The sequence below is a fragment of the Stenotrophomonas sp. Sm2128 genome (assembly GCF_030985535.1).
GTDB lineage: Bacteria > Pseudomonadota > Gammaproteobacteria > Xanthomonadales > Xanthomonadaceae > Stenotrophomonas > Stenotrophomonas maltophilia.
Map to the genome: position 1 here is coordinate 1 of NZ_JAPTFQ010000037.1, position 43,925 is coordinate 43,925.

Below are 43,925 nucleotides of genomic sequence, written 5' to 3' on the forward strand. Positions count from 1 at the left end.
GTGAGCCGCATGGATGCGGCGACCGAGCTTACATGGACGTACTTGCAGCGTCCCCCTCAACCGGACCCACCCCGCCATCCCACGGAATGCACGCTGTTGCTGTTGCTGTTGCTGTTGCTTCGGCAGGTGCAGGGCTGCAAGCCCTGCCGACCAACCCCCTACTTTGCCTGCTCGCAGAACTTCTGCCGGTACTCGAGCGCCTTCGGCATCAGCGCCTGCAGGTTCTGGATACGGGTACCCGGATTCGGATGGGTGGAGGCGAACTCCGGCGGTGACTGGCCACCGCTGGCCTGGCCCATGCGCTGCCACAGCGGCACCGCCTCGCGGGGATCGAAGCACGCCGCTGCGGCCAGCATCAGCCCCACTTCGTCGGCCTGCGTCTCGTGGCTGCGCGCATAGGGCAGCAGGTAGCCGTAGCCCATCGCCGACATCATCATCTGTTGCTGCTGCGCATCCATGCCGCTGGCGGCGCCGGCCACCTGCCCGATCTGGGTCAGCTTCTGCTGGGCCATGCGCTGTGCACCATGGCGCAGCAGCGCATGGGCGATCTCATGCCCCATCACCACCGCCATCGCATCGCGGGTGCGTGCTACCGGCACCAGCCCGGTGTAGACCGCCATCTTGCCGCCCGGCAGGCAGAACGCATTGGCCTGGTCGGACGGGATCACATTCACTTCCCACTGGAAATCCCGCGCGAAATGCGCCGGCTGCACGCCGTGCTCCTGGGCCAGCGCGGTCTCCACCACGTCCACCTTGGCAATCAGGCGCTGGGCGATGTCACGCACATCGCGCGCGATCGGTGCATTGGGGTCCATCGGCCGTTCCTGCGACAGGATCTGCTGGTAGGCCTGCAGCCCCAACGCGGTTTCCTGGCGCGCGTCCAGGCTGCTGTCGATCATCACCTTCTCGCCGGTGTACGGATCGACCGTGCGGTTGGAGAACCAGTAAAACAGCGCATAGCCGGCGGCCAGCAGCAGCACCCACCAGCGGATGTTGCCGAACAGGCCACGCCGCTGTGGGCCTTGCGACGAGCGGGAGAAGGGATCGTTGCGCATCGGGGGACTTCCTGCTGGCCCCGCCGGCTGGCGGGCACGGCGCAATCTTAGTGCGCCGCTGCCCGCAGCGGGTGAAGCCGGGTGCCGCTCAGATGCCGCGCACCAGGCGGAAGCCGATGCGGGCGTTGGTGGTATCCGAATCCTGGGATTGCCGCCAGGCCGCGCGGGTCTGCTCGGGGGCATTGGCCCAGTTGCCACCGCGGATCACCCGCGACCGGCAGCCCGGATTGAACCAGGCGACGCCATCGGACGGTGCGCGGCGGTAGCTGGCATGCCAGCAGTCGGCCACCCATTCGCTGAGGTTGCCGCCCATATCGTGCAGACCGAAGGCATTGGCCTGGAAGCTGGCCACCGGCGCCGGCCCCCACCAGCCATCGCCGTACCCGATAAACGCGTTGTGCCAGTGCCGTCCCGAAGGCGAAACGTCCTTGCTGCCGGTGAAGTTGCCGCTGCCTGGCGGCGGCACGCCGGCATCGCCCCACGGATAGCGGCCACTGCTGCCAGCGCGCAGCGCGTACTCGAACTCGGCTTCGCTGGGCAGCCGGTAGCTGCGGCCAGTCTGCTCGGACAGCCACGCCGCATAATTCTCGGCATCACGCACACTGACGTGCATCACCGGCGAGTTGCCCAGCGCGCGACCGCCGTCGTAGTCGGAACGCCAGTCCACGCCGCTGCGGCGGATGAAATTGCCGCTGCGTTCGTCGTAGACCACCGAATGGCCACGCCGGGTCGCGCGCGGGCGCGCATTGGAGGCTTTCACGTAGCGCTCGAAATCGCTGACGGTGATCTCGGTGATCGCCATGGCAAAGCCGCGATCGAAGCGCACGTAGTGCGACGGACGCTCGGCATCACTCGAGCCCGGCTCGGCATCGCCTGCACCCATCTGGAAGCCACCGTGGGGCACCACCACCATCTGCGGTCCGCGCCCCCCATCGCGCATCGCATCACTGAACACCTGTCCCGGCCGGAAGCTCCCGTAATGGGTGGCCAGGTCGATGCGCTCGCGAAGCTGGCCCACCACTGCATCACCCGGCAGAGCGATGCGAAGCGCCTCGGCCAGCTTCTCGCGCGCCGGCTTCAGGCCTTGTGGCGTGGCAAGGTCACGCAGTCCGTCATCACGCAGCTGCAGCAGCGTAGCGGCGCGGATCTGCTCGATGCGTTCGAAGGCATCGGCGATCGTCGGTGACGAATCGCGCACTTTGCTGGCTTCGGCCAGCCAGGTACCCGCACTGGCAAAATCGCGCGCCCGAGCAGCCTGTTCGGCACGGCGGATCAACCCGCTCTCGGCTGCGGCCAGGCCCTGCCGTGCGCGGCTGTTGTCTTCATCCAGCGCCAGCGCTTCACGGAAGTTGCCGATGGCACCGTCGCCATCCTCACCGATACGGTCCGAGCGCAGGTCCTCCTCGCCAGCACGGTTGTAGGCCACCACCCGTTGCGCCAGCTCCACCCGCGCCTGCAGCGCACGCACCTGCTCGTCCTTCGGCGACAGGGTCAGCAACACCAGTGCCTGGCGGCTGGCCTCGGCCAGCGCCTCGCGCTGCTTCAGCGGCCGCACCAGCAGGGCATCGGCCAGCTGCTGCAGTCGCTGGCGGGCACGCTGCAGGCCCAGCCGGGCCTGGCGGTCATCCGGGTCTTCTTCCTGCACCGCCAGCCACAGCGGAATGGCGGCCTCCGCATCTTCATAGAGCCGACCTTCAGCGAACGCCTGCTCGGCGGCGCGCCGCAACTGGGCAAGGCTGCGGCCCTGGCGGTCCACCCGTGGCGGCGTCCACTGCTGTACGTCCTCGGCGGCATCTTCACCGGCGATGGTCACGCTGCCCTGCCCGGCCTGCGAACTGGCATTGGCGCCGGTGTCGGCGCCCTCGGCCGCGCGCGCCTCTTCGCTGGCGGCCCGTTCCGCCGGCGCGGACGGCGACGGCGTGCAGCCGGCCAGGGCCACGGCCAGGGCGGTGCACAGCACGGGCGACAACGGAAAACGCAAGCAGAGCCTCCTTCAGCACAGACGCGGACCGACGTTAGGCTATTCTCCCCTGCCTGAGCAAACCCGAGTAGTAGGCCCTGACCCGTGGCAACCTGGATCACCACCCCCGCCGAGCTGGATGCGTACTTCCAGCAGCGCCCGACCCGCATCGGCCTGGACACCGAATTCATCCGTGAACGCACCTTCTGGCCGCAGCTGGCCCTGGTGCAGATGGCGGTCGGGCAGGACATCCTGCTCATCGACCCGCTGATTCCCGGCATGACCGAGGCGCTCGCGCATTGGCTGGCCGATGAATCCATCACCAAGGTAATGCACAGCGCCAGCGAAGACCTGGTTGCCTTCAAGTGGGCCTGCGGCGTGCTGCCGCGACCGCTGTTCGACACCCAGATCGGGGCGTCGCTGGCCGGCATCGGCGGCGGCATGGGCTACCAGAAGCTGGTGGCGGAGATCACCGGCGTGGCGCTGGCCAAGGGCGAGACCCGCTCGGACTGGATGCGCCGCCCGCTGTCCGAGTCGCAGCTGCAGTACGCCGCCGACGATGTCGAGCACCTGTTCGCACTGCACGACGCCATTGATGCCAGGCTGCAGGCGCTGGGCCGCCAGCAGTGGTTGCACGACGATGGCGAGCGCCTGCTGGCCAGCGTCGCCAACGATGAAGATCGCTGGCCGCACCTGGCGATGCGCTCGGCACAGTTCCTTGATGCCGCCGCACAGCACCGCCTGTTGCGCCTGCTGCGCTGGCGTGATGTGCAGGCACGCAGCAGCGACCGCCCGCGAAGCTGGATCCTGGACAACGAGCTGGCCGCCACTCTGGCGCGCACGCCTCCGGCCGACGAGGCAGCGCTGGGCAAGCTGTTCGAGCAGTTCCCAAAGGCACCGCGCAAGCTGGCCAGCGCCGTGTGGCAGGCGCTGTCCACGCCGCTGGCCGACGAAGCCGACGCGCCGCTGGCGCTGCCGGCCAACGACAGCAACAAGCAGGCGCTGAAGAAGCTGCAGGATGCCGTGGCCGAGCGCAGCCGCGAACTGGGACTGCCAGATGGCATCCTTGCCTCGCGCAAGCACCTGGAAAGCTATCTGGAACGTCGCCAATGGCCCGCCGCACTGGCCGGCTGGCGCCAGCAGGAACTGGAGTCGCGCCTGCAGGCGCTGCTGCCGGCGAACTAGCAACCCGCATCGACCGCCTCACGGGGCGGCCCTGCCAATGCTCGACAAGGACATTGCTGCGTGCCTGCATGGCCCTCTTCCTGCATGTCACGATGGATGATCGGCTCGCTGCTGCTGGCCAGCAGCACCCCTGCATGGATCGCAGCGGCCAGCTCAACGCCTACGCGGCGCTGACGGGCGGGCTGGATCTGGCCCGTTCGGTTCACTACCTCGCGCTTTCGGCACGCCTGATCGAACAGGCCCCCGCTGCCAGCGAGCAGGACAAGCTCGAACCCTGGCTGCATCCGCACGCCCTGATGCACGGCTATTTCCCGGAATCGAGGCGTAGAGACAGGGCCAGGGCACACTCGCCTACCGGCCCGAGCTGCTGCTTACCTTTCCGCTGCACATGGACGATCTGCAACGCGAACGCCTGTTCCGGGTGACGGGATTCACCTTCAAGCCTCCTGCTGAATGCCATCGACACGGCAGCCGCATGTCCTGCTTGCCGCCGCTAACGACCGCGCTTCTAATGTCCAGCCTCGTACTCGCTGGATTGCAGCAATGACAAACGGATTTGCAAAAGACGGGCTTTCCCCCGAAGACCTTGCCTGGCGCGTGCAGGCGCGCACTGCGCTGCAGGAACGGCGCTATGCCGAACTGGATGCGTTGCTTGCTCCACATGAGCTGGCCTGGCTGCAGGGAGAGAATGCGCTGCCCGGCATCCGCTGGCGGCTGCGCAACCTGCACGACGCCACGCTGACGCTGGAAGCCCGCCTGCAACAGGCCCAGCAGTGGGCCTCGGCCGCCCCCGGCAGCTACTACGCCTGGCTTTGCCTGGGCGTCTGCTGGCAGGACGCTGCCGGCGAACTGCGCAGCGCCGATGTTGCAGCACTGGTCGAAGACAGCCAGTGGCTGGCGGCGCAGCTGGCCCGCGACCATGCCGTGCACGCCTACCTGCAGGCGATGCCGCTGTCGCCACGACCTGCGTTGGCGCTGGATGGCATCAAGCGCATCACCAGCTACCTGCGCGAACCGAACTGGCTGCGTGCGCTGCAGGCCGGGGAACCCGCCGCATCCGATGACGCCACGCTGGCCGAGCACTACCCTCAAGCCTGGCCAAAGGCATTGCAGCTGCTGTCGCGCTTCGGCACGCCGTTGCAGACGCTGCCGGATACGCTGCCCCCGTTGCTGCGCGAGCGCAGCCAGGACGATTTCGACGCACCACTGGCGTACTGGATGCGCCTGGTACTGGAGCAGCGCCCGGACGATCTGGCCACGCTGGAAGACACCCTGTACTTCCTGTACCCGCGCTGGGGCGGCAGCCGTGAGGCGATGGAGAACTTCATCGAGGGTAGCTGGTGCCGTGGCCTGGAACTGGCGCAGAGCAACGCGCTGCGGTGGCACAAGGAGCAGGACTGGATGGGCGATCTGCCCCACCGTGAGGATGCCGAGGCCGTGGCCGCGCACGAGCGCGCCTACACGCAGATCCTCGACTGGCACCTGGACCGCCACCTGCGCGCGCAGGTGCTGGCCCAGCGCGCCGGGCTGCGCTACCGTCTTGGCCGCGTTGAAGACAGCGAAGGCGTCGTGCAGTGGGATCCGGACCACATGCAGGCGGTGCTTGAAGATCTGCAGCAGGCATGGACATTGGACCGCGATGTGGTCCTGCATGAGGGGCTCAGCAACCTCGAGGCCTGCACCTGGTTCGCCCATGTCGACGGTGCCGAAGCACTGTTCGCACAGGTGGTGGACTATGCCGCGCGCGAAGGCGATTCGGCGATCGGCCTGCTCTGGGCCGCCACCGCCATCGAGCATGGCCTGCTCGGCCAGGCCAGCGACCCGACACGCGCCAGTATCCTGCTGCAGCGCGCGTTGAAGCTTGCGCAGCAGGACGACACCTCGGCGGTGACGTTCGCCGCCAATCTGTTCTGTGATGTTTCGCAAGCCGCAGGCCTGTCGCTGCTGCAGCGCATGGCGGACGATGGCGACGCCGGCGCGATGTCGGCGCTGTGCGACCTGTACAAGGGCCGCCTCGGTGGCCGCGACCAACCGCAGTTCGCCGATGCGGAAAAGGCCGCCTACTGGCAGGAGCTTGCGGTGGAAGGCGGCGACCTGATCGCCACCTACAACCTGGCCGTACGCCTCGTCGCCGCAGGCGGCGCGGAGAATGAAGCGCGTGCGCGCGAGCTGTACCTGCGCTGCCTGGATGAGGCCGAGGCCGGCGAGCGCGTGTGGGGCCCAACCTGCCGCAACCTGGCCTGCCTGGCATTCGATGGCCGGAACGACGCGCACAAGCGCGAAGCGGTCGAACGCGCCTTGATTCCGCTGTGGTGGCGCGGCGACGACGACGACAAGCTGTGGGCTGCCGGCTATCTGGCCGACATCTACCACTTCGGTAACGGCGTCCCGGCCAATGCATTCCTCGCCCTGACCTGGCTGCAGCGTGCCAGCGAGATCGATCCGGAGTATGTGGACGTGGTACGCATGGCACCGCTGATCAACGGCGAAGGCCGCTGGTTCGGTGCCAGCCGCGCACGTAAGCAGCAGGAACAGGACCGGCAGCAGGTGGACAGCGCCACCTGGGCCCTGACCTTCGGCCAGCGCAGCCAGGACAGCAACCTCACTGCAGTCTGAAGCAACGAAAAGGGCGGCCCGGATCACCGGGCCGCCCTTTGCATTCCAACAGTGCGATGGCGGGATGCCCCGCCATCGCGACAGCGCATTACCAGTTCATGTTCAGCGAGACACCGACGGTACGTGGTTCGTTGTAGACCGCGGCCATGTAGTTCTCGATCACACCCTTGAGGTTCTTCTCGTTGGTGATGTTGCGCGCGAACAGCGCCACTTCGTAGGCACCGTAGTTGCCCGAGTAGCCGATCTTCAGGCCACCCTCGAAGTCGCCCCTGGAGTTGAACTCCTTGCTGTCGTACAGCACGAAGCTGGTGTAACCCTGCTTGTTCCAGTCGGTGGACACGAACATGGTGCCCGCGTCGCTGACCGGGAAGTCGTAGCGGGCGGCCAGGTTGACGTTGTACTTCGGCGCGTTCGGCAGCGGGTTGCCGTCGATCTGGGCGAAGGTGTTGGCACCGACCTTGATGGTCGGGTCATTCACCGTGCACACCACCTGGCCGTTGAGGCCGCAGACCTGCGCGTACACGCGCTTGTCCTTGATCTCGCTGTGCAACAGGCTCAGGCCGGCGCTCAGGGTCAGGTTCGGGATCGGGCGCAGCTCCATGTCCGCTTCGAAACCGTAGGCCTTGGCCTTGTCGGCATTGAACAGCACGCCATTGCCGTCCGAATCGTTGCCGTTGAGCTGGATGTCGTTGACGGTGTAGGTGAACGCGGTGGCGTTCAGGCGCAGGCGGTTGTCCCACAGGCTGCTCTTCACGCCCGCTTCCCAGGACAGGATCGTCTCGGAATCGGCGGTGGTGAAGTCGGCATTGAACACCGCCGAACGCCCCTGGATGGTCGGGCCGCGGAAGCCACGCGCGACCTTGGCGTAGACGCTCACGTCCGGCGTGATCTGATACATCGCGCTCAGATCCCAGCTCGGGGTGGTGTCGGACATCCTGACGTCGGTGCGGCCCTTGTAGGTGACCACGCCGGCGGCAGTGTCAGCGGTCTTCAGCAGGCGGGTGTGCTTCTCGTCCTTGGTCTGGCGCAGGCCGGCGGTAACGGTGAACTTGTCGGTGAAGGCGTAGCTGATCTGGCCGAAACCGGCCCACGAGGTGTTCTTGTTGCGCAGGCGCACCCAGTTGTTCGGGTTGCGGGCCGCGCCCTGCAGGAACCACGCGCGCTGGTAGAAGTCGGTGGTGTCACTACCATTGAAGTAGAACGCACCGGCCTGCCACTGCAGGGCGCTGTCATCATGGCTGGCCAGGCGGAATTCCTGGGTCCACTGGTCCAGGTCACGGATGCGGCCCATCGACTGGCCGTAGCCGTTCGGCACGCCGTTGACCGGGAAGTTCACCGCGGCGCCGCCGTCGGTGTCGCCACGGCTGTAGCCGGAGGTGGTCTCGTAGGCGCTGATCGAGGTGAAGTCGATCGCGCCGAAGTCGTAGCGTGCCTTCACCGAGCCGCCGTAGGTCTTGTACGCCTGCGGGTTGTTGTCGGCCTCGTCGTAGGCAACCTTGTCGCGCGGTACGTCGGTCTTGTTCGAGCCCTTGGTCAGCGCACCGCGCAGGAACAGGGTCGAGGTGCCCTCGTAATCACGGGCGTGGGCCGAGGCCAGGATCGAGAACTGGTCGCTCGGGGTCAGCAGCAGCTGCGCGCGTACGTTGCGGTCATCGAAGCCGCCCATGGCGTTCTTCTTCGGGCTGACCGTGCCGTCGGCGCTCGGGCCCTTGTAGGTGTTGTCGACGTAGTCGTCGCGGTGCTGGTACAGGGCCGACACGCGGAACGAGGCGATGTCGTTGATCGGGCCGCCGAAGCCGCCGTCGATCGACACGCTGTTATAGGTCGCATAGCTGGCACTGACGCGGCCGGTGTAATCCTGGGTCGGCTTCAGGGTGTCGAACTTGACGATGCCGGCGGTGGTGTTGCGGCCGAACAGCGAACCCTGCGGGCCGCGCAGCACTTCCACCTGGTCGACGTCATAGACCGGGTTGGACTTCAGCACCACGTGCTCCAGCACCACGTCGTCCTGGATGATCGACACCGGCTGCGAGGCACCCAGGTAGAAGTCGATGTTGCCCAGGCCACGGATGTAGAAGCGCGGGAAGATGCGGCCGGTGGTGGTTTCCGCATACAGGCTCGGCACGCGGCCGGACAGCGCCAGCAGGGTGTCATCGCCGCCGGCGGTGAAGTCGCGCATGCGCTCGCCCTGCACCACGCCCACCGAGACCGGCACTTCCTGCAGGTTCTGCTCGCGGTGTTCGGCGGTCACGGTGATGGTGTCCAGCCCGGTCGGGGTCGGCGCGCTGTCCTGCGCGGCGGCACCGAAGCTGCCGACCAGGGCCAGGCCGGCACAGGCCAGAGCCAGCGGGTGGCGGCGGAAGGAAACAAAGGAAGACGACAGACCCGACAGGCGGCGGGAATCGGAATGGGAGGGCATGAAATGCTCTGAGGAGGCGTCCGTGCGGCCTGCGCGGGCCGGGCGGCAAAAAGGAGGAGAACTGCGCAAGCCGCCATTATCCCCCAAATTGTTACGATTTCGTTGCGCGGCGCCCAAACCCGGCGAAACAAGCGGTTTCGGCACAGTCACCCGCTGATGTGCCTCGCGTCTCGACACGAAATTCCTTTGATCGGCTTGGCAAGCGGCAGGCGCTTGGCTAGACTGAAGCCCTGCCGTGGGGCCATAGCTCAGCTGGGAGAGCGCGTCGTTCGCAATGACGAGGTCAGGAGTTCGATCCTCCTTGGCTCCACCACTATTCAGAAGAACCCGTAGATCTCCGTGATCTGCGGGTTTTTTCTTTTCAGCGCCGGCAACTCAGGCCGGCTCCTGGTCGCCGTCCTTGCGCCGCGGGCCGCGTGAGTGCGCATCGCGCACCTGTTGATCGCGCTGCCCCGGCCGCTGCTTGGCCACATCGTCCTGCTTCCTGTCCTGGCGGCTTTCCTGGACGCCCTGCTTCGGGTCCTGATCCTTGTCTCGCTCGTTCATCGAAAACTCCCTCGTCGGCGGCAGGCCAACGCTGTGCACCACGCTAGAGGCTGGCGGGTAATCCACAGGTCAGGCCTGCGCCAACGCCATGTGCAGGCACTGGCTTGCCGCCGCAGTCCCCGCGCAGCCAGAATCCGAGGGCCAACGCCCACCGGTACGCCATGCCCTCTTCTGCCCAGCGCGCAGCACACGCCGTGCCGATGATCATTGATGCGACCGACGGCAGCATCCAGCTCGGCAATTTGCCGACTCTGATCGGCCCCACCCTGTCACGGGATGAGGCACGTGTCGCCTTTGCCATGCTGATGCGAGGAGAGCGCGACGTCGGCACCGGCTACGTCTGGCTCAGACTGCACCGGCTCAGCCTGGGCGGCGCGCCCGCTGGCATCAGCCTGTGCTTCCACGGGCAACAGCTCGACATGGTGACGATGGGCGTCGATCTACCCGGTGCAACGTTGGAAGACGGCTGGCCGACCCAGGCCGCGATCGATGCCGAAGTCACCTTCATGCGCCGCACGCTGGGTGCGGCGCTGGGGCGCAAACTGGCCGGCGGGCACGCCCGCTTCGACTGGGGCGGAGCCTGGGCCCGTTTCGATCCGAAGGGCTTCATGGCCAGCAGCGGTATCCGCTACCGGCCACGTCGGTGACCGTGCTCAGGTGCGGGTGATCGATACCCCGCCCTCCACACGCATCGCGGTACCGGTAACGAAACTGCTTTCATCGCTGGCCAGGAACAGCGCCGCATTGGCAATCTCCTCCGGCTCGGCCAAGCGCTTGAGTGCGTGCAGCGAGCGCACGAAGTCGCGCGCATCGCCGGTCGGTGCCGCCTGCCGGCCCATCTCGGTATCGGTGCCACCGGGCAGCAGCACGTTGCTGCGCACGCCGCGCGCACCGTATTCGGCGGCGATCACCTGGCTCAGGCCGATCAACCCGGCCTTGCTCGACGCATAGGCCGCCATGCCGGGGAAGCCCACGGTGTGGCCGACAAAAGTGCCAACGAACACCAGCGAGCCGCCGCCGCGCGCCAGCAGTGCCGGCAACTGCACACGTGCGGCATGGAACGCGGCATCCAGATTGGTGGCCATCACCTCGCGCCAGGCGTCCACCGGGAACTCCGCTACCGGCACGCCCGGGCCGAGCATGCCGGCATTGTTGAGCGCGATGTCCAGGCCACCAAATGACTGCCGGGCCAGATCGACCAGGGCCGGGGCCGTGGCCGGATCCGCCACGTCGGCGGCATGCACCACCACCTCGCCGCCAGCGGCACGGATCTGCTCGGCCAGCGCCTGCAGCGGCTCCGGCCGCCGTGCGTTGAGCACCAGCTTCGCCCCTTCGGCGGCGAAGCGCAGCGCGCTGGCACGGCCGATGCCGGCGCTGGCTCCGGTGATGAGGGCGATCTTGTTGTTCAGGCGCATGGTGGCAGTACCGGTTGTGAAGTGGCCGCCACGATGCCGGGCATCTCCCCTGCCGACACTCCGTTTCCGGGCCTGGCCCGTCGGTGCAGGAAACGGAGTTTCCGCAGAACCGGCGCGTGCCAGAATCCGGCCATGGACAGTACCGCCACCACCGCCCTCGATGCCCGCGTCGAACGGGTCTGCCGCCACCTTCAGGCGAGCCTCGACGAACCTTCGCTGCAGGAGCTGGCCGACATCGCCGGCTGCAGCCCAACGCGCCTGCATCGTCTTTTCAAGCAGGCCACCGGGCTGACCCCAAAGCAGTACGCCGCCGCGCTGCGCGCCGACCGCCTGCGCACCGGACTGGAACAACAGGAGCGCATCACCGATGCCTTCCACGATGCCGGCTTCGGTTCCAGTGGGCGCTTCTACGAGAACGCACCGAAGTTGCTGGGCATGACGCCCAAGCAATGGCGCGCAGGTGGTCGCGGCGAAGTCATCCACTTCGCGCTTGCCGAAAGCTCACTGGGCAGCGTGCTGGTGGCCAGCAGTGCCACCGGCGTGGTTGCGATCCTGCTCGGCGACGATCCGGAGACGCTGCTGCAGTCATTGCAGCAACGCTTCCGCCAGGCCGAACTGGTCGGTGCCGACCAGGGCTATGAGCAACTGGTGGCACAGGTGGTAGGCCTGGTCGAGGATCCTTCGCGAGGCGCCACGCTGCCGCTGGATATCCGCGGCACCGCGTTCCAGCAACGGGTGTGGCAGGCACTGCAGCAGATTCCGCGCGGGCAGACCGCGTCGTATGCGGATGTCGCCGCGCGCATCGGCGCCCCGCGCTCGAGCCGTGCGGTGGCCCGCGCATGCGCGAGCAACCCGCTGGCGGTGGCAGTCCCCTGCCACCGCGTGGTGCGCCGCGATGGGGACCTGTCCGGATATGCGTGGGGCGTAGCGCGCAAGCGCGAACTGCTGCGCCGGGAAAAGGCCTCGACTGCCTGAAGCAGGTGCCGACCTTGGTCGGCACGCCGCCAAGCCCTCAATCCAGCTTCACCACCAACTTGCCGAAGTTGCGCCCCTGCAGCAGCCCGAAGAACGCCTCCGGCGCATTCTCCAGCCCTTCCACCACATCCTCGCGGTACTGGATGCGACCTTCGCGCAGCCACTGCCGCATCTCGCGTTCGAAGTCCGGCCACAGGTGGTTGAAGTCGTGCACGATGAAACCACGCACGGTCAGGCGCTGGCGCAGGATCTGGCTGAACAGTGCGGGCAACCGGTCCGGGCCGGGCTGCTCGACGCCCCGCTCGTTGTAGGTGGCGATGGTGCCGCACACCGGAATGCGGGCGAAGTCGTTGAGCAGCGGCAGCACTGCATCCAGCACGTGCCCGCCCACGTTCTCGAAGTACACGTCGATGCCGGCAGGCACTGCCGCGCGCAGCTGGTCCGTAAAATCAGCGGCGCGATGATCCAGCGCCACGTCCACGCCCAGCGTCTGCAGGTAGGCACGCTTGGCTTCGCCACCGGCGATAGCGACCACGCGCGCGCCCTGCAGCTTGGCCAGCTGGGCGACGGTCGCGCCCACCGGCCCGGTCGCGGCAGCCACCACCAGCGTCTCACCCGGCTTCAAACGGGCGATTTCGTGCAGGCTGGAATAGGCGGTGAAGCCGGGCATGCCATATACCCCCAGCGCGGTACTCAACGGCAGGCCGGCCGGATCCAGCCGACGCCCCAGCGCCTTGGCCGGCAGCACCGCATGGGTCTGCCAGCCACCCGGCGCCAGCAGCAGCTCACCTGTGGTTACGCCCTCGGCGTTCGACTGCAGCACCTCGGCCACGGTCTGCCCTTCCATCACCGCGCCCACCGCCACCGGCGCGGCATACGAGGGGCCTCGTCCATGCGTCCACGCATGTACGGGTCCAGCGACAGGTAGCGGTTGCGCAGCAGCACTTCGCCATCCCCCAATGCCGGCAGCGCAGCCTGTTCCAGGCGGAAGTTGGCCGCGCTTGGTGCGCCCTGCGGACGCGAGGCCAGCACGATACGGGAGGTAGCGAGGGAATCGGACATGGTGACCGGCTCTGCTGTTGCCAGCATCAGGAAAGGAATGCCGACACTACGCCGCAACGATCGCCGGCAACGGCCATGAAAACAGCGTTCCATGGACCGGCGCGGCGCGGGTCCGGCACAGCCCTTGCCCTTGCAGCTTTGGCGATCGCGGCGATCTGCTGATTTCCACCGCAGACGATGATCGACTGACCACGCCCCCCGCCCACAACGGAGGATCAAGCACTTGCGAGCCCACAGACGGCAATGTGAAGAAATCTTGGCAAAACGCTTGCCGAAGGCAGCCGACCTCCGTAATATACGCGTCCTTGGCAGCGACCTCGCTGCAACGAAACATGTGGCCGAGTAGCTCAGTTGGTAGAGCAGGGGATTGAAAATCCCCGTGTCGGCGGTTCGATTCCGTCTTCGGCCACCACTTTCGAAGGCCTGCAGAAATGCGGGTCTTTTTTTTCCGGAAACCGGGTTTGATCACGGTTGCCACACAATTTGGCCGAGTAGCTCAGTTGGTAGAGCAGGGGATTGAAAATCCCCGTGTCGGCGGTTCGATTCCGTCTTCGGCCACCATCTTCAGAGACCTGCAGAAATGCAGGTCTTTTTTTTGCGTGCGGCCTGCCATCCACGCATGGCGTGGGTCTACCTGGCGCTGGCCCCTTCCATTGCCTCGATCCATGCCGGGCCACCGCCGTCTGGTTGACGAAACATTTACACCGGTACCCGCCGCGGCACCTACGCTGCAGATTCCTGCCGGAGCCTGCCGATGCAATTGCGCCCCACCCTGCTCGCCTGCCTGCTGCTGGCCGCCGCTCCGGTGATCGCCGCCGAACCGGTGCGTGCAGTCGACACGCTGGACATCGACCGCTATGCAGGCCAATGGCACGAGATCGCTCACCTGCCGGTGTCATTCCAGAAGCAGTGCGTCGGCGAGATCACCGCCAACTACGGGCTGCGCCACGATGGCCGCATCAGTGTCACCAATGCCTGCCGCAACGCCGACGGAGAACGCGTAATCGCCGAAGGCGTTGCACGCCCGGTGGCTGGCCATCCCGGCCAACTGCAGGTGCGCTTCGTTCCGGACTGGCTGAGCTGGGTGCCACTGGTCTGGGCCGACTACTGGGTGCTGGCGCTGGACCCGGACTACCAGTGGGCCCTGGTCGGTGAACCGGACCGGAAATACCTGTGGATCCTCTCGCGCCTGCCGGAAATGGACCGCGCCCGGTTCGAGCAGTTGAAGGAAAAAGCCGAAGCCATGGGCTACGACCTGCGCCCGCTGCGCCTGATGGCCCCGCTTCGCGATACGCCCGCCGATTGAGCCGCAGTTCAATCCGTACGCGCACCGTGCGCCCGAAGATCCAGCGCTGCGCACGCCCCGCCGCCATCTTCACGCGCTACCCTCTGCGACGGCTCGCCACAGGCGATCCAAACGACCATACGCCGTAGTATGCTTATTCCAACGCACCGCCTCCAGAGGACCTGCGCCCATGCTCCACCGTTTCCGTATCGCCTTGATCGTCCTGAGCACCCTCGCCCTTGCCGCCTGTGGCAACGGCATCGTCAAGCGTGTTTCGGAACCGGCGGCCAGCCTGCAGCAGCTGACCGTGCGCGCCGACGGCAACTGGACCGTGGCGCTGCGCCTGCAGAACTTCAGCTCGATGCCGATGACTTTCGATGATGTGTCGCTGGCGCTGACCGTGGGCGATGCCGAGGCCGGCACCCTGCAGGCCAAGCCCGGTATCTCCATCGGCGGCACCTCCGCGGATGTCATCAATGTCGACCTGGTGCCCAGTTCGGCCGCACGCCTGGTGGTGGCCGATGCACTGGCCGGCAACCGCACCCTGGCCTATGGCCTGAAGGGAACGGTCGCGGCCACGCCGCAGGAAAAGAAGCAGCGCAGCTTCGACATCAGCAGCCGCAGCACCCTCAACCAGGCCCCGGGCCTGCCGGGCGTGCTGCGCTGATTTCCACCTTCCGTCGCGGCGCCTGGCGCCGCTCTCCCCTGCCCTGATCAAATCGAGACGTACCGATGAGCAGCTACACCGCCCCGCTTTCCGACCTCCGTTTCGCCCTGCACGACGTGCTCAAGGTCGAACCCCTGTTCGCCCGCCTGGGCTTCACCGACGCCACCGCCGACGTGGTCGATGCCGTGCTGGAAGAAGCTGGCCGTTTCAGCGCCACCGTGCTGGCCCCGCTCAACAGCGTTGGCGATGAGATCGGCTGCGTGCTCGACCAGGCCACCGGTGAAGTGACCACCCCGCCCGGCTTCAAGCAGGCCTACGACCAGTTCGTCGATGGCGGCTGGACCGGCCTGACCGCCTCGCCGGAACTGGGTGGCCAGGGCCTGCCGCACACCCTCGGCGTGCCGCTCAACGAAATGATCAACGCCGCCAACCTGGCGTGGGGCAACTTCCCGCTGCTCTCGCACGGCGCCATCGAAGCGCTGAAGCAGCACGGCGAGGCCTGGCAGCACGAGGCCTTCCTCAAGCCGCTGATCGAGGGCCGCTGGACCGGCACCATGTGCCTGACCGAGCCGCACTGCGGTACCGACCTGGGCCTGCTGAAGACCAAGGCCGAGCCCAACGCCGATGGCAGCTACTCGATCACCGGCACCAAGATCTTCATCACCGCCGGCGAGCACGACCTGACCGAAAACATCGTACACCTGGTGCTCGCCAAGCTGCCCGACGCCCCTCCGGGCGCCAAGGGCATCTCGCTGTTCGTCACGCCCAAGTTCAAGGTCGACCGCGATGGCAATGTCGGCGAGCGCAACGCACTGCGCTGCGGCTCGATCGAGCACAAGATGGGTATCAAGGGTTCGGTCACCTGCGTGATGAACTTCGACGGTGCGCAGGGTTACCTGGTCGGCCAGCCGCACAAGGGCCTGCAGGCCATGTTCACCATGATGAACACCGCGCGCCTGGGCGTCGGCCTTCAGGGCATCGGCCTGTCCGAGCGCGCTTACCAGAACGCACTGAAGTACAGCCGTGAACGCCTGCAGTCGCGCGCCCTGAGCGGTGCGAAATTCCCGGACAAGCCGGCCGACCCGATCCTGGTGCACCCGGATGTGCGCCGCATGCTGCTGACGGTGAAGTCGCTGGTCGAGGGCAGCCGCCTGCTGGCCCTGCACGCCGCCACCCTGATCGACATTGCCCATCACGCCGAGGACGCCGCCGAGCGCGAGCGCGCCGACACCCTGGTGAGCTTCCTGACCCCGATCTCCAAGGCCTGCCAGACCGAATGGGGCATCGAGAACACCTACAACGCCCTGCAGTGCTTCGGTGGCCACGGCTATATCCGCGAACACGGCATGGAGCAGCTGGCCCGCGATGCGCGCATCACCACGCTGTATGAAGGCACCACCGGCATCCAGGCGCTGGACCTGATCGGCCGCAAGACCGCCTCCAGCCAGGGCGCCGGCCTGAAGCTGATGCTGGCCGAGATCGAAGCCTTCGCCAAGGAGCATGAAGGCAACGAAGCGCTGGCCGAGTTCATCGGCCCGCTGCGCGCCAAGGCCGCCGAATGGGGCAAGCTGACCCTGGACGTGCTGCAGCGCGCGGCCGGCAATCCAGACGAACTGGGTGCGGCCAGCTACGACTACCTGTTCTATTCGGGCTACGTGGTACTGGCCTACTGGTGGGCCCGCAGCGTGGCCGCCGCCGACGCCAGCGCGCACGGCGCCGCCTTCGCCCAGGGCAAGCGCGAAACCGCCCGCTTCTACTTCGCCCGTGTGCTGCCGCGCACGCTCAGCCACGCCGCCGCGATCCAGTCCGGCGCCGCCCCGCTGATGGCGATGGACGACGAGCGCTTCGGCGCCTGAGCCGGGCTGCCGCCCGGCACCCGCGGTAGTGCCGGCCGCTGGCCGGCAACCGCAACAGCCGGCTTCCTGCGGGATGGCGAGGCGGATCCAATTGCGGGGGACGGCGCAAGTACGTCCCTGTAGCCTCGGTCGCGCCATCCATGGCGCTCACGCCCCCGCAACCGGCCCCACCCCGCCCTCGACAGATTTCTGCTGCTGGTAGGTGTCGACCTTGGTCGACACCGTAGATCCACGCCATGCGTGGGCGGAAACTACCGAAATCCCTCTGGAGAAGAGCCCCCCTTTGTTAAGGGGGGCGCACCGACAGGTGCGGGGGATAGGAGGAATGCGTGGACCTGAATTGTTGCGTTTTGGGTATCGCCCAAGTGGCGATACCCAAAACGCAACAATTCAGGTATAAGCTGTTCTCCCGATGGAGACAGACACTACACGCTTGGGTCTGATCGAAGCCGGAGCTCCGTTTTCTGCTCCGGGCGCCGAAGCATCGCCCAACGCCACGACGCTGCATCGCCCCGGTTCGGTCCGGCTGCTCTCGCTTGATGCCCACGGACGCGTACTGGACTGGATCACCTGGCAGGATGCGGCGTGCCTCTACGCCCGCGAAGCGGTGGCCTGGACGCTGGGCGATCCCTGCCTGCACATCCACGGCGGCACCAACCGCTTCAGCGGCCTGCAGAGCGGCATGGACCTGCACCCGATCATCGCCGCGCGCGGCCATGCCCGCTCCCGCGCGATCGACCCCACGCCGAACCTGACCAACCCGGCCCTGTTCGCCCGCGACGCCCACCTGTGCATGTACTGCGGCCAGCAGTTCAACCGCCCCACGCTCACCCGCGACCACGTCGTGCCACTGTCCAAGGGCGGCCTGGACTGCTGGGAAAACGTGGTCACCGCCTGTTTCCACTGCAACTCGCGCAAGAGCGACCGCACCCCGCAGCAGGCCGGAATGCCGCTGCTGGCCGTGCCCTACCGGCCCAGCTGGATCGAGCACCTGATCCTGTCCAACCGCAACATCCTGGCCGACCAGATGGCCTTCCTGAAGGCGCAATTGCCCAAGCGGTCGAAACTGAGCACCTGAACGCCTGAAAATGCAACCCTCACCGTCCTGTCACGGACGGCGGCGTTTGCTTGCCCCACCCCCGTTTGAGGGCGAAAATGGGCATTCAGAAAAAGTGCGAACATGATGATCGACTCTGCCCGCTATCCCCGCCTCGCGCGCATCCAGACGCCGGATGACCTGCGCACGTTCGACGAATCCGAACTGAGGGCGGTTGCCGACGAACTGCGCGCCTACCTCATCGAATCGGTGGGCAAGAGCGGTGGCCACTTCGCCGCCGGCCTGGGCGTGATCGAACTCACCGTGGCCCTGCACTACCTGTACCAGACTCCGGTCGACCAGCTGGTCTGGGACGTCGGTCACCAGACCTACCCGCACAAGATCCTGACCGGGCGCCGCGACCAGATCCACACCGTCAAGCAGAAGGACGGCGTCGCGCCATTCCCGAAGCGCGAGGAGAGCGAATACGACACCTTTGGCGTCGGCCACTCCTCCACCTCGATCTCGGCGGCACTCGGCATGGCCATTGCCCGCCAGTCCGAAGGCGACGACCGCAAGATCGTGGCGGTGATCGGTGACGGTGCGATGACCGCCGGCATGGCCTTCGAAGCGCTGATGCACGCCGGCGGCATGGACCCGGAACCGAACCTGCTGGTGATCCTCAACGACAACAACATGTCGATCTCCGAGGCGGTCGGCGGCCTGACCAAGATGCTAGGCCGTGCCACCGGCAGCCGCACGCTCAATGCGCTGCGCGAAGGCGGCAAGAAGATCCTCGGTGACAAGAAGAACAACCCGGCGCGTTTCGTGAAGCGCTGGGAAGAACACTGGAAGGGCATGTTCGTGCCGTCCACGATGTTCGAGGAGATGGGCTTCCACTACACCGGCCCGATCGACGGCCACGACATGCCCGCCCTGCTGTCCACGCTGAAGACGCTGCGCGCCTCCAAGGGCCCGAAGCTGCTGCACGTGATGACCACCAAGGGCAAGGGCTACGAGCCGGCCGAAGGCGACCAGATCGGTTACCACGCCGTGGGCCCGTTCGATCCGGACAAGGGCTTGGTGGCCAAGGCCGGTGCCAAGAAGCCGACCTATACCGATGTGTTCAGCGACTGGCTGTGCGATGCCGCCGCCGCCGAGCCCCGCCTGTACGGCATCACCCCGGCGATGCGCGAAGGCTCCGGCCTGGTGCGTTTCAGCAAGGAATACCCGCAGCGCTATTTCGACGTGGCGATTGCCGAACAGCATGCGGTCACCCTCGCCGCCGGCATGGCCACCCAGGGTGGCAAGCCGGTGGTGGCGATCTACTCGACCTTCCTGCAGCGCGCGTACGACCAGCTGGTACATGACGTGGCGATCCAGGACCTGGACGTGCTGTTCGCGATCGACCGCGCCGGCGTGGTCGGCCCGGACGGTGCGACCCATGCCGGCAACCTCGACCTGAGCTTCCTGCGCTGCGTGCCCAACCTGGTGGTGATGGCACCGTCCAACGAAGCCGAGTGCCGGCAGATGCTCAGCACCGGCCTGCAGCACCCGGGCCCGGCCGCCGTGCGCTACCCGCGCGGCACCGGCACCGGCGTTGCAGCCGGCACCGACCTGTCCACCCTGCCGATCGGCAAGGGCGAACTGCGCCTGCAGGGCAGCCGCATTGCCCTGCTCGCCTTCGGCAGCACCGTGGCCGCCGCCGAGCAGGTCGGCCGCGAACTGGGCCTGAGCGTGGTCAACATGCGTTTCATCAAGCCGCTGGACCGCGAGCTGGTGCTGGCTGTCGCCGCCCAGCACGAAGGCCTGGTGACGATCGAAGACAACGTGGTGGCCGGTGGCGCCGGTTCAGGCGTCGGCGAGCTGCTCAATGCCGAAGGCGTGCTGCGCCCGATCCTGCACCTGGGCCTGCCCGACAGCTACCAGCACCATGCCAGCCGCGAGGACCTGCTGGCCGAAGCAGGCATCGACGCCGCGGGCATCCGTGCGGCCGTGCTCAAGCGTTGGCCGCAGCTGGCCACAGGTACCCCGCCGCTGAGCGCGGCGGGCTGAGGCCGATTGCCACCCAGTGGATCCGCGCATGGCGTGGATAGCGGGGCCCGGAAACAGGACCTGGCCGGAAACCCCGCCCTCAGCCGTAGCTGACCGCTTCCACGAAGGCACCGCTGGCTTCCACGCGCACGGCAGCGCGCTGCCCGGTATCGACAAAGTGCAGGCGCGCCAGGGTTTCAGCGAAGTCGAAGGCGCGGGCACCGTCGCGGAAATCGATCGGCTCCGGCCGGTCCGGATGCAGCACGCGCCATTGGCGCTGTTCGCATTGCAGGCGGATCAACATGCGGCTCACTCCTTGAGGCAGCGTATCGACGGTAGCGGGACATTCCTGCCGATCACGGCAGGCATCGTCGCAACAGATCAGGGACACACAGAGATGCCCTGATCGCAGAAGATACGGCAATTCAAAATGTGAGCTGTATCAGATTTTTCTGATTTTAGAGGGGCACGCTCAGTTCACCTGGAACTGTGCCCGGCAGCCGTCGCTGACCCAGATGCCACGACGATCCCAGCCCCAGGTCTGGCCCTCGATGCAGGCACTGCGCGAATCCTGGCGAACCAAGCGCACGCCGCGGCGGATGCGGGCGTCGCAGTACTCCTGGCGATGCCCATTGGAATGACAGGTGATCACCTCACCGCCGCCCCAACCGTTGCCGTTGCCGTTGCCCCAGCCCCCCCCATTGCCCCAGCCACCACCACGACGGTACTCGCCGACGAACTCGGCGCGGCAGCCCTGGGTCACCCAGACGCCATAGCGCGACTGGCCCCAGGTCTCACCTTCCACGCACGGCGAGCCGGACAACTGGCGGATCATCCGCGCGCGGCCCTCCAGACGGCACTCGTTGCTACGGTTCTTGATCGACTCGCAGCGCACGATGCCGCTGCCTTCGCGGCCACCGTAGCGGTCATCGTCATAGCCGTAGCCATAGCTCTGCGCCTGGGCGCCACCCGCCGCCGCCAGCATCGGCAGCAGGGTGCAGGCCAGGGTACGCCAGGTGAGTGCCTTGCCCATCGAGATCTCCAGATGAATACGATGGCGCAAGCATCCGGGATTCGCGGCACGGCGCACAGGGGGGCGCGTGACGCCGGTTTTTCCCCATTCAAACAACGCAACCGTAGCTGACTGCACCGCAACGACCGGCGTCAGTCTCCTACGCGCAGGGCATCCACCGCGCTGCCGAGCGCCTCGACCCGCACCGTGCTGCGCTGGCCGGTGCGACGGTGGTGCTCGAGGGCCCGCGCCGCGGCGACATCGAAAGCCTCGGCGCCCCGCGCATATCGGGTTGCGTCATGCACCTGCGGATCCAGCACGGACCAGTGCCGGGCGTTGCGTTGAACGGTAATGACCATGAGGGGCTCCTGCGGATGGAAGGATGCGACGGCAGGCGGACGGTCCACGTGCCGGTACACCTTCAGGCTAGCGATCAGCTCAGGGGTGGCCCATCAGATTTGTACGAAAATGCCGCGCCCTCCGGTCAGCCCTTTGCCTGCCCTCACATCCCTGAGTCCATTTAGCCTGTTCATTCCGTGATTCTTGTCACGGAGTCAGCCGGGCTTCACACTACCGTCATCAACAGGGGCCCCTTCCACATGCGCACCTTCTTCTCGCAGCAGCGTTGGACGCTGCTGAAGTTCTATTTCGTGGCCAGCTACCTCGTGCTGATCGAGGAACTGATCCGCGCCGCCATGCACTGAGCGCTTGCTGCAGGGCTATTTGCGACAGACACTGTCGCTTTAGGCACGGAGCCCGCCCGATGAAAGCGCTTCTTCTGATTCCAGCCCTGCTGGTGCTGTCCGCCTGTGCCAACCAGCATCAGGCCGCTGCGCGTGCCGATACGGCGGCCACTTCGCCTGCCACGCCGAAGGTCGGTGGCGACCGCGATGCCCACGGTTGCATCGGTTCGGCCGGCTACCAGTGGTGCGAGCACAGCCAGCGTTGCGAACGTCCGTGGGAACTGGCGCAGGCACAGGGCCTGGCCAACACCGCCGAAGCCATCGATGCCTACTGCGCGAAGCCGGCCAGCCCGGCGCGCAAGTGAGTCGCGCCACCCATGGCTGAGCTGAGTCCGCTCCCCACCCTGGCCCCAGGCCGCTACCGCCACTTCAAGGGCGGCGAGTACGAAGTGCTCGACATCGTCCGCAGCAGCGAGACCCTGCAGCCGATGGTGCTGTACCGCGCGCTGTATGGCGAAGGTGGCCTGTGGGTACGCCCGTACGCCATGTTCGTCGAGCAGGTGCCCGGCGAGCACGGACCGCAACCGCGTTTCGCCCGCGTCGACGCATGAGGGTTCCGCTGCCGGCCATGGCCGGCAGCGCGCGGTAACGCGGCGGACCTGCGTTACAATCGTACCGTCCAGTCGGTTTCTTCCCGCCATGTCCGCATCCCCCTCCCGTTCGCGCCGCAAGGCGCCCGACAGCGTGCGCCAGTCACTGCTGCAGGCCACCATTGAAGTGATCGGCCGTAACGGCCTGGCCGCGCTGACCGTGCAGGACGTCGCGCAGGCCGCCGGTGTCAGCAAGGGGGCGTTGTTCCATCATTTCAGCAGCAAGCAGGTGCTGGTGGATGAAGCCATCGGAGCGCTGATTGGAGAATTCGAAGCGCGCGTGCGCGCCCTGCTGCAGGAAAACCCCGAAGGCCATGGCCGTTTCAGCCGCGCCTATGTACAGGCCAACTTCGAGCATCTGCTGCAGCAGGAGCAGGACAACGACATCGGCCTGACCTTGGGCAACCTGATGGAACCGGGCCTGCTTGCGCACTGGCGCAACTGGAGGCGCGCGATGCTGGCCGAGTTCCCTGGCGAAGCCGGCGACCCACGGCTGTACGCGGCGCGCTGTGCTGCCGATGGCTACTGGGCCACGGCCTATGGGCGTCCGCTGGACGAGGAAGAACGTGCCAATGCATTGGCCATGGCCGAACAGGCCCTGAAACTGTGCGACCCGCAGTGAGCTGGAGCGCTCGATGAATCCCTACCTCTACCTTGCCGCTGCCATCGTGCTGGAAGTGATTGCCACATCACTGCTGAAGGCATCCGACGGCATGAGCCGGCTGGCGCCGACACTGGGCGCACTGGTCAGCTACGGGCTGTGCTTCTACCTGCTGTCGATGACCATGAAGTCGATCCCGACCGGCATCGCCTACGCAATCTGGTCCGGCGTCGGCATCGTGCTGATCTCACTGATCGGGCTGGTGGTGTTCAAGCAGCGCCTGGATGCACCGGCGTTGATCGGCATCGGCCTGATCTGCGCCGGCGTACTGGTGATCAACCTGTTCTCGCGCAGCAGCGCGCACTGAGCACGCTGCTGCGCGATCAACGCTAGCTGACCTTCTTCGCTACGGTCATGCCGAGCAGGAACAGCACCACGGCGATGATGATGCCGGCCCAGAACAGGAACTTGGCGATACCGACCGCGGCACCGGCAATGCCACCGAAGCCGAGCACGCCTGCGATCACACCGATGACGGCGAAGATGATGGCCCACTTGATCATGTCAAACCTTTCCCCGCGGGGACTGCGTACTGGATGGTCAGGCTAGGCCGTGGCCGATGCGGCAATCGTGAACAGGCCGCGTGCGCGGCGTGAATCAGCGCGGACGGAAGCGCAGCAGCGCGACGGCAAACGCCAGGAACACGCTGCCCACCAGGCGCTCGAACCAGCGTCGCGCAAACGGCTTGGCCAACCAGCGGCGAAGGCCATGGCCACCGGCCGCATACATCACGTACCAGAACAGTTCGCACGCGGCGAAGGTGGCCACCAGCACGCTGTACTGCAGCGCCTGGCCGCGTGATGGGTCGACGAACTGCGGCAGGAACGCCGCCGCGAACAGCAGCAGCTTGGGATTGCTCAGGCCCACCAGAAGGCCACCACGGAACACCTTCCACGCGCCCAGCGAGGCCGCAACCGGCGGCGTAGCATCGACCGTCACCGGCGGTGCCGGCCGGCAACTGTCACGCCATGCCTTCAGGCCCAGCCAGGCCAGATAGGCCACGCCCAGATAGCGCAGCACCTCGAACAGCATCGGCGAGGAATGCAGCAGCGCACTCAGGCCTGCTGCGGAGGCCGCCAGCACCAGCAGCATCGCCAGCAGGCAGCCGGCCATCGCCGGCACACTGCCACGGAACCCCAGCCCGACGCTGCGACCGAGGATATGCAGCATGTTCGGCCCCGGCGTACCACACAGAACGAACACCGTGGCGAGGAACCACCACCAGGTATGCAGGGCCATAGCGCACATCCACTTCAGAAGATCCAACCAGCATAGAGTGCGCCGGGCCTGCCGCGGCACACACAGCGCAGCATGGATGTGGTGGTTACAGATCGCCGCCATCGGCAACCGGGCACCATCTGTGCTGCAATGAGGGCTCCTGGCACGGAGCGGCGCATGAAGACCCTTGGCCTGATCGGTGGCATGAGCTGGGAAAGCTCGGCCCAGTACTACCGGCTCATCAACGAGGAGGTACGGCGGCGGCTCGGCGGTGCGCACTCGGCACAGCTGCTGCTGTGGTCGGTGGATTTCGCCGGCATCAAGCAGCTGCAGCACGAAGGCGACTGGGACACCCTGGGTGACCACATGGTCGATGGCGCGCGGCGCCTGCAGGCGGGCGGCGCCGACCTGCTGCTGATCTGCACCAATACCATGCACAAGCTGACCGATCGCATCGAGGCGGCCTGCACGCTGCCGCTGCTGCATATCGCCGACCCCACCGCCCAGGCCATCGTGCAGGCAGGCGCACGCAAGGTGGGCCTGCTCGGCACCGCCTTCACCATGGAACAGGACTTCTACCGCGGCCGGCTGCAGGATCGCTTCGGACTGGAGGTGCTGGTACCCGAAGCCGATGATCGTCGCAGCGTGCACGACATCATCTACCAGGAATTGATCGCTGGTGTGGTCAGCGAGCACTCACGGCAGGTCTATGCCGGCGTGATCGCGCGACTGGTGGCGCGCGGTGCCGAAGCAATCATTCTTGGCTGCACCGAGATCATGCTGCTGGTACGCCCGGAGGACAGTGCAGTGCCGCTGTTCGATACCACCGCCCTGCATGCGCGGGCCGCCGTGGACACGGCCCTGGCTTGAATCAATGCGCGCAGGAGCGCGGAATCAGTCCGCGCCCTGCACCTCCAGCGCGGTGATCAGCCACTCGACCACCGCCGGTGAATCGCACAGGAAGAAGATGGCGTCACCGGAGCGTGCTTCGGTAAGCAGCCGATAGATCGTGATCGCCACTGCCGACTGGTTGGCGATGAACACTTCCGGGCTGCGCGGCCCTTCACTATGCCCGGCAACAGCATGCAATGCCTTGCGCGCAGCCACAGTGGCAGCCGGGTCCGCGCTGCGGGTCAGTTCCGGCCCGCGCAGCCCCCAGGCAACGAACACATGCTTGCCCTTGAACGTAGTGTCCAGGACCCGCACCTCGGCGCCACCTGCGTCGGCCGAGCGATGAATGACGGTACTGCTGATCAACGCAACCCCCTGTGGTCGTCGTGGTCCGCGCATCCTCCCCCGCAGGCCGCCCGCACACCAGTGACGGCAGCCACAGGCTGCGCCGACAGGCGTGGAAGACATGTAAGAAGGTGTAAACCGATGCGATCGGATGTGCAGCGATGATACGGGATGTAAGCCTCTGCATGGGCTGGTGCGCACTACTAAATCCCTCCTGAGCCGCTTCCGGAACGATGCGTTCCGACGGCCCCGTGCTGGGTCATTCTTGCCGCCCGAATCCCCGCCCGAGGCTCCCCCATGACCCTTCGCCCGCTGCTGCCGATCACCGGCGCCGCCCTTGCCCTGCTGCTGGCCGCCACCGCCGTGGCCGCCCAGGACTACGACACTGATCACATTCCAGCGCTGCGCTGCGAATCCCAGTTCAACAAGACCGAGCAATGCCCCATCGAGGGACCGATGCGCCTGGCCAGGCAGCTGTCGGTGACCCGTTGCGTGGAAGACCAGAACTGGGGCCAGAGCCGGCGCATGCTGTGGGTGACCGACGGCTGCCGCGCCGAGTTCGTTGCCGACGAACACGGCCGCTGGCCGGGACGTGGCCGCAGCCGTGATCGCGACAACGAGGGCGAACGCCTGGTCTGCGAGTCCTACGAGAACAAGGACAAGGAGTGCCGGATTCGCGTGCGCCATGAGGTACGGCTGGTCAGGCAGAAATCGGTGACAGCCTGCATCGAGGACCGCAACTGGGGATGGGACCGCCGCGGGGTGTGGGTCAGCGACGGCTGCCGTGCCGAGTTCCGGGTGTATTGACTGCCGGCCGCGCGCTGGCTGCATCGAGCAGGCGTGCGTGCCAGGCGGAGTCGATAGACTATGGCCTGCACGGCAGGGAGCACGACATGGAACGATGGTATCTGGCGACGCTGCTGGCGTTGATCCTGCATCAGATCGACGCTGCGTTCTGGCAGGAATGGGCCATGTTCCATGTCCCCGGTGGCATCCAGGGCTTCCTGCTGTTCAACCTGTTCGCAGTCGGCGCCGTGCTTTGGGGTTATCGCCAGATCGTGCTGGGCACATCCACGGCGCGCAGCTATGCACTGGCGTGCGGGGGGCTCGGCATTGGCACGGCACTGATCCATCTGGCCTTCGCCCTGTTCGGTCGCAGTGAATTCCACCTGCCGCTGTCGATTGCCGTCCTGCTCGCCTGCTTTGTGTCGGGTGGCGGCCTGTTGCTGAAGCTGCGCCCGCGATGAACCGGACGTCCTCTTCTCCACACCTGCGCGACGGCATTCCGCAGGACGCAGATGCCTTGATCGCGCTCGACAGCGTGGCAGCCACTGATCCACGGCGGATCATGCAGATTGCCGACTGGCTGGCGCACGGCGTCGTGCAGGTCGCCGAGCAGGACGGCAAGATCGTCGGCTACCTGGTCATCCATCACCACTTCTTTGGCGAAGCCTTCATTGAAATGTTGATGGTGGCGCGCGAACAGCGCAGCCAGGGCATCGGCGCCATCCTGCTGCGGCACGCGATCACGTGGCGCGGTGGCGGCAAGCTGTTCACCTCGACCAATGCCTCCAACACGGGCATGCAACGCCTGCTCGCTGCCGCCGGCTTCGTGGGCAGCGGCATCGTGCATGGCCTGGATGAAGGCGATCCGGAACTCATCTACCGCTTCGCGGAAGACTGATCAGCATCTGCAGAACGCACAAAAAAGCCCGCGCATTGCTGCGCAGGCTCCTTGATTCATCACAGTGGTCGGGACGGCCGGATTCGAACCGACGACCCTCTGCCCCCCAGGCAGATGCGCTACCAGGCTGCGCTACGCCCCGACTGATGCTGCGATGTGCCCGCCAGTGCGGCGGGCCGTGAAGTATAGCGGATTACGATGGAAATGGGATCAGCGGCGCAACAACTGCAGCACTTCTTCCAGCTCCATGCGCACCTGCTTGATGATCTGGTTGCTCAGCGCCGATTCCTCGCGGGCATCGGGCCCATCCAGGCGCAGGCGGGCACCACCGATGGTGTAGCCCTGTTCGTACAGCAGGCTGCGGATCTGCCGCACCATCAGCACGTCATGGCGCTGGTAGTAGCGGCGGTTGCCTCGGCGCTTGGCCGGCTCAAGGCTGGGAAACTCGGTTTCCCAGTAGCGCAGGACGTGCGGCTTGACGTCGCACAGCTCGCTGACCTCACCAATGGTGAAGTAGCGCTTGGCCGGGATCGGCGGTAGTTCGCGGTTACTGCCCGGATCCAGCATAAGCCTCCACCCTCTCCTTGAGCTTCTGGCCCGGACGGAAGGTGACCACCGTACGGGCGGAAATCGGAATTTCCTCGCCGGTCTTGGGGTTGCGACCCGGGCGCTGGTTCTTGCGCCGCAGATCGAAATTACCGAAGCCCGACAGCTTCACCTGACGTCCCTGTTCCAATGCTTCACGCAGCACATCGAAAAACGCGTCGACGAATTCCTTGGCTTCACGCTTGTTCAGACCGACTTCGTCGAACAGCTTTTCCGCCATCTCCGCCTTGGTCAATGCCATTGCCTGCTACCCCCGAGTGCTGCCCGCTCAGCCGCGGATCCGGGCGTGGTGTTCACGCTCGATGGCAGTGACCGCCTCGGCCACCACCGCATCCACGTCGCGGTCCGTCAGAGTGCGCGACTTGTCCTGCAAAATCAAGCCCATAGCGAGACTCTTGAAGCCCGGCTCGACGCCCTGGCCAACATAGCGGTCGAACAGGTTCAGGTCGCGCAGCAGCGGGCCGGCGGCCTGGCGGACGGTCGCCGCCAGGTCGGCCCAGGCCACCTGCTCAGGCACCAGGAACGCCAGGTCGCGGCGCACCGCCGGGAAGCGCGACAGCTCGCCGGCACGCGGCAGGCGACGGGCGGTCAGCGGCTCCAGGTCCAGCTCGAAGGCGTACACGTCGGCCTCGATCTCCATCGCCCGCGCCAGGCGCGGATGGATCTGGCCGATCCAGCCGATGGCCACGCCATCGCGGAACACCTCGGCCGAACGCGCCGGGTGGCCGTAGGCGCGGGCCGACGGACGGAACTCCAGCTGCGCGCCACTGGCAGCCGCCAGCGATTCCAGGTCGCCCTTCAGGTCATGGAAATCGACCTTGCGGGTCGGCAGGCCCCACTGCACCGCCTGCGCCTCACCGCAGACCGCAGCGGCCACGCGCGGGGTTTCCAGCGGCGCCGGTTGGCCGTCTCCGCCCTGCTGGGCAAACACACGGCCGATCTCGAACAGGCGCACGCGGCCCAGCTGGCGCGCGGCATTGCGGCCAAGCGTGGCGACCAAGCCCGGCAGCAGCGACGGACGCATCACCGCCAGTTCCGCCGACAGCGGGTTGGCCAGCGGCACCAGACCGTCGCGCAGCTGCCACTGGGTCAGCAGCGCGTCGTCGACGAAGGCGAAGTTGACGGTTTCCTGCTGGTCACGGGCGATCAGCTGGCGGCGCACGCTCAGCGCGTCCAGCTGGGTCTCGCTCGGCATCGCCACGCGTGAGGCACCGCCCGGCAGCGTGGTCGGGATCTGCTCGTAACCGTGGATGCGGGCCAGCTCTTCGATCAGGTCTTCTTCGATGGCGATGTCGAAGCGGCGGCTCGGCGCCGTGACCTGCCAGCCCTCGGCGGTGGCAACCACGTCCATGCCAAGCGCGCGCAGGATGCGCTCGACTTCGGCATCGTCGATGCTGATGCCGAGCACGCGGGTGATGCGGGCGCGGCGCAGCACGATGGTCGCCGGCTGCGGCAGATCGGCTTCACGCACGGCCTCGGTGACCGGTGCCGGGGTACCGCCGGCCAGGTCCAGCACCAGGCGGGTGGCGTACTCGATCGCGGTGCGCGGCAGCGCCGGATCGACGCCGCGCTCGAAGCGATGGCCGGCATCGGTGTGCAGGCCCAGCTTGCGGCCACGGCCCATGATCGCGGCCGGCGCGAAGTGCGCGGCTTCCAGGAACACGGCGGTGGTCCCGTCGGTGACGCGGGTGTCGAAGCCGCCCATCAGGCCGGCCAGGCCGACCGCACGGTCAGCATCGGTGACCACCAGGAAGCTGTCGTCCAGCGCAGCATCGCGGCCGTCCAGCAGCTTCAGCGTCTCGCCCGCGCGCGAACGGCGCACGGCGATGCTGCCCTGCAGGGTGCCCAGGTCGTACGCGTGCATCGGCTGGCCCAGCTCCAGCATCACGTACTGGGTGATGTCGACCAGCAGCGAGACCGGACGCACGCCGCTGCGGCGCAGGCGCTCGGCCATCCACAGCGGGGTCCTGGCGGCAGCATTGACGCCTTCGATGACACGGCCCAGGTAACGCGGCGCTTCGGCGCCGGCGTCGAGCTGGATGCTCAACTCACGGCTGCCGACTGCCGGAATGGCGTCGGCAGCGAAGTCCAGCACTTCACTGCGGGTGGCGGCGGCGACGTCGTAGGCGATGCCGCGCAGGCTGAAGCAGTCGGCGCGGTTCGGGGTCAGCTTGATCTCGATGCTGGCGTCCGGCAGGCCCAGGTACTCGACCAGGGTCTGGCCGATCGGGGCATCGTCCGGCAGTTCCAGCAGGCCGGACGCATCGCTGTCCAGGCCCAGCTCCTTGGCCGAGCACAGCATGCCGTTGGACTCGACGCCACGCAGCTTGGCCGGCTTGATCTTCAGCTCGCCGATCTGCGCGCCAACCATCGCCAGCGGCGCGACCAGGCCCGGGCGTGCGTTCGGTGCGCCGCACACGATCTGCAGCAGTTCGCCCTGCCCGGCATCGACCCTGCACACCTGCAGGCGATCGGCTTCCGGATGGCGCACGGCTTCAACGATGCGTGCCACGACCACGTGATCGAGGCCTTCGCCAAGCGCGGATACTTCTTCCACTTCCAGGCCGATGGCGGTCAGCACCGCGCTCAGCTCATCGCGCGAGGCGGAGGTCGGGACGTGGCTGCGCAGCCAGTTTTCGGAGAATTTCATGGTGTCACCCTGGTGGGAGGCGTGCCTCCCGTTGCGGTTTTTGGGGTCGCCCAGCGCATGCGCAAGCAGGCGTCCATCCAGAAAGCAGCCGAGCATGGCTCGGCTCTACACGGTTGCGGCTTACGCGAACTGCTTCAGGAACCGCACATCGTTCTCGAAGAACGCGCGCAGGTCGTTGACGCCGTAGCGCAGCATCGCGAAACGCTCCACGCCCATGCCGAAGGCGAAGCCGGTGTAACGCTCCGGATCGATGCCGACATTGCGCAGCACGTTCGGATGGACCATGCCGCAGCCGAGCACTTCCAGCCAGCGGGTGCTGCCATCGGGCTGCTGCCAGGCGATGTCCACTTCCGCGCCCGGTTCAACGAACGGGAAGTAGCTGGGACGGAAACGCATCTCGAAATCGCGCTCGAAGAACGCGCGCACGAACTCGGCCAACGTGCCCTTCAGGTCGGCGAAGGTCGAATGCTCGTCGACCAGCAGGCCTTCCACCTGGTGGAACATCGGCGAGTGGGTCTGGTCGCTGTCGCTGCGGTACACCTTGCCGGCGGCGATCATGCGCAGCGGCGGCGCGTGGTCGCCCATGTAGCGCACCTGCACACCGGAGGTATGCGTACGCAGCAGGCGGCCGTCGCCGAAGTAGAAGGTGTCATGCATGGCGCGCGCCGGGTGGTGCGGCGGGAAGTTCAGCGCCTCGAAGTTGTGCCAGTCGTCCTCGATCTCCGGCCCTTCCGACAGCTCGTAGCCCAGCCGGCCGAAGATGCCGGTGATGCGCTCCAGGGTGCGGGTGATCGGGTGCAGGCCGGCACGGTCGCCATTGCGGCCCGGCAGGGTGATGTCGATGGCTTCGGCGGCCAGGCGCGCATCCAGTGCCGCGTCTTCCAGCAGCGCCTTGCGCTCGCCCAGCGCGCGGGTCAGCACGTCGCGGGCCTGGTTGATCGCTTCACCGGCGGCCTTGCGCTCGTCGGCCGGCAGGGCACCGAGCTGCTTGAGCTGCGAGGTGATGCTGCCGCTCTTGCCAAGCAGGGCCACGCGCAGCTGCTCCAGCACGTCGGGGCTCTGTGCGGCGGCCACATCGGCCAGCGCCTGGGTGGTGAGGGATTGGATGTCGCTCATGGGGGGCTGGAACTCCAGTCGATCTGCCATCGCGATGCGCGAAGGGCCGACCCCTGTCGCCACCGCCGTCCCCGCGCTGCCGTCGTGGCCTCGCCGGGACCCAAAAAAGAATGGGGAAGGACTTGCGCCCTTCCCCATGCATTGCCTTGACCTGACACCGTCCGAGTGAACGGTTACGGCATCGGGAAGGACTTATGCCGCCAGCGCGCCCTTGGCCTTTTCGGCCAGCGCAGCAAAACCGGCTGCGTCGTGCACGGCGATGTCAGCCAGGACCTTGCGATCCAGGGTGATGCCGGCCTTCAGCAGACCGTTCATGAAGCGGCTGTAGCTCAGGCCGTTGATGCGGGCAGCCGCATTGATACGGGTGATCCACAGCGAACGGAAGTTGCGCTTCTTCTGCTTACGGCCGATGTAGGCGTACTGCTGTGCCTTGATGACCGCCTGCTTGGCGACGCGGAAGACCTTGCGGCGGGCGTTGTAATAGCCCTTGGCGAGATCCAGGATTTTCTTGTGGCGGCGACGCGCCTGTACGCCACGCTTAACTCGTGCCATTTTTCAGTTCCTCAGAGGTAAGGGAGCATGCGGTCCAGACGGCCTGCGTCTTCTGCACGGACATGGCCCGTCTGACGCAGATTACGCTTACGCTTGGTCGCTTTCTTCGTGAGGATGTGGCTACGGTTGGCGTGGCCGCACTTGTACTTGCCCGAGGCGGTCTTGCGGAAACGCTTGGCCGCTGCCCGGTTGGTCTTGATCTTGGGCATTGCAATGTCCTTGATGGGATATGACCCTGGTTTCTGACTGATCTGGCGGCGGCCTGGGCCGCTCTTTCCGTCCTGCCATGATCGGCGTACGACCCGTCCTGGGTGGGTCGAGCCGGGCATGATACAGGCAAAACCGCCCTGCCACCAGCCCCTGCAACCCTTTACCGGCGATTCACCGGCGTCCTGCAAAAGCAAAGGGACGCCAGCGGCGTCCCCTTACCCTGAACCATTCAGCCAGGCGCCCCGGAAGGCGGCCCGTCAGGCCTCAGGTCTTCTTCTTCGGCGCGATCATCATGACCATCTGACGCCCTTCCAGGCGCGGACGGGATTCAATGACGATGTCCTCGCCCAGATCGGTCTCGATCCGGTTGGCCATTTCGCGGCCCAGTTCCTGGTGGCTCATTTCACGGCCACGGAAACGGATGTTGACCTTGATCTTGTCACCATCTTCGAGGAACCCGCGCATCTTGCGCAGCTTGATCTGGTAGTCGCCCTCGTCCGTGACCGGACGGAACTTCACTTCCTTGATCTCGACCTGCTTGGTCTTCTTCTTGGCCTCGCTGGCCTTCTTCTGCGCTTCGAACTTGAACTTGCCGAAGTCCATGATCTTGCAGACCGGCGGATCGGCCTGCGGCTGGATCTCGACCAGGTCCAGGCCTTCATCTTCGGCCATGGACAGCGCTTCGTCGCGCGACAACACGCCGATCATTTCTCCGTCACTGCCGATCACGCGGACGCGCGGCACACGGATTTCCTGATTCTTGCGGTTCTGTTTGTTGTCAGGGGTGCTGATATTACGTTCTCCCAAGGGTATCGAACCGGCCCGGGTGCCTGTGCGCCCGGACCGGACCTTTGCTTACGCGCCCTCGGCGTGGAGCCGCTCGATGAAGGCCTGCAGGCTCATGCTGCCCAGGTCTTCGCCAGAACGCGTACGCACCGCCACAGCCCCATTTTCCTTCTCGCGGTCACCAATGACCAGCAGGTAGGGCACGCGCTGCAACGTATGCTCGCGGATTTTATAGCCGATCTTCTCGTTACGCAAATCCGAGCTGACGCGGAAGCCTTGCTCCGCAAGGGTTTTGGTCACGCCCGAGACGTAGTCGGCCTGGGCGTCGGTGATGTTGGCCACCACCACCTGGGTCGGGGCCAGCCAGGCCGGGAACTGGCCGGCATGGTGCTCGATCAGGATGCCCAGGAAGCGCTCCATCGAGCCGACGATGGCGCGGTGCAGCATGACCGGATGCTTCTTCTGGCTGTTCTCGTCCACGTACTCGGCGCCCAGGCGGCCCGGCATCATGAAGTCGACCTGCATGGTGCCCAGCTGCCAGGTACGGCCGATGGCGTCCTTCAGGTGGTACTCGATCTTCGGGCCGTAGAAGGCGCCCTCGCCCGGCAGCTCCTGCCATTCCACGCCACAGGCGGTCAGCGCCGAGCGCAGCGCGCCTTCGGCCTTGTCCCAGGTGGCGTCGTCGCCCAGGCGCGATTCCGGGCGCAGCGCGATCTTGATCTGGATCTCGTCGAAACCGAAGTGCTGGTAGACCGCCAGCGCCTGCTGGTGGAAGGCCGTCACTTCCGACTCGATCTGGTTTTCCGTGCAGAACACGTGGCCGTCGTCCTGGGTGAAGCCACGCACGCGCAGGATGCCGTGCAGCGCGCCGGACGGCTCGTTGCGATGGCAGGAACCGAACTCACCATAGCGGATCGGCAGGTCGCGGTAGCTGTGCAGGCCCTGGTTGAACACCTGGATGTGGCCCGGGCAGTTCATCGGCTTGACCGCGTACGTGCGCTTCTCCGATTCGGTGAAGAACATGTTGTCCTGGTAGTTGTCCCAGTGACCGGACTTCTTCCACAGGCTCACGTCCAGGATCTGCGGGCAGCGCACTTCGCCATAGCCGCTGTTGCGGTAGACCTTGCGCATGTACTGCTCGACCACCTGCCACAGCGCCCAGCCCTTCGGGTGCCAGAACACCAGGCCCGGTGCTTCTTCCTGCAGGTGGAACAGGTCCTGCTGCTTGCCGATGCGGCGGTGGTCGCGCATTTCAGCTTCTTCGATGCGCTTGATGTACGCCTCGAGCTGCTTCTTGTCGGCCCAGGCGGTGCCGTAGATGCGCTGCAGCTGCTCGTTCTGCGCGTCGCCGCGCCAGTAGGCGCCGGAGATGCGGGTCAGCTTGAAGGCCTTCAGGAAGCGCGTGTTCGGCACGTGCGGGCCACGGCACATGTCCACGTATTCCTGGTGGTAGTACATGCCCATCGCCTGGATGTCCTCGGACATGTCCTCGATCAGGCGCAGCTTGTAGTCCTCGCCACGGGCCTTGAAGATCTCGATCACTTCGGCGCGCGGGGTCATCTTCTTGATGACGTCGTAGTCCTGGGCGATCAGCTCGCCCATGCGCTTCTCGATCGCGGCCATGTCGTCCGGGGTGAACGGGCGCTCGGAGTAGATGTCGTAATAGAAGCCTTCGGCGATCACCGGGCCGATCACCATCTTCACGTCCGGGTAGAGCTGCTTGACGGCGTGGCCGACCAGGTGGGCGCAGGAGTGGCGGATGATCTCCACGCCCTCCTCGTCCTTGGCGGTGATGATGCGCAGGCTGGCATCGTGGTCGATGACGTCGCTGGCATCGACCAGCACGCCATCCACGGCACCGGCGATGGTGGCCTTGGCCAGGCCGGCGCCGATCGACTGGGCGACCTCCATGACGCTGACGGGGTTTTCAAATTCGCGGCGGCTGCCGTCGGGAAGAGTAATGTTGATCATCGCAGTGGCTTCGTGCGGGGCCCGCTGAGCGGGCTGGAAAGCGTTCCCGGGGCGGCGCCCGGGCAATAAAAAAGCGCCGCGAGGGCGCCTGGAACACAGGGCCTTCGGGGGCAGGTCAACAGTGGGCGGTGGTAGTGCTCATGTCGCACGCTCGGCCGGCGCTGGGCGCGGGCCACCTTGTTCCAGTCAGGGTTCTACGATGATCTTAAACCAGCGCACGGGAAAGCCCAAGGGCTACCGTACGGTCGGCTGAATGTGCCTCGCTGGCGGCGTGAAATCGCAATGATTACCATGTCGGCGCAGGCCGCTCCGTGCCAGCCTGCCCGCCTTCCCCCAGGACCCCGTGATGCGCCACCCGCTCCGACCGGCTTCCGCCGGCCCCGCCCGTGCCCCGCGTTCGCCGGCCCGCTGCCACGCCGGCCGCCCGCAATGATCACCGTCGGCCTTTCCACGCTCGGCTTCTGCAGCCTGGGCATGCTGGCAGCGATGTTCTCGGCGCTGGCCTTCTATGCCGCTTCGCCGCATTGCCGCTGGCCGCGCCTGCGCCGCGCCGGCCGCCTGGGCCGCCAGATCGGCCTGGTCGCCGCTGCCGCCGCGCTGTGGCTGTGGATGGCCGAGCTCGGCTTTGCCGCCGGCCTGGTGGCGATGTTGTGCACCTGGATGCTGGCCGCGATGCTGTTGCCGGCGCTGGCCGCCTGGCACCGTCCCGGCACGGAGTCGCCCTGATGTGGCCGCGCGCCTTCGCTGGCACCGTGGCCGGCTTCCTCCTGGCCGCGGCCGCGACCGGCCTGCTGGCATGGGTACCGCCCGGCCCCTGGCAGCGGGCGCTGGTGCCGACCCTGATCGCTTTCATCCCGCTGTGGATGCTGGCCGCCCTGTGGGCGTTCAGTTTCCGCAGCGGGCTGCGCGCCTGGCTGGTGCTGGGTGGCAGCGCCGCCGCCGGCTTCGCCATGCTCGGGCTGCTGCGCCTGACCGGCGCAGTGCAATGAGACCTCTCCCATGAAGTTCAGTTCGCAGACCCTGCGCACGTTCACCACCCTGCATACCTGGGTCGGCCTGGTGGCCGGCTTCGGCCTGTTCGTGGCCTTCTACGCAGGTGCGCTGACCCTGTTCCATCACGACCTGCCACTGTGGCAGACCCCGGGAGCCGCCACCGCACTGCCCGCCGGGCTGGACGATGCGCAGTACCTGCTGGACGACGTGCTGGCTGCGCATCCGGAGGCACGCCGCCACGTCGGCATGACCTTCCCCGGCGCCGAACACCCGCAGCCGCTTGCGTACTGGCAGGCCGATGACGGCAGCTGGCGCTATGCCTGGCCCGGCCAGATCGCCGGCAGCCCCACACCACCGCAGACCGGACTGGCCGAACTGGTCAACGAGCTCCATTACAGCCTCGGCCTGCCCGTAGCCGGGATCTACGTGATGGGCATTGTCAGCCTGCTGTACGGCATGGCACTGCTCAGCGGCCTGGTGATCCATCTGCCGAAGCTGCTCGGCGACCTGTTCGCGCTGCGTCCGGGCCGCAACCTGAAGCAGCTGTGGCAGGACGCGCACAACGTGATCGGCGTGCTCAGCCTGCCTTTCCACCTGATGTTCGCGGTGACCGGTGCCCTGCTCTGTCTGGTGTTCGTGCAGATGGCCCTGCTCAACCCGTTGATCTACGACGGCAAGGCGCTGCAGGCGGTGCCGACGGCGATGGACACCGCGCCCGTGCGCGATGCCAGTGGCATTCCGGCACCGCCGGGCAGCCTGCGCGTGCTGCATGCGCGCGCGCTTGAAGTCGCCCGCGCACAGGGCGTGGCCAACTTCGAACCGGCCTACCTGAAGCTGGCCAATGCCGGCGATGCCAATGCCACCATCGAGATCACCGGCGAATCCACCGGCACGCTCGGCCCGCTTGGCGCGGTGGCGCTGGACGTGGCCACCGGCGACGTTCTGGCCTCGCAGCTGCCGGGCCAGCGCGACGCCAACCACGCCACGCTCAGCGCCGCCTACGCGCTGCACTTCGGCGAATTCGGCAACGGCGTGGTGGTCTGGCTGTACTTCCTGCTCGGCCTTGGCGGTGCGTTCCTGTTCTATTCGGGCAACCTGCTGTGGATCGAGTCGCGGCGCAAGCGTCGCCAGCCGCAGCAGCCGCGCGCCGGGGTGAACATGGCGCGGGCGACGGTCGGCGTGTGCATCGGCCTGTGCGTGGCGATCTCGGTCGCGTTCGTCACCGCGCTGGTGCTGGAGCGGCTGGCGCCGACAGCGGTCGATCGCGGCATCCGCTGGGGCTGCTTCGGCAGTTGGGCGGCCTGTGCGCTGTGGGCCGCGCTGCGACGCCCGGCGCAGGCCGCACGCGAGTTGCTGTGGGCGGCGGCGATCAGTACCGCGCTGGTACCGGTGCTGCACGGCGCACTCAATGGTGACTGGCTGTGGCGCGCCGCCGCGCGTGGCCACTGGCCGCTGTTCTGGGTCGACGCCATCGCGCTGGCCATGGCCTTCGGCTTTGCCCGCCTGGCAGTGGCCAGCCAGCGCCGCGCCCGCAACGGCGATCCCAACAGCGTCTGGGCCAACTGAACCTTCGCCGGGCATGCCCCGGCGCTACCTACCGTTGCGCGCAACGCCCCCTGTGGCGTCGAGCTTGCTCGACAGCTGTTGATTTCGCGCCAAGCACCGTCGAGCAAGCTCGACGCTACCCAAGCAGGATCATGCCTCGCCGGGGTAACGACTCACTTCGATCAGGTTGCCATCCGGGTCGCGGAAATACACCGATTCGATCGGCCCCAGCGCGCCGGTGCGTGCAACCGGCCCCTCTTCCACTGCAACGGACTGCGCCTGTAGGTGGGACAGCACATCGACTGTCGCCATGCGCGTGACCAGGCACAGGTCGGCACTGCCCGGCGTGGGCCGCAGCGCATGCGGCTGCAGCGGAGCACTGGCCGCATGCAGATTGATCTTCTGCTGGCCGAACTGCAGCGCGGTACGACCCGCGCCGAAGCGCACGACCTGCATGCCGAGCACGCGCTGGTAGAAGTCACAGCTGCGGTCGATGTCGGCGACGGTGAGGACCAGGTGGTCCAGGCGTTCAAGATGGATCATGCCCGCAGCGTAACGCTGCGGGCGTGGCCCTGCTGTGCAGGGTTGGGCCAATGGCGTTGCGGCATTGCGCCGGGCATCGCCTGATGCAGCTCAATCGCCGATGCGCGCCTTCTGCCAGGGGCCCAGCATGGCGTTGAGCAGGCTGGCCTGTTCGTCGTCGCCGGTCAGCTCCCACATGAAGACCCCGGCCAGGCCCTGCTCACGGGCGAACTGCGCACGCAGCCCGATCGAGCGCGGGTCTTCATAGCTGATGAAGATCTTCTGCCCGGCGTTGTACAGCCACGGGCTCTGCGCCTGCGGCTGCCAGTGTTTCGTCCAACCCGGCTGATCGAGATAGCGCGCCTTGATCACCCGCCAGTCGCCGGCATCGGCCGGCGCACTGTAGGACTGGTACAGACCATCCGCTGCATCGCCGGTGACCTTGAAGCCGCGCCCGTAGAACGGTACGCCCAGCACCAGCTTCTCGGCCGGCACGCCGTGCTCGCGGTAGTACTGCACCGCGCCGGCCACGTGGTTCCAGCGCCGCAGCTCCGGGGCCAGCGGATCGGCCGGCACTTCATGCAGCGGCGCGTTGAAGGTCGACACCGCCGAGAAACCGGTGCCCATGTCGTAGCTCATCAGGTTGATGAAATCGAACACCTTGGCCAACGCCGGCAGGTCGTAGCTCGCTGCTGGATCGTAGGGGCCATCGGTCTGCAGGCGACCGGCGGCCAGCGCGGCGGTCAGCAGCATCGGCTGTCGCTCCTTGCGCCCGTGCGCGTCGAGTGCCACGCGGAACGCCTGCGCGAGCCGGGTCAGGTTGGCGCGATCCTGCGGGCGGTGCGCCAGCTCCTTCGGTCCGCCACTGACCGGGAACTCCCAGTCGATGTCCACGCCATCGAAGCTGCCGGCATGGCGGTCGAAGAACAGCGCCATGCACGAGTCGACCAGGCGCTTGCGGCTGGCCTCGGTCAGCGCTGCATCGGAGAATCCACCTGCGCCCCATCCACCAATTGAGATCAGCGTGCGCAGATGCGGGTGCGCCTTCTTCAGCTCGGCCAGCGCAGCAAAATTCTTCGGCGCTTCGGCGCCGACCGTGCAGCGGCCGTCCTCGATGGTGGAGAACGCGTAGAACAGGTGGGTGAGGCGCTCGGCCGGAATGCTCGACACCGGGTAGCGCGCGGCCGAGCCGCCGGGGTAGTAGGCACCGAAGATCGGCGGCTGTGCGGGCGCGGCATGCAAGGCAATGGGCAGGGCGCCGGCAATCAGCACGGCAAGGACGGCCACGGTCTGGCGGAACATGGGATCTCCCGGTTCGAAGGCGCAGCCACGTTAGCAAACGGATGGGGCTGCGGGATGGTTGTCGCGGCATGTCGTCCAGTGGACAGGTGCGATCCGCGCAACCGCGACAGAACGATGGCTGCGTAGCGCCTCTCGTGCACCGCGGCAGGACATGCAACGACCTGGGTGCGCGGTTCTTCATAACAGCGAGGCAAAGAAAAAGCGGGCCGAAGCCCGCTTTTTCAATTCAGCGATTCCAGAAGCGTGTCAACCAAGGTTGACACCTACCGTAATCGACCGGAGGTCGATTACTCGGCGCTGGCGGCGTCGCCTTCTTCCACGGCCTTCATCGACAGGCGGATACGGCCCTGCTTGTCGACTTCCAGCACCTTGACCTTGACCACATCGCCTTCCTTCAGCACGTCGCCGACCTTCTCGACGCGATCGCTGGAGATCTGCGACACGTGGACCAGACCGTCCTTGCCCGGCAGGATGGTGACGAACGCACCGAAGTCCATGATCTTGGCGACCTTGCCTTCATAGATGCGGCCCGGTTCGACGTCCGAGGTGATCTGCTCGATGCGGGCCTTGGCGGCCTGCGCAGCGATGGCGTTGACCGAAGCGATGACGATGGTGCCGTCGTCCTGGATGTCGATCTGGGTGCCGGTTTCCTTGGTGATGGCCTGGATGGTCGAACCACCCTTGCCGATCACTTCGCGGATCTTGTCCGGGTGGATCTTGATGGTCAGCAGGCGCGGCGCGTAGTCCGACAGCTCTTCACGCGGAGCGGTCAGGCCGTGAGCCATTTCGCCCAGGATGTGCAGACGGCCAGCCTTGGCCTGCTGCAGGGCCTGCTTCATGATCTCTTCGGTGATGCCTTCGATCTTGATGTCCATCTGCAGGGCGGAAATGCCCTCAGCGGTACCGGCCACCTTGAAGTCCATGTCGCCCAGGTGATCTTCGTCACCCAGGATGTCGGACAGGACGACGAAGCGCTCGCCTTCCTTGACCAGACCCATGGCGATACCGGCAACCGGCGCCTTCACCGGCACGCCGGCGTCCATCAGGGCCAGCGAGGAACCGCAGACCGAGGCCATCGACGAGGAACCGTTCGACTCGGTGATTTCCGAGACGACGCGGATGGTGTACGGGAAGGCTTCCAGCGACGGCATGACAGCCAGCACGCCGCGCTTGGCCAGGCGACCGTGGCCGATTTCGCGGCGCTTCGGGCCCATCATGCGGCCGCACTCACCCACCGAGAACGGGGGGAAGTTGTAGTGGAACAGGAAGTTTTCCTTGTACTCACCGGCAACGGCGTCGATGACCTGGCCGTCACGGGCGGTGCCCAGGGTGATGGTCACGATGGCCTGGGTTTCGCCACGGGTGAACAGCGAGGAACCGTGGGTACGCGGCAGCACACCGGTCTTCACGGCGATCGGGCGGACGGTGTCCAGCGCACGGCCGTCGATACGGACCTTGGTGTCCAGCACCGAGTCACGCATGGTGCGGTATTCCAGCTCGCCGAATTCCTTCGACAGCTCGGCCGGGTTCCAGCCTTCGGCGGCCACGCGGCCAGCCAGGGTTTCGAACACGTCCTTCTTGATTGCCGAGATGGCGTCGCGGCGCTGCAGCTTGTCACGCACCTGGAAGGCTTCGCCCAGGCGCGGGCCGATGGCTTCCTTCAGGGCGGAGATCAGCGCGTCGTTCTTGGCCGGGGCTTCCCAGGTCGACGGCTTGGTGCCGGCTTCGACGGTCAGCTCGTTGATCGCGTTGATGACCTTCTGCATTTCGCGGTGACCGAAGGTCACGGCGCCCAGCATCACTTCTTCGGACAGCAGCGCGGCTTCGGATTCAACCATCAGCACGGCGTTGGAGGTACCGGCGACGACCAGTTCCAGCTGCGAGTCAGCCAGTTCGCTGACGGTCGGGTTCAGGATGTACTCGCCGTTCTTGTAACCGACCTTGGCAGCGCCGATCGGACCCATGAACGGGGTGCCGGCCAGGGCCAGGGCAGCGGAGGCACCGATCAGGGCCGGGATGTCGCCGTCCACGTCCGGGTTCAACGACATGACCGTGGCGATGATCTGCACTTCGTTCTTGTAGTCTTCCGGGAACAGCGGACGGATCGGACGGTCGATCAGACGCGAGATCAGGGTTTCCTTCTCGGTCGCACGGCCTTCACGCTTGAAGAAACCACCCGGGATACGGCCGCCGGCGTAGAACTTTTCCTGATAATCGACGGTCAGCGGGAAGAAGTCCTGGCCTTCGCGCGCGCTCTTGGCGGCGACGGCGGTGACCAGCAGTACGGTGTCGTCCATCTTGACGATGACGGCGCCGCTGGCCTGACGGGCGACTTCGCCGGTCTCAAGCGTGACGGTGTGCTTGCCGTACTGGAAGGTTTTGGTGATTTTTGCCACGGAGGGTGTCCTTGGGGATGCTGTCTGCGAATTTGGACCGTCGGCGACCCTTGCCGCCAGCGGGTGGCCGGATCGTTCCGGCCTGAATCGGGGATTGCGGTACTACAAAACAAAACCGCGGCGCATCGCTGCGCCGCGGGGGATTCGTTGCTTAGCGACGCAGGCCAAGCTTCTCGATCAGGGCCTTGTAGCGCTCGACGTCCTTCTTCTTCAGGTAGTCGAGCAGGCTGCGACGGCGGTTGACCATCTGCAGCAGGCCGCGGCGGCTGTGGTGGTCCTTCTTGTGGGTCTTGAAGTGGCCGGTCAGCAGTTCGATGCGGGCGGTCAGCAGCGCAACCTGGACTTCCGGGGAGCCGGTATCAGCCGAGCTGCGCTTGTTGTCTTCAATGACCTTCTGGGTGTCGATCGACATTTCTTTTTCTCTGTGATGCGTGGCCGGCAGGAACGCGCTTCGCGCACCGCCAGGCTCGCCGTGGACTACGAGGATGAAACCTGCGCCAGGCAGGCTGCCGGAAAACGGCCGCGAAATTGTAACGGCCGGGGGCGTCCGGGACAAGGACCGGGGCTGAACCGGCAGGCCCAGGTCAGAGGTTGAAACGACGCTGCGGGGCCAGCAGGCCGCTTTCGTCGACCTGGCCCAGGCCCTGGACAGCGTCGTCCGGACCAAACACCGCCACCAGGCCACGCGGCCAGGACAGATCGCGCTGGCGCTGGCCGACGCAGAAGCGGTGGGTCTGGTCGGCATCCAGGTCGACCCGCGGGTACTCGGCCAGGCCGGCCGCCAGCGGCAGCAGCAGCGCGTCCATGCCCGCCTCGTCACCCGCCTCGACCATCGCCCGCAGCTGGTCCAGGGTGACCATCACCGGCTCACGGAACGGCTCGACCCAGAGCCGACGCAGTGCGCTGATGTGGGCACCACAGCCCAGCGCCTCGCCCAGGTCGCGGGCCAGGCTGCGGATGTAGGTGCCGGAGCCGCAGGTCACGCGCAGCCGCAACCGTTCCGGCTGCTGCTCCAGCACCTCGATGGCATGTACCTGCACCTCGCGTTCGGGCGCTTCGATGACATCGCCGCGGCGGGCCTTCACATACAGCGGCTCACCGCCCTGCTTCAGCGCCGAATAGATCGGGGCACGCTGGCGGATGTTGCCGGTCAGCGCCGCCAGTGCGGCCTGCAGCGCTTCGGCACTGATGGCCGGCACCGGGCGCTGCAGCAGCAACTGGCCTTCGGCATCGTCGGTATCGGTGGTCTGGCCCAGAACGATCTCGGCGTCGTAGGCCTTGGCCGAGCCGAGTAGCAGGCCGGCGATCTTGGTTGCCTCGCCGAAGCACAGCGGCAGCAGGCCGGTGGCCAGCGGGTCAAGGCTGCCGGTGTGCCCCCCTTTCTCGGCGCGGAACAGGCGGCGGGCTACCTGCAGGGCGGCGTTGGAACTCATGCCGGTCGACTTGTCGAGCAGCAGGATGCCATCCAGGCGGCGGAACTGAATTCGGGTCATGGCAGAATTTTGTAGGGTCGAGCCATGCTCGACTGCCGCAGCGCGGTCTGCATCAGACATCGCGCAGCCGGAATGCAACAACGCCGGGCATGCCCGGCGCCACGCGGTTATTCTTCGTCGCTCTCGCGACGCTTCTCCGCGGCCAGCGTATCGGGCAGGTCGCGCAGGATGTTGTCGATGTGCTCACCACGGTCGACCGAGTCGTCGTAGTGGAAATGCAGCTCCGGCACGTGGCGCAGCTTCATCGCGCGTGCCAGGTCCATGCGCAGGCGGTAGCCCAGCTCCTTCAGGCCGGCCACGGCTTCGGCCGAACGTTCCGGCATCAGCGCGGTGACGAACACCTTGGCATGGGCCATGTCGCGGGTGATTTCCACGTCGGACACGCTCACCGAGGGCAACCCGTGCTCGCGCACGGCGTTGTGCACCAGGGTGCCGAGTTCACGGCGCAGCTGGGCGGAGACACGGTCGGTTCGATGGAAAGTCTTGGGCACGAGGAGCTCTTGGTTCAGTTGTCGCCCGACCAACGGT

46 protein-coding genes, 4 tRNA genes and 1 pseudogene are annotated in these 43,925 nt (G+C 66.6%); 24 read left to right on the forward strand and 27 right to left on the reverse strand.

Annotated elements, in window-relative coordinates; all coding sequences use genetic code 11:
- Window positions 1–158: 158 nt before the first annotated feature.
- On the reverse strand, window positions 159–1,055 hold the full coding sequence (locus tag O0K41_RS12120) for a M48 family metallopeptidase (protein WP_049448381.1): 897 nt from the start codon (window positions 1,053–1,055) through the stop codon (window positions 159–161).
- Window positions 1,056–1,143: 88 nt separating this feature from the next.
- Complete coding sequence (locus tag O0K41_RS12125; protein WP_088437060.1) at window positions 1,144–3,036, reverse strand: SUMF1/EgtB/PvdO family nonheme iron enzyme; 1,893 nt, start codon at window positions 3,034–3,036, stop codon at window positions 1,144–1,146.
- Window positions 3,037–3,120: 84 nt separating this feature from the next.
- Here O0K41_RS12125 and rnd point away from each other — a divergent pair, with 84 nt between their 5' ends.
- The 3 genes from rnd (at window position 3,121) to O0K41_RS12140 (ending at window position 6,816) form a co-directional block, all read left to right on the forward strand.
- The gene (gene rnd, locus O0K41_RS12130) at window positions 3,121–4,200 is read left to right on the forward strand and encodes a ribonuclease D (RefSeq protein ID WP_049448376.1); all 1,080 of its coding nucleotides are present in this window, start codon (window positions 3,121–3,123) and stop codon (window positions 4,198–4,200) included.
- 68 nt (window positions 4,201–4,268) lie between these two features.
- Window positions 4,269–4,625, forward strand: coding sequence for a hypothetical protein (locus O0K41_RS12135; protein ID WP_239503597.1), 357 nt, complete (start codon window positions 4,269–4,271; stop codon window positions 4,623–4,625).
- A gap of 118 nt (window positions 4,626–4,743) precedes the next feature.
- Window positions 4,744–6,816 carry a DUF4034 domain-containing protein gene (locus tag O0K41_RS12140; protein ID WP_164223210.1) on the forward strand — a complete coding sequence of 691 codons (2,073 nt, stop codon included), beginning with the start codon at window positions 4,744–4,746 and terminating at the stop codon, window positions 6,814–6,816.
- An 88-nt stretch (window positions 6,817–6,904) separates the two neighbouring features.
- Here O0K41_RS12140 and O0K41_RS12145 read toward each other — a convergent pair whose 3' ends face one another.
- Window positions 6,905–9,235 (reverse strand): TonB-dependent receptor, encoded by a 2,331-nt coding sequence (locus tag O0K41_RS12145; RefSeq protein ID WP_164223208.1) that lies wholly within the window; start codon window positions 9,233–9,235, stop codon window positions 6,905–6,907.
- 237 nt (window positions 9,236–9,472) lie between these two features.
- Here O0K41_RS12145 and O0K41_RS12150 point away from each other — a divergent pair.
- Window positions 9,473–9,548, forward strand: a tRNA-Ala gene (locus O0K41_RS12150).
- 62 nt (window positions 9,549–9,610) lie between these two features.
- On the opposite strand, the gene O0K41_RS12155 is transcribed toward O0K41_RS12150, so the two are convergent.
- Entirely contained in the window at window positions 9,611–9,781 is a 171-nt protein-coding gene (locus tag O0K41_RS12155; RefSeq protein WP_169448320.1) for a hypothetical protein, read from the reverse strand.
- 161 nt (window positions 9,782–9,942) lie between these two features.
- Between O0K41_RS12155 and O0K41_RS12160 the strand changes: the two genes are divergently transcribed.
- Complete coding sequence (locus O0K41_RS12160; protein ID WP_099606094.1) at window positions 9,943–10,428, forward strand: hypothetical protein; 486 nt, start codon at window positions 9,943–9,945, stop codon at window positions 10,426–10,428.
- A 6-nt stretch (window positions 10,429–10,434) separates the two neighbouring features.
- Here O0K41_RS12160 and O0K41_RS12165 read toward each other — a convergent pair whose 3' ends face one another.
- Window positions 10,435–11,196 carry an SDR family oxidoreductase gene (locus tag O0K41_RS12165; protein WP_088437057.1) on the reverse strand — a complete coding sequence of 254 codons (762 nt, stop codon included), beginning with the start codon at window positions 11,194–11,196 and terminating at the stop codon, window positions 10,435–10,437.
- 132 nt (window positions 11,197–11,328) lie between these two features.
- On the opposite strand from O0K41_RS12165, the gene O0K41_RS12170 reads away from it, so the two are divergent.
- Window positions 11,329–12,171, forward strand: coding sequence for a methylated-DNA--[protein]-cysteine S-methyltransferase (locus O0K41_RS12170; protein ID WP_088429438.1), 843 nt, complete (start codon window positions 11,329–11,331; stop codon window positions 12,169–12,171).
- Between the two features lie 37 nt (window positions 12,172–12,208).
- Here O0K41_RS12170 and O0K41_RS12175 read toward each other — a convergent pair.
- A pseudogene (locus O0K41_RS12175) lies at window positions 12,209–13,233 on the reverse strand (NADP-dependent oxidoreductase).
- 336 nt (window positions 13,234–13,569) lie between these two features.
- Between O0K41_RS12175 and O0K41_RS12180 the strand changes: the two are divergent.
- The 7 genes from O0K41_RS12180 to dxs all read left to right on the forward strand — a co-directional run bounded on the left by O0K41_RS12180 (window position 13,570) and on the right by dxs (window position 20,132).
- Window positions 13,570–13,645, forward strand: a tRNA-Phe gene (locus tag O0K41_RS12180).
- Window positions 13,646–13,718: 73 nt separating this feature from the next.
- Window positions 13,719–13,794, forward strand: a tRNA-Phe gene (locus O0K41_RS12185).
- 193 nt (window positions 13,795–13,987) lie between these two features.
- Window positions 13,988–14,539, forward strand: coding sequence for a lipocalin family protein (locus O0K41_RS12190; protein ID WP_049451213.1), 552 nt, complete (start codon window positions 13,988–13,990; stop codon window positions 14,537–14,539).
- A 169-nt stretch (window positions 14,540–14,708) separates the two neighbouring features.
- Window positions 14,709–15,185: an LEA type 2 family protein gene (locus O0K41_RS12195; RefSeq protein ID WP_024958014.1), complete on the forward strand. Its 477-nt coding sequence runs from the start codon at window positions 14,709–14,711 to the stop codon at window positions 15,183–15,185.
- Between the two features lie 65 nt (window positions 15,186–15,250).
- The gene (locus O0K41_RS12200; protein ID WP_005414049.1) at window positions 15,251–17,041 is read left to right on the forward strand and encodes an acyl-CoA dehydrogenase C-terminal domain-containing protein; all 1,791 of its coding nucleotides are present in this window, start codon (window positions 15,251–15,253) and stop codon (window positions 17,039–17,041) included.
- A 412-nt stretch (window positions 17,042–17,453) separates the two neighbouring features.
- Window positions 17,454–18,119 carry an HNH endonuclease gene (locus tag O0K41_RS12205; RefSeq protein WP_005410414.1) on the forward strand — a complete coding sequence of 222 codons (666 nt, stop codon included), beginning with the start codon at window positions 17,454–17,456 and terminating at the stop codon, window positions 18,117–18,119.
- 105 nt (window positions 18,120–18,224) lie between these two features.
- A complete protein-coding gene (dxs, locus tag O0K41_RS12210) occupies window positions 18,225–20,132 on the forward strand; it encodes a 1-deoxy-D-xylulose-5-phosphate synthase (RefSeq protein WP_032964317.1) in 1,908 nt (635 codons plus the stop codon).
- 79 nt (window positions 20,133–20,211) lie between these two features.
- Here the strand turns inward: dxs and O0K41_RS12215 are convergent, their stop codons facing one another.
- The 3 genes from O0K41_RS12215 to O0K41_RS12225 all read right to left on the reverse strand — a co-directional run bounded on the left by O0K41_RS12215 (window position 20,212) and on the right by O0K41_RS12225 (window position 21,482).
- The gene (locus O0K41_RS12215) at window positions 20,212–20,415 is read right to left on the reverse strand and encodes a hypothetical protein (protein ID WP_005410416.1); all 204 of its coding nucleotides are present in this window, start codon (window positions 20,413–20,415) and stop codon (window positions 20,212–20,214) included.
- Between the two features lie 168 nt (window positions 20,416–20,583).
- The gene (locus O0K41_RS12220; protein WP_005410417.1) at window positions 20,584–21,144 is read right to left on the reverse strand and encodes a DUF3011 domain-containing protein; all 561 of its coding nucleotides are present in this window, start codon (window positions 21,142–21,144) and stop codon (window positions 20,584–20,586) included.
- Window positions 21,145–21,275: 131 nt separating this feature from the next.
- Window positions 21,276–21,482, reverse strand: a complete 207-nt coding sequence (locus O0K41_RS12225) for a hypothetical protein (protein ID WP_308304509.1) — start codon at window positions 21,480–21,482, stop codon at window positions 21,276–21,278.
- A gap of 404 nt (window positions 21,483–21,886) precedes the next feature.
- Between O0K41_RS12225 and O0K41_RS12230 the strand changes: the two genes are divergently transcribed.
- The 4 genes from O0K41_RS12230 (at window position 21,887) to O0K41_RS12245 (ending at window position 23,424) form a co-directional block, all read left to right on the forward strand.
- Complete coding sequence (locus O0K41_RS12230; protein WP_005410420.1) at window positions 21,887–22,171, forward strand: hypothetical protein; 285 nt, start codon at window positions 21,887–21,889, stop codon at window positions 22,169–22,171.
- A gap of 12 nt (window positions 22,172–22,183) precedes the next feature.
- Window positions 22,184–22,417 (forward strand): DUF1653 domain-containing protein, encoded by a 234-nt coding sequence (locus O0K41_RS12235; RefSeq protein WP_005410421.1) that lies wholly within the window; start codon window positions 22,184–22,186, stop codon window positions 22,415–22,417.
- Between the two features lie 88 nt (window positions 22,418–22,505).
- A complete protein-coding gene (locus tag O0K41_RS12240; RefSeq protein WP_164222868.1) occupies window positions 22,506–23,078 on the forward strand; it encodes a TetR/AcrR family transcriptional regulator in 573 nt (190 codons plus the stop codon).
- Between the two features lie 13 nt (window positions 23,079–23,091).
- Complete coding sequence (locus O0K41_RS12245; protein ID WP_149501254.1) at window positions 23,092–23,424, forward strand: SMR family transporter; 333 nt, start codon at window positions 23,092–23,094, stop codon at window positions 23,422–23,424.
- Window positions 23,425–23,446: 22 nt separating this feature from the next.
- Here the strand turns inward: O0K41_RS12245 and O0K41_RS12250 are convergent, their stop codons facing one another.
- Both O0K41_RS12250 and O0K41_RS12255 read right to left on the reverse strand, forming a co-directional pair.
- The gene (locus O0K41_RS12250; protein ID WP_005410424.1) at window positions 23,447–23,620 is read right to left on the reverse strand and encodes a DUF1328 domain-containing protein; all 174 of its coding nucleotides are present in this window, start codon (window positions 23,618–23,620) and stop codon (window positions 23,447–23,449) included.
- A 94-nt stretch (window positions 23,621–23,714) separates the two neighbouring features.
- Window positions 23,715–24,356, reverse strand: coding sequence for a LysE family translocator (locus O0K41_RS12255; protein WP_005410425.1), 642 nt, complete (start codon window positions 24,354–24,356; stop codon window positions 23,715–23,717).
- Between the two features lie 156 nt (window positions 24,357–24,512).
- On the opposite strand from O0K41_RS12255, the gene O0K41_RS12260 reads away from it, so the two are divergent.
- Entirely contained in the window at window positions 24,513–25,205 is a 693-nt protein-coding gene (locus O0K41_RS12260) for an aspartate/glutamate racemase family protein (protein WP_005410426.1), read from the forward strand.
- A gap of 24 nt (window positions 25,206–25,229) precedes the next feature.
- Here the strand turns inward: O0K41_RS12260 and O0K41_RS12265 are convergent, their stop codons facing one another.
- The gene (locus tag O0K41_RS12265; protein WP_033833235.1) at window positions 25,230–25,625 is read right to left on the reverse strand and encodes a hypothetical protein; all 396 of its coding nucleotides are present in this window, start codon (window positions 25,623–25,625) and stop codon (window positions 25,230–25,232) included.
- Window positions 25,626–25,868: 243 nt separating this feature from the next.
- On the opposite strand from O0K41_RS12265, the gene O0K41_RS12270 reads away from it, so the two are divergent.
- The 3 genes from O0K41_RS12270 (at window position 25,869) to O0K41_RS12280 (ending at window position 27,255) form a co-directional block, all read left to right on the forward strand.
- A complete protein-coding gene (locus O0K41_RS12270; RefSeq protein WP_005410428.1) occupies window positions 25,869–26,378 on the forward strand; it encodes a DUF3011 domain-containing protein in 510 nt (169 codons plus the stop codon).
- Between the two features lie 86 nt (window positions 26,379–26,464).
- Window positions 26,465–26,818 (forward strand): DUF6713 family protein, encoded by a 354-nt coding sequence (locus tag O0K41_RS12275; protein WP_043035591.1) that lies wholly within the window; start codon window positions 26,465–26,467, stop codon window positions 26,816–26,818.
- Complete coding sequence (locus O0K41_RS12280; protein WP_005414059.1) at window positions 26,815–27,255, forward strand: GNAT family N-acetyltransferase; 441 nt, start codon at window positions 26,815–26,817, stop codon at window positions 27,253–27,255. Before O0K41_RS12275 ends, O0K41_RS12280 begins: the two co-directional genes overlap by 4 nt.
- 65 nt (window positions 27,256–27,320) lie before the next feature.
- Here O0K41_RS12280 and O0K41_RS12285 read toward each other — a convergent pair.
- From O0K41_RS12285 to thrS, 9 genes are all read right to left on the reverse strand, one after another.
- A tRNA-Pro gene (locus tag O0K41_RS12285) sits at window positions 27,321–27,397 on the reverse strand.
- A 68-nt stretch (window positions 27,398–27,465) separates the two neighbouring features.
- Window positions 27,466–27,822, reverse strand: coding sequence for a MerR family transcriptional regulator (locus O0K41_RS12290; protein WP_005410431.1), 357 nt, complete (start codon window positions 27,820–27,822; stop codon window positions 27,466–27,468).
- The gene (locus O0K41_RS12295) at window positions 27,803–28,102 is read right to left on the reverse strand and encodes an integration host factor subunit alpha (protein ID WP_005410432.1); all 300 of its coding nucleotides are present in this window, start codon (window positions 28,100–28,102) and stop codon (window positions 27,803–27,805) included. The genes O0K41_RS12290 and O0K41_RS12295 overlap by 20 nt, the downstream gene beginning before the upstream one ends.
- Window positions 28,103–28,129: 27 nt before the next feature.
- Window positions 28,130–30,511, reverse strand: coding sequence for a phenylalanine--tRNA ligase subunit beta (gene pheT / locus O0K41_RS12300; protein WP_123958842.1), 2,382 nt, complete (start codon window positions 30,509–30,511; stop codon window positions 28,130–28,132).
- Between the two features lie 120 nt (window positions 30,512–30,631).
- The gene (locus O0K41_RS12305) at window positions 30,632–31,627 is read right to left on the reverse strand and encodes a phenylalanine--tRNA ligase subunit alpha (RefSeq protein WP_005410434.1); all 996 of its coding nucleotides are present in this window, start codon (window positions 31,625–31,627) and stop codon (window positions 30,632–30,634) included.
- A gap of 192 nt (window positions 31,628–31,819) precedes the next feature.
- Entirely contained in the window at window positions 31,820–32,179 is a 360-nt protein-coding gene (gene rplT, locus O0K41_RS12310) for a 50S ribosomal protein L20 (RefSeq protein ID WP_005410435.1), read from the reverse strand.
- Between the two features lie 11 nt (window positions 32,180–32,190).
- The gene (gene rpmI, locus O0K41_RS12315) at window positions 32,191–32,388 is read right to left on the reverse strand and encodes a 50S ribosomal protein L35 (protein ID WP_005410436.1); all 198 of its coding nucleotides are present in this window, start codon (window positions 32,386–32,388) and stop codon (window positions 32,191–32,193) included.
- A gap of 265 nt (window positions 32,389–32,653) precedes the next feature.
- Window positions 32,654–33,181 carry a translation initiation factor IF-3 gene (gene infC / locus O0K41_RS12320; protein WP_074725076.1) on the reverse strand — a complete coding sequence of 176 codons (528 nt, stop codon included), beginning with the start codon at window positions 33,179–33,181 and terminating at the stop codon, window positions 32,654–32,656.
- Window positions 33,182–33,244: 63 nt separating this feature from the next.
- On the reverse strand, window positions 33,245–35,146 hold the full coding sequence (gene thrS, locus O0K41_RS12325) for a threonine--tRNA ligase (RefSeq protein WP_005414065.1): 1,902 nt from the start codon (window positions 35,144–35,146) through the stop codon (window positions 33,245–33,247).
- 429 nt (window positions 35,147–35,575) lie between these two features.
- On the opposite strand from thrS, the gene O0K41_RS12330 reads away from it, so the two are divergent.
- The 3 genes from O0K41_RS12330 to O0K41_RS12340 are packed head-to-tail and all read left to right on the forward strand — an operon-like array spanning window position 35,576 to window position 37,705.
- Window positions 35,576–35,872 (forward strand): hypothetical protein, encoded by a 297-nt coding sequence (locus O0K41_RS12330; RefSeq protein WP_005410439.1) that lies wholly within the window; start codon window positions 35,576–35,578, stop codon window positions 35,870–35,872.
- Window positions 35,872–36,135 carry a hypothetical protein gene (locus O0K41_RS12335; protein WP_099605435.1) on the forward strand — a complete coding sequence of 88 codons (264 nt, stop codon included), beginning with the start codon at window positions 35,872–35,874 and terminating at the stop codon, window positions 36,133–36,135. The genes O0K41_RS12330 and O0K41_RS12335 overlap by 1 nt, the downstream gene beginning before the upstream one ends.
- A gap of 10 nt (window positions 36,136–36,145) precedes the next feature.
- Window positions 36,146–37,705 (forward strand): PepSY-associated TM helix domain-containing protein, encoded by a 1,560-nt coding sequence (locus tag O0K41_RS12340; protein WP_164222865.1) that lies wholly within the window; start codon window positions 36,146–36,148, stop codon window positions 37,703–37,705.
- Between the two features lie 129 nt (window positions 37,706–37,834).
- On the opposite strand, the gene O0K41_RS12345 is transcribed toward O0K41_RS12340, so the two are convergent.
- The 6 genes from O0K41_RS12345 to rbfA form a co-directional block, all read right to left on the reverse strand.
- Window positions 37,835–38,227, reverse strand: coding sequence for a VOC family protein (locus O0K41_RS12345; protein WP_005410442.1), 393 nt, complete (start codon window positions 38,225–38,227; stop codon window positions 37,835–37,837).
- 90 nt (window positions 38,228–38,317) lie between these two features.
- On the reverse strand, window positions 38,318–39,508 hold the full coding sequence (locus O0K41_RS12350; protein WP_108270355.1) for a glycoside hydrolase family 18 protein: 1,191 nt from the start codon (window positions 39,506–39,508) through the stop codon (window positions 38,318–38,320).
- A gap of 287 nt (window positions 39,509–39,795) precedes the next feature.
- Window positions 39,796–41,904: a polyribonucleotide nucleotidyltransferase gene (gene pnp, locus O0K41_RS12355; protein ID WP_005410444.1), complete on the reverse strand. Its 2,109-nt coding sequence runs from the start codon at window positions 41,902–41,904 to the stop codon at window positions 39,796–39,798.
- 151 nt (window positions 41,905–42,055) lie between these two features.
- Window positions 42,056–42,316: a 30S ribosomal protein S15 gene (rpsO, locus tag O0K41_RS12360; RefSeq protein WP_005410445.1), complete on the reverse strand. Its 261-nt coding sequence runs from the start codon at window positions 42,314–42,316 to the stop codon at window positions 42,056–42,058.
- Between the two features lie 172 nt (window positions 42,317–42,488).
- On the reverse strand, window positions 42,489–43,397 hold the full coding sequence (gene truB / locus O0K41_RS12365; protein ID WP_088437048.1) for a tRNA pseudouridine(55) synthase TruB: 909 nt from the start codon (window positions 43,395–43,397) through the stop codon (window positions 42,489–42,491).
- A 107-nt stretch (window positions 43,398–43,504) separates the two neighbouring features.
- The gene (gene rbfA / locus O0K41_RS12370; RefSeq protein ID WP_005410447.1) at window positions 43,505–43,888 is read right to left on the reverse strand and encodes a 30S ribosome-binding factor RbfA; all 384 of its coding nucleotides are present in this window, start codon (window positions 43,886–43,888) and stop codon (window positions 43,505–43,507) included.
- Window positions 43,889–43,925 lie beyond the last annotated feature (37 nt).

What these genes read in the sequence shown, in the direction of transcription:
- O0K41_RS12145 (WP_164223208.1), bottom strand. Translation starts at nt 9,235, where the DNA reads ATGCCCTCCCATTCCGATTCCCGCCGCCTGTCGGGTCTGTCGTCTTCC.
- O0K41_RS12240 (WP_164222868.1), top strand. Translation starts at nt 22,506, where the DNA reads ATGTCCGCATCCCCCTCCCGTTCGCGCCGCAAGGCGCCCGACAGCGTG.
- O0K41_RS12200 (WP_005414049.1), top strand. Translation starts at nt 15,251, where the DNA reads ATGAGCAGCTACACCGCCCCGCTTTCCGACCTCCGTTTCGCCCTGCAC.
- O0K41_RS12250 (WP_005410424.1), bottom strand. Translation starts at nt 23,620, where the DNA reads ATGATCAAGTGGGCCATCATCTTCGCCGTCATCGGTGTGATCGCAGGC.
- dxs (WP_032964317.1), top strand. Translation starts at nt 18,225, where the DNA reads ATGATCGACTCTGCCCGCTATCCCCGCCTCGCGCGCATCCAGACGCCG.
- O0K41_RS12225 (WP_308304509.1), bottom strand. Translation starts at nt 21,482, where the DNA reads ATGGTCATTACCGTTCAACGCAACGCCCGGCACTGGTCCGTGCTGGAT.
- O0K41_RS12245 (WP_149501254.1), top strand. Translation starts at nt 23,092, where the DNA reads ATGAATCCCTACCTCTACCTTGCCGCTGCCATCGTGCTGGAAGTGATT.
- rpsO (WP_005410445.1), bottom strand. Translation starts at nt 42,316, where the DNA reads ATGTCGATCGACACCCAGAAGGTCATTGAAGACAACAAGCGCAGCTCG.
- O0K41_RS12260 (WP_005410426.1), top strand. Translation starts at nt 24,513, where the DNA reads ATGAAGACCCTTGGCCTGATCGGTGGCATGAGCTGGGAAAGCTCGGCC.
- O0K41_RS12275 (WP_043035591.1), top strand. Translation starts at nt 26,465, where the DNA reads ATGGAACGATGGTATCTGGCGACGCTGCTGGCGTTGATCCTGCATCAG.
- O0K41_RS12330 (WP_005410439.1), top strand. Translation starts at nt 35,576, where the DNA reads ATGATCACCGTCGGCCTTTCCACGCTCGGCTTCTGCAGCCTGGGCATG.
- O0K41_RS12335 (WP_099605435.1), top strand. Translation starts at nt 35,872, where the DNA reads ATGTGGCCGCGCGCCTTCGCTGGCACCGTGGCCGGCTTCCTCCTGGCC.
- O0K41_RS12195 (WP_024958014.1), top strand. Translation starts at nt 14,709, where the DNA reads ATGCTCCACCGTTTCCGTATCGCCTTGATCGTCCTGAGCACCCTCGCC.
- O0K41_RS12350 (WP_108270355.1), bottom strand. Translation starts at nt 39,508, where the DNA reads ATGTTCCGCCAGACCGTGGCCGTCCTTGCCGTGCTGATTGCCGGCGCC.
- O0K41_RS12155 (WP_169448320.1), bottom strand. Translation starts at nt 9,781, where the DNA reads ATGAACGAGCGAGACAAGGATCAGGACCCGAAGCAGGGCGTCCAGGAA.
- O0K41_RS12215 (WP_005410416.1), bottom strand. Translation starts at nt 20,415, where the DNA reads ATGTTGATCCGCCTGCAATGCGAACAGCGCCAATGGCGCGTGCTGCAT.
- O0K41_RS12340 (WP_164222865.1), top strand. Translation starts at nt 36,146, where the DNA reads ATGAAGTTCAGTTCGCAGACCCTGCGCACGTTCACCACCCTGCATACC.
- O0K41_RS12120 (WP_049448381.1), bottom strand. Translation starts at nt 1,055, where the DNA reads ATGCGCAACGATCCCTTCTCCCGCTCGTCGCAAGGCCCACAGCGGCGT.
- O0K41_RS12265 (WP_033833235.1), bottom strand. Translation starts at nt 25,625, where the DNA reads ATGCGCGGACCACGACGACCACAGGGGGTTGCGTTGATCAGCAGTACC.
- O0K41_RS12270 (WP_005410428.1), top strand. Translation starts at nt 25,869, where the DNA reads ATGACCCTTCGCCCGCTGCTGCCGATCACCGGCGCCGCCCTTGCCCTG.
- O0K41_RS12230 (WP_005410420.1), top strand. Translation starts at nt 21,887, where the DNA reads ATGAAAGCGCTTCTTCTGATTCCAGCCCTGCTGGTGCTGTCCGCCTGT.
- O0K41_RS12170 (WP_088429438.1), top strand. Translation starts at nt 11,329, where the DNA reads ATGGACAGTACCGCCACCACCGCCCTCGATGCCCGCGTCGAACGGGTC.
- rplT (WP_005410435.1), bottom strand. Translation starts at nt 32,179, where the DNA reads ATGGCACGAGTTAAGCGTGGCGTACAGGCGCGTCGCCGCCACAAGAAA.
- O0K41_RS12135 (WP_239503597.1), top strand. Translation starts at nt 4,269, where the DNA reads ATGGCCCTCTTCCTGCATGTCACGATGGATGATCGGCTCGCTGCTGCT.
- truB (WP_088437048.1), bottom strand. Translation starts at nt 43,397, where the DNA reads ATGACCCGAATTCAGTTCCGCCGCCTGGATGGCATCCTGCTGCTCGAC.
- O0K41_RS12290 (WP_005410431.1), bottom strand. Translation starts at nt 27,822, where the DNA reads ATGCTGGATCCGGGCAGTAACCGCGAACTACCGCCGATCCCGGCCAAG.
- rpmI (WP_005410436.1), bottom strand. Translation starts at nt 32,388, where the DNA reads ATGCCCAAGATCAAGACCAACCGGGCAGCGGCCAAGCGTTTCCGCAAG.
- thrS (WP_005414065.1), bottom strand. Translation starts at nt 35,146, where the DNA reads ATGATCAACATTACTCTTCCCGACGGCAGCCGCCGCGAATTTGAAAAC.
- pheT (WP_123958842.1), bottom strand. Translation starts at nt 30,511, where the DNA reads ATGAAATTCTCCGAAAACTGGCTGCGCAGCCACGTCCCGACCTCCGCC.
- O0K41_RS12295 (WP_005410432.1), bottom strand. Translation starts at nt 28,102, where the DNA reads ATGGCATTGACCAAGGCGGAGATGGCGGAAAAGCTGTTCGACGAAGTC.
- O0K41_RS12280 (WP_005414059.1), top strand. Translation starts at nt 26,815, where the DNA reads ATGAACCGGACGTCCTCTTCTCCACACCTGCGCGACGGCATTCCGCAG.
- O0K41_RS12255 (WP_005410425.1), bottom strand. Translation starts at nt 24,356, where the DNA reads ATGGCCCTGCATACCTGGTGGTGGTTCCTCGCCACGGTGTTCGTTCTG.
- O0K41_RS12140 (WP_164223210.1), top strand. Translation starts at nt 4,744, where the DNA reads ATGACAAACGGATTTGCAAAAGACGGGCTTTCCCCCGAAGACCTTGCC.
- O0K41_RS12235 (WP_005410421.1), top strand. Translation starts at nt 22,184, where the DNA reads ATGGCTGAGCTGAGTCCGCTCCCCACCCTGGCCCCAGGCCGCTACCGC.
- O0K41_RS12165 (WP_088437057.1), bottom strand. Translation starts at nt 11,196, where the DNA reads ATGCGCCTGAACAACAAGATCGCCCTCATCACCGGAGCCAGCGCCGGC.
- O0K41_RS12305 (WP_005410434.1), bottom strand. Translation starts at nt 31,627, where the DNA reads ATGAGCGACATCCAATCCCTCACCACCCAGGCGCTGGCCGATGTGGCC.
- O0K41_RS12205 (WP_005410414.1), top strand. Translation starts at nt 17,454, where the DNA reads ATGGAGACAGACACTACACGCTTGGGTCTGATCGAAGCCGGAGCTCCG.
- O0K41_RS12345 (WP_005410442.1), bottom strand. Translation starts at nt 38,227, where the DNA reads ATGATCCATCTTGAACGCCTGGACCACCTGGTCCTCACCGTCGCCGAC.
- O0K41_RS12190 (WP_049451213.1), top strand. Translation starts at nt 13,988, where the DNA reads ATGCAATTGCGCCCCACCCTGCTCGCCTGCCTGCTGCTGGCCGCCGCT.
- O0K41_RS12220 (WP_005410417.1), bottom strand. Translation starts at nt 21,144, where the DNA reads ATGGGCAAGGCACTCACCTGGCGTACCCTGGCCTGCACCCTGCTGCCG.
- O0K41_RS12160 (WP_099606094.1), top strand. Translation starts at nt 9,943, where the DNA reads ATGCCCTCTTCTGCCCAGCGCGCAGCACACGCCGTGCCGATGATCATT.